Genomic DNA, 54,550 nt, shown 5'->3' with positions numbered 1-54,550 from the left:
CCTGCAGGGACGGGCCGCCTCACGTGTCTTCACTCCAGTTGGTCACCGGCGGGTTTACCAGCCGCCGACACCGATCTCCTTGCGGGCGCCGAGGCCGCCGGCGCCGGTGCCCGGGTAGAGGAAGAGCTTGCCGGTGGAGTTCTGGACGGCGATCAGGTCGTCCGAGAGCTGCGAGTTCAGCAGGTCGCCGCCGATCAGGTCGGACATGCCGTTCCAGCCGCCCGAGCCGATCAGGATGCGCGGGCTCAGGTAGCCCTTGTCACCGGGGTACATGAACAGCTTGCCCGTGGACTTCTCCACCGCGACCAGGTCCTGGCGGCCGCTGTTGTTGAGGTCCATGCCGGTCAGGTTCGACATGCCGTTCCAGCCGCCGGAGCCGATCTCCTTGCGGGCGTTCAGGCCGGTGCCGTTGCCCGGGTAGAGGTACAGCTTGCCGGTGGACTTCTCGACGGCCGCCAGGTCGGCGATCTTGTCGCCGTTGAGGTTGAGGGCGGTCAGGTTGGACATGCCGTTCCAGCCGCCCGAACCGATCAGGACGCGGCTGCCGCCGGACGCGATCGTCGAGTTGTCGGCACCCTTGTAGAGCCACAGCTTGCCGGTGGACTCCTCGACCGCGACGATGTCGTCCTTCCCGTCGCCGGTGAAGTCGCCGCCGGTCAGGTTGGACATGCCGTTCCAGCCGCCCGAGCCGATCAGGACGCGGTTGCCGCCGGAGGCGATGGTGCCGTTGGAGGCACCCTTGTAGAGCCACAGCTTGCCGGTGGACGCCTCCACCGCCGCGACGTCCACCACGTTGTCGCCGTTGAGGTCGGCCGAGGCGAGGTCGACCATGCCGGTGGAGCCGGCGCCCCCGTCACCGGGGCCCTCGGGCTTCGGCTCCGGAGCCTTGGTCTCACAGTTCTTGCTGGTCAGCGACTTGGACCAGCGGTCGGAGCCGCCGAAGGGGGAGCCGTTGAACGTGACGCGCTGGTCGACGGTGTCGTGGCGCTGCTCGAAGTGGAGGTGCGGGCCGGTGGACCCACCGGTGCTGCCGACGATGCCGATCTGCTGTCCGGCCTTGACCGTGGCACCGGTGGAGGTGTTGAAGCCGTTGAGGTGGGCGTAGACGGTGGACCAGCCGCCGCCGTGGTTGATGACCACGTACTTGCCGTAGCTCGTGCCGCCCAGGTCCCTCACCTTGGACACGACGCCGTCGGCGCTCGCCACGACGGGGGAGTTGAGCGTCGAGCCGCCCTGCGTCCAGTCGATCGCGTTGGCGGACGGGCTGTGGTTGGGGCGGGAGGCACCCTGCCAGGTCTCGCCGCACTTGAACGGCATCTGGAAGTCGGGGCGGTCGTCGCCGGCGGTGGCCGCCATGGCCGACATCATCTGCGGGCCCTCGGGCAGCCCGAGGTCCTCCGCGGTCAGGACGGGCAGCTCGCCGTGCGGGTCCTCCGGGCCGCCGTCGGCGTTCGCGCCGCCGGCGGAGAGGGCCACGGCGGCGACGGTGGCGCAGACCAGGCCGGTGGCGATGCGGACCCGGCGGGACATCAGGCGGGAGAAGGAGGTGGCGGTGGTCTCAACAGACATGGGAATGCTTCCAAACCGGCACGAGGGTGCCAAAAAGGGTGTCAGGGAGGGGAGTTGCGAAGAAGAGCGGGCAGATGCCGTGGGCGGTGGGGCTACCAGCCGCCGGAGCCGATCTCCTTGCGCGCCCCCAGACCCGTGCCGGTGCCCGGGTAGAGGTAGAGCTTTCCGGTGGCCTTCTCGACGCCGACGAGGTCGTCGTTCGCGTTCGAGGTGAAGTCGCCGCCGATGAGGTCGTTCATGCCGTTCCAGCCCCCGGAGCCGATCTCCGTACGGGAGTTCAGGCCGGTGCCGTTGCTGGTGTAGAGGTAGAGCTTGCCGCTGGCCTGCTCGGCGCCGACGACGTCGGTCCTGCCGTCGTTGTTGATGTCCATGCCGACCAGGTCGTGCAGACTGTTCCAGCCGCCCGAGCCGATCATGACGCGGCTGCTGCCGCCGCCGACGGATCCGGCGCCGTTGCCCTTGTAGAGCCACAGCTTGCCGGTGGACTTCTCGACGCCGGCGAGGTCCGCCTTGCCGTCGCCGTTGAAGTCGCCGCCCATCAGCTCGGCCATGCCGTTCCAGCCGCCCGAGCCGATCTCCTTGCGGGCGGAGAGGCCGCTTCCGGTGCCCGGGTAGAGGTACAGCTTCCCGCTGGCCTCCTCGACCGCGACGATGTCCTCCTTGCGGTCGCCGTTGAAGTCGCCGGCGGCCAGGTTGGCCATGCCGTTCCAGCCGCCGCTGCCTATCTCCACGCGGTTGCCGCCGGAGGCGATGGTGCCGTTGGAGGCGCCCTTGTAGAGCCACAGCTTGCCGGTGGAGGCCTCGACGCCGACCACGTCGTCCACGGAGTCGCCGTTGATGTTGGCCGCGACGAGGTCGGTCATGCCGGGCTTGGGCGCCGGCGGGGCGGTGACGTCGTCGGCGATGTTCTTGTAGCGGACGGGCTGGTAGGGGCCGTAACCCGGGTAGTACGGGTAGTCGTAGACGCGGTGGTGGACACCGCTGGGGGTGAAGTCGAAGCCCCAGTACTGCGTGCGGTCGGAGTTGGCCCACTTCTCGAAGAGGACGACGTGCCCGGAGGAGCCGGCGTCGTCGTCCAGGAGGGCGTCGCCCGCCTTCAGTTCCGACTTGGTGATGGACTCGGTCACCCCGCGGGAGGCGAAGGAGTTGGTGGCCGGCTGGAAGTCCAGGTCCCAGGCCATCGAGACGAACCCCGAGCAGTCCGTGCGGTATCCGCCGTGACGGCCGCCGCTGCTGTAGTCCAGGCCGATGCCGACCCAGCTCTTGGCGCGGGCGATGACCGAGCTGCGGGTGATCGTCGTGGTGGTCGCCGCGGCGAAGGCCGTGGCCCGGAACTCTCCGTCGACCGCTTCCTCCTCGCCCTGGCCGGGGCTGCCGAAGTCGGGGTTCGCGGGGGGCTCGGCGGTGACGGCCGCCGGGGCGGCGACCGCCGCGGAGTCGACGGCGACCACGGTGCCGGCGGCGACGGCGCCGGCGATCAGGGCGGCGACGGCCGCGTGGCGGGTTCTGGGCAGGTGTCGGGACATGGCTGTGCTCCGGTTCTGGCGGGTCAGGAGGTCTGGGGGCCGGGAGCGGGGGCTCGACCGGCGGTACGGCGGGTGCGACGGATGCGGTGTTGAGGTGTGGGGCGTGGCGGACGGACAGCTGTCCTGCAGGCACAGCGGTCCCGCGCGGTGGTGCGGAGGCTGCGAGTGGTGTGGGTGGTGCGGTGGTGCGGTGGTGGCTACGGCCGACGGCGGTGGCTACGGCCGGCGACGGTGGCTACGGCCGGCCGCTCTCCTGGATCGGCCCGGCGCCGGCGGTGCCCGCCGACCCGGCCGTTCCGACCGCCGGCACCGGGTGGGCCGGGGCGTGGGCGGAGGCCATGGGGGCGACGGAGGTGATGCCGAGGGTGAGGGCGACGACCGCGGTGGCCCTGAGGATTCCGGTACGCATGGGGTGCTTCGTCCTTCCGAAACGACATGATCTGATGGCGTGAACCCATCGCCCCAGGACGTCCCGCGGTGGCGTCCGTTGAAGGGCTTTCAGGGCCTTCGGTGCTCGTCTCCGGGGGGCTGCCCCGGTGACAAGCAATAGATTCGCCGCTGCCCGGGCCGGGCGGAAGAGAGATCGACTGGCCCGAACGGGCCATGGCCGGTCCTGGCCACGATGGCCTGATCCGGCCCCTCCTTCCGCCCGCTGCCCCTCCCCCGCACCCCCACCCCCGGCACCCCCACTCCCCCGCACACGCAGAAGCCGCCTGGCCGGACCACTCTCGTGGTCCCGCCAGGCGGCTTCCTGCGGACACTCCCTACGCGCGGGCCGGCAGCCAGCCTTCCTGGACGGCGCGGACGCCGGCCTCGAAACGGCTGCGCGCGCCGAGCCGTTCCATCAGGTCGTTGGCGATGCGCCGGGCCGTGCGCGAGGAGACGCCCAGCCGCTTGGCTATCGCGTCGTCGGTATGCCCTTCCGCCAACAGCCGCACGGCTTCGGCCTGTTGAGCCGTCAGACCGTCCGGGCCCAGGACCGCCACCTCCGCCAGCGGCTGCGCCGCCGCCCACGTCGACTCGAAGAGCGCGCAGAGGGCGACCAGCATGCCGTGCCCGGTCAGGACGACCGCGCCCGCCGCGGAGTCGTCGCTCACCGGGATCAGCGCCGTCCTGCGGTCGACGATGAGCATGCGCGTCGGCAGGGTCGCCACCGTGCGGACCTGACCGCCCAGCTCCGTCAGCCAGTTGGCGTGCTCGACGGAGGGCCTGCTGTTGCGCACGCTGTCCAGGTAGAGGGTGCGCATGCGCACGCCGCGTTCGAGGAGCGCCCGGTTCAGGGGGCGGGAGGCGGCCAGCGCCGACTCGCTCAGGGTGGCGTCCGGCGAGAAGGCCAGCAGCTCCTCCTTCGTCTCACGGGTCAGCGCCACCAGCCGGTCGCGGACCGCGTCGAGGCCGATGAGCTGTTCCACCCCCGGGTGGCTGGCGGCCGGGCGCAGCTCCGAGTACTCCGAGATCAGCCTCGCCGCGGCGGCCCGGGACGCCTCCAGCCTCTGCTGCTGCGCGGCGAGTTCCGCCTGGCCCCGGGCCATGAGGATCTCCATCCCTATGTCCGGGGAGACGGCCCGCAGCCGCCCGCTGTCGTTCGCCGACGGCTGGACCAGAGCCAGCTCGCTCAGCAGGTCCAGCGCCTCGCGCACGTCACCTTCGCCGATCCCCACGGCGACGGCGAGCGCGGTCACGCCCGATCCGGGTTCCATGAGCATGGCCCGGTAGACGGCCTCGGCTCTCGCGTCGAGGCCCAGTTCGGTCAACATGTGTATCCCCCCACCCCGTTGGCACTTCGATAGGGAAGATCATCTCAAAGAAGCACCGTCGGGCCAGATGTGTCCACGGCCACAACCGGCCAGCCGCATCGGTGTCCCGCACGGCCCGGTAGGGGCGACGGTGGGGGCATGTACCTCGTCCACGCCCGTCTGCGGACGGTTCCTCCGGCGGAAGTGCCCGTCGACCTGCGCGAAACGGCCCGGGCCGGGCTCCGCCCGCGGGACCGGGTGGAGCACCTGGCCGTGCATCCGCAGTCCGCGGAGCACTTCACCCTCGGTTTCTACCTGCTCTCGGCCTCCCTCGCCGAGGCGGAGCGGCACGCCGAGTCCGTCTGCCGCCGCCTGCTCGGCGCGCGGGCGCTGCCTCCCGCCCGGCTGCTCGACGTCGGCGTCCCGCTGATGCCAATGTCGGTGCCGCAGCTGCGGAGCGGCTGACCGCCGCCGCCTGTCCTCATCCGTCCACGGACGGTTTGGGCCAGCCGAATCCCCTTCTCCCCCCGCTGAGCTGCGGCTTAGCTGTGTCTCACCGGAAAGGGACAGCGCCACCGCGGGGCGCCGGACCGACCGGGAAGCCATCGCCGTCACGCCTCAGGGCACCTCGAAGGGACACCGGACACCATGAACACCACCCTCATCGCCAAGGCCGCCGCGGTCGTCGCCCTCGCCCTCGTCCTCGGTGCCCCCGCCGTCGCCTCCGCCGCCCCGCTCACCGCCGTGAAGCCGCCGGTCGCCGCCCAGAACGGCGACATGAGCTGGCAGTGACCGCCCGGCCACGGCCGGCAGCCCACCCACCACGGCACAGCCCCTGCGTCCACGATGCGGGGGCTGCCGCGTTAGGCTCGACGGGTGGATCCCAAGACCAGAAACCGTGTGATGGCCGGTGTGCTCGTGCTGATGTTCCTCGTCGTCGCCGTGGCGGCCGCCGTCGGCCAGTAGCCCCACGACGGCCGCGGCGGACGACCGCCGCCTACCAGGCGAAGGCCTCCGGCGAGGGCCCGGGGCCGGGGAAGATCTCGTCCAGCCCGGCCAGCACCTCCTGGCTCAGTTCCAGCTCCACGGCGCGCAGTGCCGAGGCGAGCTGCTCCGGCGTACGCGGACCCACGATCGGCCCGGTGACCCCGGGGCGGGTCAGCAGCCACGCCAGTCCGACCTCGCCCGGCTCCAGTCCGTGCTTGTCCAGCAGGTCCTCGTACGCCTGCACCTGCGCCCGTACGGGCTCCTCGCGAGGGCGAGTGACTCGCCCGTGTCCTTCCCTCTTCCGTACACGTTTGCCACGTCGAACGATTCTTTTTGATGCCGCACGCCGGCACCGCATGGGGTGGGAGAGCAAGTGTCACGAGTCCTGGGAGTCGTCCGTCTGTCCAGAGCCACGGACGAGACCACATCGCCTGAGCGCCAGCGCCTCTCTATTCGGCGATGGGCCGACCGGAACGGGCACGTGGTCATCGGCTGGGCCGAAGACGTCGACGTATCGGGCGGTGTCGAACCATGGAAACGTCCGGGATTCAGAGAGTGGCTGCCCTCCACGATCGGAAAAGAGGTCAGCCCGATCGAGAACCGGATCGCGCTGGAGCAGTCTCGTGCCGACGCGTACGACATCATTTGCGCGATGAAGCTCGACCGTCTTTCACGACGAGTGCTCCACGTACACGCTCTCCTGGAGTGGTGCGACAAGCATGGCAAGGAAGTCGCCACCGCTGAGGACGGCATCAATCTGAGCACCCCGATGGGCAAGCTGCTGTTCAGCCTGATCGCTAGCTTCGCTGAAGGCGAACTCGAAGCCATCAAGGCCCGGGCGAAGTCCTCGTACAGGCATCTTGTGAATGAGGGGCGATGGCGCGGGGGCAGGATTCCCTACGGCTACCGGGCCGAGAAGCGGGACGACGGTGCGGGTTGGCGGCTCGTCCCGGACGACTATGGCACGGACACCGCCGGGACGCTGCGCGAGATCGTCCGTCGAATCATCGAGGGCGAGTCGGCCAACAGCATCGCACGATGGCTCAACGAGGAACCTGGCAAGACCCCGTCGTCGCTCGATGCGCAGCTGATCAGGAGCGGCAAGCCGCCCAAGGGAGGTCGGTGGACTGCCGCGAACACGGCAAAAGTGGTGCGCTCCCTGAACGTACTCGGCCAGATGGAGGTGACGGAGGAGGTCGTCATCAACGGCCGGAGGACGAAGCGGGCTCGCCTCGTCCGTGACCTGGAAGGACGCCCTCTGCAGCGTGCACAACCGCTTATCTCGCAGGAGGAATGGGCCCTCGCCAACCAGAGGTTGAGCGAGAACACCAGCAAACGCAGTGGTAGCAGGAAGGGCGGCTCCCCGATGCTCAGAGTCGCCTTCTGCGCATGCGGGGAGCCCGCATACCTCGGCCCGGGACGGAGCTGGCCGTACTACCGCTGTGCCTCCCGCATCACGCACAAGCCCTGCCCCACTGGCAACAAAGGCATCGCAGCACATGTGCTGGAGGGCGCAGTCGAGGAGATCTTCCTGCGCATGGCCGGCGATGTCGAAATCGTGCGAAGGGTCTTCCGCCCGGGCGTCGACTTCACGCGAGACATCGAGGAGGCCAATCGCGCCCTGGCGGAACTCCGGGAGGATCGCGTAGCCGGCCTGTACTCCAGTGAGCTGGGCAGACAGGAGTACCAAAGAACGTACAAACGACTGGACGCGCAACGCGAGCAGCTCATGGCGCAGCCGACCCGGCCGGACAGTTGGGACGAGATCCCGACGGGTGAGACCTACCGGGAACGTTGGGCGCAGCTGTCGACCCAGCACGAGAAGGGCAGGGAACTGCGGGCTGCTGGCATCAAGGCCGTCATTCACGCCGAGGAGCTCCCGTCCTGCACAGCTGTAAGAGCCTCGTCCCGTGGAGCTCATGACGGCATGTGGCAGCAGGAGAGCGGCCGTGTGCAGGTCCTCATCCCGATGGACTTCGAGCGACGTGTCCGCGACACGGCGAGCGTGCACAGCGACAGCTGACGGTGGGGCTCCCTCCCCTTGAGGTGGGCACCTCGCCACGGCACGCTGCGAACGCATCGGCGGCACGTGCCGCTCTTGCCTGAAGTGCACTCGAAGCAGTTGGCTTGGGTCCCATGAAGTACACGCAGCTCGGACGCACCGGACTCAAGGTCAGCCGACTCGTCCTCGGCACGATGAACTTCGGTCCTCAGACAGATGAACCGACCAGCCACGGCATCCTGGACTCAGCCCTCGACGCAGGCCTGAACTTCGTGGATACCGCCAATGTGTACGGATGGGGGGAGAACAAGGGTCGCACCGAGGAGATCATCGGCACCTGGTTCGCGCAGGGCGGCGGCCGGCGTGAGAAGACGGTGCTGGCCACCAAGGTCTACGGTTCGATGTCGCGCGAGGGAGACACCTGGCCCAACGAGGATCGGCTGTCGGCTCTGAACATCCGCCGGGCGGTCGAAGCCAGTCTCAAGCGGCTGCAGACCGACCACATCGACCTCTACCAGTTCCACCACATTGACCGCCGGACCCCCTTCGAGGAGATCTGGCAGGCCGTGGACGTGCTCATCCAACAGGGCAAGATCCTTTACGCGGGCTCTTCAAACTTCCCCGGCTACAAGATCGCCCAGGCCAACGAGACTGCCGCCCGGCGCGGGATGGTCGGCCTGGTGAGCGAGCAGTGCCTCTACAACCTCGCGGAGCGGCGCTCCGAGATGGAGGTCATCCCGGCGGCACAGGAGTACGGACTCGGCGTCATCCCGTGGTCCCCGCTGCACGGCGGGCTGCTGGGCGGGGTCATCAAAAAGGAGGCCGTCGACGGTCGGCGTGTGTCCGGGCGGTCGGCGGACGCCCTCGCGAACAGCGCAGTACGCGCACAGGTGCAGGCGTACGAGGACCTGCTCGACAAGCACGGCCTGGAGCCGGGCGAGGTCGGGCTGGCCTGGTTGCTCACCCGGCCGGGGGTGACGGGCCCCATCGTCGGCCCGCGTACCGCCGAGCAACTGGAGAGCGCCCTGCGGGCGCTGGAAATCGAGCTGAGCGAGGAAGTGCTGGCCGGGCTGGACGAGATCTTCCCCGGTCCGGGGCCGTCCCCGGAGGCCTTCGCCTGGTGATCGGGTAGCGCTGCGTGCTGCCGTGGCCCATCGCCGGCCACGGCAGCACGCTCGGCTGGCACAACCAAGGAAAGCAAGACCCCCGCGCACAGGGCGTGTTACGGGTCGTGCTCGGGGCGGTAGGGGCCGCCGAGGCCCCAGGCCTGGTGGAGGACCGCGGCGAATTCGCCCGCCAGGCGGTGCTCGCCGGAGGCGTTCGGGTGAGTGCCGTCGTAGGTGTCCCGGTGGATGTCGTACGCGGCCGGGCGCGCGGCCAGCAGGATCGGCGAGGCGTCCGTGGTGAGGTCGGCGACCGCCTTCGCGAGGAGGTCGTTGAAACGGTCCACCTCGGCCGCGAAGGGGGCGTCCTCCTCCGCCCGGCTGTTCGGGATGACGGGCAGCAGCACCATGCGGATGGCGGGGCGGGCCTCGCGGGCGCCGGCGATGAAGCCGCGGACGTTGGCGGCGGTCTGCTCGGCGTCGGTGTAGAAGCCGAGGTCGATCAGGCCGAGGGAGACCAGGAGCACGTCCGGGCGGTGCTCGGCGACGGTCTCGCGCATGACGGGGGCCATGTGCTGCCAGCCCTCGCCCCAGCCGGCGAGGTGGCGGCGGGCGTGCTCCGGGAAGCCCGGGTCGGCGTACGCGTGGCTGACGGCGGCGTCGGCGGTGGTGTCGTAGACCTCGCAGCGCGGGCCGACGATCCGGTAGGGCCCGCCGAAGGTGGAGTCGAGGTGCCGCCACATCCGGTAGCGCCAGGTGTAGTCGCCGGCGCGTCCGATGGTCATGGAGTCGCCGACGAACATGAAACGCATCCGGTCATCATCGCGGATCGCGCGGCGGAAACACCTGTGACGCCGGACACGCGGCAGGTACTGGCAGGCTGGGAGAATGCGCCCGTCCCCGCCGTCCGCCGCCGCCCTCGCGGCCGCCGCCGCCACCGCCCTCGCCGCCGCCACCGCCCTCGTCGTGCTGCCGGGCCCGGCGTACGCGGCGCAGTCCCCGGGGGCGTCCTCGTTCACCATCTCCGATCCGCGGATCAAGGAGTCGAGCGGGCTGGCGGCCAGCAGGCTCCATCCGGGGGTGTACTGGACGCACAACGACAGCGACGACGGCCCGTACGTCTACGCGGTGGACTCGGCCACCGGCACCACCGTGGCCCGGGTGACGCTGACCGGCATCGGCAGGCCCCGTGACGTCGAGGCGATCTCGCTGGGCCCGGACGGGCAGCTCTACGTCGGTGACATCGGCGACAACCGGGGCGGCACCTGGGACCACGTGTGGGTCTACCGCTTCCAGGAGCCGCGGCAACTGGGTGATGTCACCGTCAGAGCAACGCAGTTCACGGTGCGGTACGAGGACGGGCCGCGCAACGCCGAGTCCCTGATGGTGCATCCGGTGACGGGCCGGGTCTACATCGCGAGCAAGGACGAGAGCCGGGGCGGGCTGTACGAGGGGCCCGCGCAACTGTCGGCGGGCGCGGACAACGTCTTCCGGCGGGTCGCCGACGTCCCGTGGGTGACGGACGGGGCGTTCTCCCCGGACGGCAACCGGCTGACCCTGCGCGGCTACTTCACCGCGCGGACGTACCCGTGGAAGGACGGCAGGCCGGAGGGCGAGGGGGAGCGGGTGGACGCGCCGTGGCAGGGACAGGCGGAGTCGGTGACGTACAGCGCGGACGGCTCCACGCTGATGTTCGGCTCGGAGGGCGCGAGCAGCCGGGTGGTCGCGGTCCCCGCGGCCGGGGCTCCCTCGCCGGGCGGTTCGGCCTCGCCGCAGCCGGGGTCGCCGCCGGACGCGGCGACCTCACCGGAGCCGACGGGCAGCTTCGGCAAGGGCGCGCTGGTCCTGGCGGGCGGCCTGGTCCTGGTGTTCGGTGCGAAGCGGCTCTTCCGCCGCCGCGCACGGGACTGACGCGCGGGGCCGCCGCCCCGCCGGCAGGGCCGTACGGGTTACGAGTGGCCGAGGTCCAGGTCCGCGGCCCGGTCGTCCGGGGCCGGGACCGAGCCGGTGTCCGCGGCGGGCCGCAGGACGAACTCGTCCGAGGCCATCGAGTCCAGGACCGGCGGCGCCGGGCGCAGCGGCGCCGGCATGACCGCGGCCTCGGAGTGGCCGCCGCAGCCGTAGGACAGCGACACCAGGCGACCGTCGGCCGGGCTGAACTCGTTCGCGCAGACGCCGAAGGCCTGGCCCAGCGAGCCGCCCACGGCGACGAGGAAGCCGCAGGAGACGCAGGAGGCGGGTGCGGCCTGCGCCATCGGGGTCTTCGCGCCGAAGGACTCGTCCCAGCGGTCGGCCGCGCTGTGCAGCCCGTACCGGGAGAGCACGCGGGCCCGGCGCATGCCGAGTTCCTCGGCGACGGAGGTGATGGAACCGCGGGCGGGGACCGTCACGCGGTCGGTGACGTCGGCGTCCTCGGCCTCGACCAGTTCGGCCATCTCGGTGGAGACGACGGAGTTCGGCGGCGGGGCGTCCTCGCCCGACCAGCCCGGCTCCAGGCGCAGGTCGTCGGCCTCGGTGGGCAGCAGGTCACCGGGGCCCATGTCGCCGGGGCGCAGCCGCTCGCTCCACGGCACCCACTCGGGGGCCAGCAGGGCGTCGTCGCCGGGGAGCAGCACCGTTTCGTCGAGGGTGACGTTCTTGGCGCGGGAGGCGCGGGCCACGGTGACGGCCCAGCGCCAGCCGCGGTATCCCGGTTCCTTGGACTCGAAGAAGTGGGTGACGACGCGGTCGCCCTCCGCCACCGCGGAGACGTGTGCGCCCACCACACCGGGGAAGGCTGCCTCTTCGGCGGCCGCGCGGGCGAGTTCCACCGCCTCGACGCAGAGGCGGTCGGGGGTACGCGGGGTACGGCTTCGCGTCGTCGCAGCACTCACTGGTCTCGTTCTCTCCTACGCCGTCTCACGTGTGCGCCGTCCGTACTGTCGTCCACAACGACCCGGTGGTGCTGTCCGTACGAGGCGCGGGCGGAGCGGACCAGAGGGCCGCGTCGACGTCCGCACCCGATCGGACTCCGGGCGCACCTCACTGCGATCCATTCTGCGGGATCACGAAGAGGCGCGCGGCCAGGAGCAACCGCCGGTGGCGCGCTACGCACGCTACCTCCTCTTAAGCCCTGGGCACACATGCAAGGTCCGATTCGCGGACAAGCCGCCGGTTCCGCGACGCGCCGGGAGGCGCCCCGCGGGGGCCGGGTGGGGCACTATGTCGAGTGTGGCACCCGTACGGTCGTCCGACGACGGCTCGGGACCGGCCAGGCGGGCCGGCCGGGCTGTCGGGCGTGCCCTGCACCGTCCGATCACCGGTCCGGCCAAGGGGATCCGGCGGGCCACGCACGCGCACGGGGCGGGTGAATCGGGTCTGGGCAAGCTGATCGAGCTGCACGCGATCAACGGCGCCGGCGACATGATGATCACGGTGGCGCTCGCCTCGACGGTGTTCTTCTCGGTGCCCACGGACGAGGCACGGGGCCGGGTGGCCCTGTACCTGGCGATCACGATGGCGCCGTTCACGGTGCTGGCACCGGTGATCGGTCCGCTGCTGGACCGGCTCCCGCACGGGCGGCGGGCCTCGATGGCGGCGGCGATGCTGGCGCGGGCGGTGCTGGCGCTGCTGATGTCGGCGGTGGTGGCGACGGGGGGTCTCCAGCTGTATCCGGAGGCGCTGGGCGTGCTGGTGGCGTCCAAGTCGTACGGGGTCGTGCGCAGTGCCGTGGTGCCCCGGCTGCTGCCACCGAAATTCTCACTCGTCAAGGCGAACTCCCGGGTCACGCTGGCCGGGCTGCTGGCCACGGGTGCGGCGGCGCCGGTGGCCGCCGGACTGAACTCGATCGGGCCGCAGTGGCCGCTGTACGGGGCCTGCGTCATCTTCCTGGGCGGCGCCTTCGCGGCGTTCACGCTGCCGCACAAGGTGGACGAGGCCAGGGGCGAGCGGCGCGCCCGGCTGTCCACGCACGAGGCGCACTCGAAGCGGCCGGGTCTGCGGACGGTGAGCCGCAGCGTGCTGTGCGGGCTGCTGGCGAACGCGGCGATGCGCGGGCTGTCCGGGTTCCTGATCTTCTTCCTGGCCTTCCTGCTGCGCGAGCACCCGCTGGCGGGGCAGAGCGCGGCGGTGTCGCTGGGCATCGTGGGGGTGTCGGCGGGCGTGGGCAACGCCTGCGGTACGGCGGTGGGCGCGTGGCTGCGGGCGCGGGCGCCGGAGGTGATCGTCGCGTCGGTGCTGTGCGTGACGCTGGGCGTGGCGGTGCTGGCGGCGGTGTTCTACAGCGGGGTGTTCGTTGCCGTGCTCGCCGCGACGGCGGGGTTCTGCCAGGCGCTGGCGAAGTTGTCGCTGGACGCGATGATCCAGCGCGACGTGCCCGAGGCGGTACGGACCTCGGCGTTCGCCCGTTCGGAGACGGCTCTGCAGGTGGCGTGGGTGCTGGGCGGGGCGATCGGCATCGTCCTGCCGCTGAACGGCGTACTGGGCATGGCGGTGGCGGCCGCGATCGTCGCGCTCGGCGCGACGATGGCCGTCCGCGGTGCCCTGTCGGCCCCCCACCACCACCCCCGGCAACGCCCGTCCCGCCCCAAGGTCGCCTGACCCCGACTCCCGCCGCCCACTCCAGCCCCCGCCGGCCCATCCCAGCCCCGCCGGCGGCGCGGGGGCCCGGGGGCAGCGCCCCCGCAACGGCGCCGCACCCGGCACCGCACCGCCACCCCCGCGGGAGCCACCGGCGGGAGCCACGCCGGTCGGCGGTACCCCATGCAGCGGCGCAGCCCAAGGGCCCGATAGCCTTCGGCTCATGACCGCACCGCTTTTCTCGGGTAGGGCCCGCCGCAGCGTCGCGGCCCTCGGAGCCGTGTCCGCCGGCCTCCTCCTTCTCTCCGCCTGCGACAAGCCGACCCCGCTCGCGACCGTGACGGTCGGCAGCTCGTCGGTGTCCGCCGAGGCCTCTTGCCACAACGACGGCAAGGAGCTCTCCATGGACGAGGTCCAGGAGTGCCTCACGAACCTCAAGAACCCCAAGACCATCAAGTACGGCCGCGGCGAGACGCTGCGCCTCGGCGTCGAGCCCGAGATCGTCGAGGACGGCAAGCGCTGGTCGGCGGTTCTCGACGGCCAGCCGATCACCGAGCCCTCGTCGAGCACGTACCGCAGCTTCCCGAACGCCGACGTCTTCGCGACGGGCGGCCAGGGCGAGGCCCCGACCTCGAAGAAGCTCGCCTTCCTGCAGATCGGCGAGGACGGCAAGCCGCTCGCCGTCTGGTCCTTCAACCTCAAGCTCAAGTAACCGGACGACACCGGTGCGCGCGCTCGTCGTGACGGCGGTGGGGGCGGAGTCGGACTCCGTCCTCACCGGCCTGACCCCCCATCCGGACAGTCCCGGTCCTGAGCCGCGCACGCTCCCCGGCGGGTACCTCATCACCCGTCGGGACCTTCCGGGCATCGCCTTCGACGTGCTCGTCGGCGGCGTGGGTCCGGCTGCCGCCGCCGCGGGCACCGCCACGGCGCTGGCCCTCGCCGGAACCGACTACGGGCTAGTCGTCAGCGCCGGCATCGGCGGCGGGTTCGCACCCGCCGCCCCGCCCGGCTCCCTCGTGGTCGCCGACGCGATCGTCGCGGCCGACCTGGGGGCGCAGACCCCCGAGGGCTTCGTCGACGTGTCGGCACTGGGCTTCGGGCGCAGCGTGCACCTGCCGCCCGCCGAGCTGGCCGCCCGGGCCGCCGAGGCGACCGGAGCGCTGCTGGCGCCCGTACTGACCGTGTCCACCGTGACCGGGACCGCCGACGGCGCGGCCGCTCTCACGGCCCGGCACCCGATGGCCGGTGCCGAGGCCATGGAGGGCTTCGGGGTCGCGGAGGCCGCCGCCGCGCACGGGCTGCCCGTACTGGAGGTCCGCGCCGTGTCCAACGCCGTGGGGCCGCGCGACCGCGCCGCCTGGCGGATCGGGGACGCGCTGGCGGCGCTCGCCGAGGGTTTCCGCGTGCTGGGACCCGTACTCGCGAACTGGGGAGAACGCCATGAGCAACACCGTGGTCGACGGTGAACCGCTGAAGATCGCCTACTCGCCCTGCCCGAACGACACGTTCGTGTTCGACGCGTGGGCGCACGGACGGGTGCCCGGCGCACCCGCCCTGGACGTCACCTTCGCGGACATCGACATCACCAACGGCATGGCCGAGCGCGGCGAGCTGGATGTGCTGAAGGTGTCGTACGCGGTGCTGCCGTGGGTGCTGGAGGAGTACGCGCTGCTGCCGTGCGGCGGGGCCCTCGGGCGCGGCTGCGGACCGCTGGTGCTGACGGCGGAGCCGGGCCTGGACCTGGCGGGGAAGACGGTGGCGGTGCCGAGCGAACGCTCCACCGCCTACCTGCTGTTCCGTCTGTGGGCGGCCGACGTGCTGCCGGAGGGCGTCGGCGAGGTGGTCGTCCTGCCGTTCCACGAGATCATGCCGGCGGTCCGCGACGGCCGGGTCGACGCCGGACTGGTCATCCACGAGGCCCGGTTCACCTACCAGGACTACGGCCTGCACTGCCTCGCCGACATGGGTGAGCACTGGGAGTCCACGACCGGCCTGCCGATCCCGCTCGGCGCGATCATCGCCAAGCGCTCGCTGGGTGCGCAGCGGCTGCGCGAGCTGGCAGAGTCGGCCCGCACCTCGGTCCGGATGGCCTGGGACGACCCGCGGGCCTCCCGCCCGTACGTCCGCGCGCACGCCCAGGAGCTGGACCCGGCCGTCGCCGACCAGCACATCGGGCTGTACGTCAACGAGTTCACGGCGGACCTCGGCGACTCCGGCTACGCGGCGGTGCGCGGGCTGCTGACGCGGGCGGCGGCCGAGGGGCTGGTACCGGCCATCGCGCCGGGCGCGCTCGCCTTCCCGTAGGGGTTCCCGCGCCGGGCACGACCGCGCCCCGCCCTCGTACGGGGGGCGGGGCGCGGGGTGCGCCGGGCGGGTCAGACGTCGAGCTGGTCGGCGACCGCGCGCAGCAGGCCGGCGATCTTCGTGCCGTGCACCTTGTCGGGGTAGCGGCCGCGCTCCAGCATCGGGGTGATGTTCTCCAGCAGGGTGGTGAGGTCCTGCACGATCGAGGCGAGCTCGTCGGGCTTGCGGCGCTGGGCGGCGGCGACGGACGGCGCCGGGTCGAGGACGGTCACCGAAAGTGCCTGGTCACCGCGTTGTCCGGCGACGACACCGAACTCGACTCGCTGACCGGGCTTGAGGGCATCGACCCCGGCAGGGAGCACCGACGAGTGGACGAAGACGTCTCCGCCGTCGTCGCGGGAGAGAAAGCCGAAGCCCTTCTCACTGTTGAACCACTTGACCTTGCCGGTAGGCACGTCCGTCCTCTGTCCTTGTGCTCGTCGGGGTCCGGAGTGCCGCGAACGGCTCCGGACAACAGCGCAGCGGGCCATGTGTGACCCGCCACCTCAAGGCTAATGGTCGGGGGCCGGGTGACAAGACGTTCCCCGGTCCTTCACGGTCGGCTGCTTCGGCCAGGGAACTACCCTGGTGAGGTGACTGTTACTCCTCATTCAGACGAAGCGCGGCCGGGCGACGGACTGGTCAGGGCCGGCGGCATCGTGTTCATCGCCGGGGCCGTCGCCACCCTCGCCACGATGGCTCCGCTGTTCCTCGACATCGACCCGTTCCCGTCGTACGCGTGGGCCGTGTGCATGCTGATGGGCGTCGGCTTCGCGATCTCCGCCGCGGGCGTGCTGCGCTCGGCGGCGGCGCAGCGCAAGGCGGCCCGGGCCTCCCAGGCCTGAGCGGTGAGGCGGCCCGAGCCGGAGGGCCGAGCGGTCAGACGGGCTGTGCGGCCACGTACTGCGCGAGCCACGCGGGCAGCGCGGTGAGGTCGGGCAGCACCACGTCGGCGCCCGCCGCGCGCAGTTCCGGCTCGGGGCAGGGCCCGGTCGGCACCGCCACGGACAGCGCACCGGCCGCGCGGGCGCCGCGCACGTCGCCGATGTGGTCGCCGACGTAGACCTGCGCGCCGTGCTCGCGCAGCGCGCCCGCCTTGGCCTCCGCCCACAGCCAGCCGATGACCGCGTCGGGCTCGATGCCGAGGTGCTTGAGGTGCAGGCGGGCGTTGGGCTCGTGCTTGGCGGTGACGACGATCGCCCGGCCGCCCAGCGCCCGGACCGCGGCGACGGCCTCGCGGGCGCCGGGCATCGCCGGCGTCGGCCCGATGGCGTGGTCCGGGTAGATCTCCCGGTAGCGGTCCGCGACGGCCGGAATACGGGCCTGCGGGAACCAGTGCGCGAGCTCCTCGTCCAGCGGGGGCCCCAGGCGGGTGACCGCGGCGTCGGCGTCGATGTACGTGCCCGTCTCGGCCGACAGCGCCCGGTATGCGGCCCGGATGCCCGGTCGCGAGTCGATGAGGGTCATGTCCAGGTCGAAGCCGACGGTGAGGTCCATGGGGCCCATTGTGCCGAGGCGGGCGGACCCCGGGGGACGCCGGGGCGAACCTCCCCGGAACGCGTGGGCAACCTTCCGGTGCGGCGGCGCTCGGGCCGCGCCGCCCGGCGGCCGCCCGCGCCCTGCCCGGCCGCGGCTGCCTCGGCGGCGGCTGCCTCAGCGGCGGCGGGCCCGCCAGACCAGGTACAGCACGGACGCCAGCGCGGCGCCCCGCAGCACCCACGGCCCCATGCCGCGGACCGCGCCGCCGACCTGGTCGTCTGCCAGGGTCTCGCCCCAGGTCCCGTTGGTCCGGCCCCACAGCCACACCGCGGCCCCGGCGAGGACCACGCCCGGGGGGCCGAAGACGGCCCACTTGCGTTCGGCGGGGCGCAGCACCCGGGACGCGTACGGCAGGAGCCAGCCGATGACGAGGAGCAGCCACTGCCCGCTGACCACACCGGCGACGAGGACCGCGGCGGCCAGGAGCAGGAAGGCGTTGGGCCGCGGCCGGGCCGGAGCCGCCGCCGGCTGCGCCCCGGCCTTCCCGGCGGCCTCGCCGGCGGCCTTCGCGGCGGCTTCCGCCCTCGCCCGCCGCCGCTCGCGCAGGAACCCCACGAGGGTCTGCGCACGCCCGTCCGGCGGCCCGGGCGGGGCCGCCCCGTCCTCCGCGTCCTCGTCCTGCGGCCCCTCCTCGAACAGGTCGGGGACCTCGATGCCGCCCGCGAAGCCCTCGACCTGCGGACCGCCCCCGTACGCGCCGGGCGTCATCCGCCACCAGTCGGGCTCGGCGCCGCCGGACGGGCCCAGCTCGTCCAGCCCGGCCCGGTGCGGCGGTACGTTCTCCGGCTCCCGCTCCGGCGTCGGCCGCGGCGGGGGGACCCCGGGCAGGCGCAGCCGGCCCGGGGCGCGCTGGGCGGGCACCGCAGGGACCGGCTCGGCGGGGCCCGCCTCGGGCGCCGCGCCCTGCCGGGTACCGAGGGTGTCCAGGACCTCCTCCGGCGTGCCGATGCGCTCCAGGATGCGGCGTACGGCCGCGGGGGTCTCCGGGTCGTACTTGGCGCGCCGACGGTCGATCTCGTCCCGCAGGCCCGCCACGAGCCGCATCCGGTCGCCGGAGGAGAGGTGCCGGCGTTGCGCCAAGTCCCCGACGGCGCTCAGATATTCGTAGACCAGGTGGTCGCTTTCGATCCCCACGCCCAGGCTCCTCCCGTACCGCCTCTCCCGAAGGTAGCGCGTGCGCCCGTGGAGCCGCCCCGGGCGCAGCGGATACCGTTGGCCGGATGGGGACCGGCCGACGTGACCGGCCGACGCGACCGGGAGGCGACTGTGCCCGAGCCAAACACTGCTGCGGCAGCTCCGGAGAGCGGGACCGGGGCCACCTCCCCGCGTTCCCTCGCCGAGGCGCTGCGCGCCCGCGACGACGCCGCGCTCTCCGCCCTGCTGCACTCCCGGCCCGACCTGCTGAACCCGGTGCCAGGTGACGTCACCCAGCTCGCGACGCGCGCCGGGACCCGGGCGTCGGTGGTGCGGGCGCTGGAACGCCTGGACCGGTTCACGCTGCAGACGGCGGAGGCCCTCGCCGTGGCCCCGGACCCGTGCCCGTACCCGGTACTGGAGGGGCTGCTGACCGGCGGCGAGGACGATCGGGCCCGCGCCGCGCTCCCCCGGGCCCTGGCCACCCTGCGCGACCAGGCCCTGGTGTGGGGCGACGAGGACCGGCTGCGCCTGGTGCGCACCGCCCGCGAGCTGCTCGCGCCGTCCGCCCAACGCCCTTCGCCGACGGGGCTCGGACCGACCGTCGCCGAGGCCACGGCCGGGATGTCGCCGACCCGGGTGCAGGAGATCGTGGCGGCGGCCGGGCTGCCCGCCACGCACGACCCGGTGTCCGCGGTCACGGCGTTGACCGGGCTGTTCACCGACCCGGAGCGGATGTCGGCGCTGCTGGACGAGGCCCCGGCGGAGGCGCACCAGGTGCTGGGGCGGCTGGTGTGGGGGCCGCCGTACGGGGAGGTGACCCCGAACCCCGCGCCGCCGGTGCGCTGGCTGCGCGACCGGGGGCTGCTGCTGCCCGCGACGGCGCGGACCGTGGTCCTGCCCCGCGAGGTGGCGCTCCACCTGCGCGGCGGGCTGGCGCACCGGGACACCTCGCCCGTGGCTCCGGCGGTACCCGCGCACCGCGAGCACCGTCCACAGCTTGTGGACGCGAACGCCGCCGGGCAGGCGCTGGCCGCGCTGGCCACCGTCGAGGAACTGGTGAAGTCCTGGGAGCACACCGGTCCGCCGGTGCTCCGGGCGGGCGGGCTGTCCGTACGGGACCTGAAGCGGGCCGCGGCCGGCCTGGACACCACCGAGGCGTCGGCGGCGTTCTGGATCGAACTCGCCTACGCGGCCGGGCTGCTGGCCAGCGACGGAGAGGCGGACGAGCGGTACGCGCCGACCCCGGCCTTCGACGACTGGCGCGAACTGCCGCCCGCCGAGCGGTGGTCGGTGCTGGTGGCGGCCTGGCTCCCGGCCACCCGTACCGCCGGCCTGGTCGGCGAGCAGGACGCGAAGGGGCGCACGCTGTCGGCGCTCGGCCCCGAACTGGACCGCTCCGCCGCGCCCGAGGTGCGCCGGCGCGTCCTGGAACTCCTGGCGGACCTGCCGGAGGGCGGCTCGCCCGACCCCGAGGCGGTGCTGGCGCGGCTGGCGTGGGAGCGGCCCGTCCGCACGGCGAGCGACCTGCGGGCCCGGCTCGCGGGCTGGGCGCTGACCGAGGCCGAGGTCCTCGGCGTGACCGGGCGGGGCGCGCTGTCCGGGCCGGGGCGGGCCCTGCTGGAGCACCGGGACCCGGCGCCGCTGCTGGCGCCGCTGCTGCCGGAACCGGTGGACCACGTCCTGCTGCAGGCCGACCTGACGGCGGTGGCTCCGGGACCGCTGCGCCGCCCGCTCGCGGACACCCTGGCCGTGCTGGCGGACGTGGAGTCCAAGGGCGGGGCGACGGTGTACCGGTTCACGCCGGGCTCGGTGCGGCGGGCGCTGGACGCCGGTCATGCCGCCGCGGACCTGCACGCCTTCCTCAAGGAGCACAGCCGTACGCCGGTTCCGCAGCCGCTGGCGTACCTGATCGACGACGTGGCGCGGCGGCACGGGCACCTGCGGGTCGGTGCGGCCTCCTCGTACGTGCGCTGCGACGACGACGCGATGCTGGGCGAGATCCTCGCGGACAAGCGCTCGGCGGGGCTGGGGCTGCGACGGCTGGCCCCGACGGTGCTGGCCGCGCGGGCCGAACCCACCGCGCTGCTGGAGGGGTTGCGGGCGATGGGGTACGCGCCGGCGGCGGAGTCGGGGACCGGCGACGTCCTGGTGGCGCGGGCCGACGCCCACCGCACCCCGGCCCGGTCGGCGCCGGTCCCGGTGCCGGACGGCCCGCCGGTGCCGGACGCGACGCTGCTGGGGGCGGCCGTACGGGCGATCCGTGCGGGCGACCTCGCGGCGACGGCGGTCCGCAAGGAGCCCGCGCCGGCGGCGGGGGTGCCGGGCGAACTGCCGCGCACGAGCGCGGCGGAGACCCTGGCGACGGTGCAGGCGGCGGCGCTGACCGGCTCGGCGGTGTGGATCGGCTACGTGAACGCGGACGGCGCGGCGAGCCAGCGGGTCATCGCCCCGGTCCGGGTCGAGGGCGGCTTCGTCACGGGCTACGACCACACGGCGGACGAGGTCCGCACGTACGCCCTGCACCGCGTGACGGGCGTGGCGGAACTGGCCGAGGACCACCTCTGACCCTGACCACCCGCCCCTGACCACCCGCCCCTGACCACCCGCCCCACCGGCACCTCCAGCCCCGGCACCTCCAGCCCCGCCGGCGCTTGAGGCGCGGGGGTCCGGGGGCGGCGCCCCCGCCCACGACGCCGCACCCGCACCCGCACCCGCACCCGCACCCGCACCCGCACGGAAAACGGCTGGCGGCGCGCCCCCGCCGCCCACGACGCTGAGGCCATGCCATCCGTACCGCACCGCGGGATCCGCGCCGCCCACACCGACACCACCGTCACCGTCTACCAGGCCTACGCCCCGCGCCTCGGCCTCCCCGCGGCCCGCGACAACCGCTTCCCGCCCGCCTGGAAGCGCGAGCGGATGACGTGGATCAAGCCGTCGTTCCTGTGGATGATGTACCGCTGCGGCTGGGCCACCAAGACCGACCAGGAGACGGTGCTGGCCGTCGAGATCACCCGAGACGGCTTCGACCGGGCACTGCGCGCAGCCTGCCTGTCGCACTACGAGCCGGGCGTGCACCCCGACCGGGCGGCCTGGCAGGAGTCGCTGCGCCGGGCGCCCGCCCGCGTGCAGTGGGACCCCGAGCGCGATCTGCACCTGAACCCGCTGCCGTACCGCTCGCTCCAGCTGGGCCTGTCGGGCCCGGCCTCGCGGGCGTACGCCGACGAGTGGACGGTTTCCATCCGCGATGTGACCCCGCTGGCGCGGGACGTCCACGACCTGCTCCGGGCGGGCGAGGCCGGCGCGGCGCGCGCCCTGCTGCCGGTGGAGACGCCCTACCCGTCGGGGCCGCTGCCGCACATCGGGGCGTGAGCCGTCAGTCGCGGACGAGCAGGACGGCGAACCCGACGACGGCACCCGCCAGCAGGGCGAGGACGCGGTAGCGGGGCCGTGACGCGCGCAGCACCGGGAGGTAGTGGTCGACGGCGTAGCGGCCGGGCCCGGTGAGCGTGAGGGCGATGACCGCGGCGAACAGCACGACCTCCAGCTCGATGCCCTTGGGCGGGAAGTAGGCGGCGAAGCCCCGGACGTCGAGGATGTTGATGAAGACGCCCGTCAGGGCCGCCCCGGCGAGCGGGGTGAGCAGACCGAGGGCGAGTCCGAGGCCGCCGAGGGTCTCGGAGAGCCCGGCGATGACGGCCATGGCGTCCCCGGCGGGGTAGCCGGCCATGGTGAAGCCCTTGCCGGTCGCGGTGAGTCCCGGGCCGCCGAACCAGCCGAAGAGCTTCATCGTGCCGTGCCCCGCCATCGACAGGCCGACGACGAGCCGGAGGACGAGCAGGCCGATGTCGTGGACGGGCGTGTGGGCGGGGACCGAGGAGCCGAAGAGGAGCGAGCGGTCGTGGCGTGCTTGCGTCATGGGGTTCCCGTTCGTCAGGAGCGTCCGGTCCTACGTCGTCGCCTGGGAGCGACGGCCACCCTATGTCGCCCCTCGGCGATCATCCGGCCGCAACGTCGTCACCCCCCGTCTCCGACCCGTTCGGCCCCCGGCCCGCCCCGTCCCACCTGGGCGCGTGGTCCGGCGAAGGTGCGCGGCACGGCGAAGCGCCGTGTTCCCAGCTCCGGCGCCGTACGGCACACTGGAGGTTTGACCTGAGTGAAACGGGGCGCCGCGCGTGAATGGTCCACTAATCGTCCAGAGCGACAAGACCCTCCTGCTCGAGGTCGACCACGAGCTCGCCGGAGCGGCGCGCCGCGCCATCGCCCCGTTCGCCGAGCTGGAACGGGCGCCCGAGCACATCCACACCTACCGGATCACCCCGCTCGGGCTGTGGAACGCCCGGGCCGCCGGGCACGACGCCGAGCAGGTCGTCGACGCGCTCGTGGAGTACTCCCGCTACCCGGTGCCGCACGCCCTGCTCGTCGACGTCGCCGAGACCATGGCCCGCTACGGCCGCCTCACCCTCTCCAAGCACCCCGTGCACGGCCTGGTGCTGACCAGCACCGACCGGCCGGTGCTGGAGGAGATCCTGCGGTCGAAGAAGATCACCCCGCTGGTCGGGGCGCGGCTCGACGCGGACACGGTGGCCGTGCACCCCTCCGAGCGCGGGCAGATCAAGCAGACGCTGCTCAAGCTGGGCTGGCCGGCCGAGGACCTCGCGGGCTACGTCGACGGCGAGGCGCACCCGATCGACCTGGCCGAGGACGGCTGGGCGCTGCGCCCGTACCAGCAGCAGGCCGTCGAGGGCTTCTGGCACGGCGGATCCGGAGTGGTCGTACTGCCCTGCGGCGCCGGGAAGACGCTGGTCGGCGCGGGCGCGATGGCGAAGGCCAGGGCTACCACGCTGATCCTGGTGACGAACACCGTGTCGGCCCGCCAGTGGAAGCACGAGCTGGTCAGGCGGACGTCGCTGACGGAGGACGAGATCGGCGAGTACTCCGGCACCCGCAAGGAGATCCGGCCGGTCACGATCGCCACGTACCAGGTCCTGACGACCAAGCGGAAGGGCGTCTACCCGCACCTGGAGCTGTTCGACTCCCGGGACTGGGGCCTGATCGTCTACGACGAGGTGCACCTGCTGCCCGCGCCGGTCTTCAAGTTCACCGCGGACCTGCAGGCGCGGCGCCGGCTGGGGCTGACGGCCACGCTGGTGCGCGAGGACGGCCGGGAGTCGGACGTCTTCTCGCTCATCGGGCCGAAGCGGTTCGACGCCCCGTGGAAGGAGATCGAGGCGCAGGGCTACATCGCGCCCGCCGACTGCGTGGAAGTCCGGGTCAACCTGACCGAGTCGGAGCGGCTCGCCTACGCGACCGCCGAGACGGAGGAGAAGTACCGCTTCTGCGCGACGACGGCGACGAAGCGGAAGGTCACCGAGGCGCTGGTGCGCAAGCACAAGGGTGAGCAGACCCTCGTCATCGGCCAGTACATCGACCAGCTCGACGAGCTGGGCGAGCACCTCGACGCGCCCGTCATCAAGGGCGAGACCTCCAACGCGCAGCGCGAGAAGCTCTTCGACGCCTTCCGCGAGGGCGAGATCAGCGTGCTGGTCGTCTCCAAGGTCGCCAACTTCTCCATCGACCTGCCGGAGGCCACCGTCGCCATCCAGGTGTCGGGCACCTTCGGCTCGCGCCAGGAGGAGGCGCAGCGCCTGGGCCGTGTCCTGCGCCCGAAGGCGGACGGCCACGAGGCGCGCTTCTACTCGGTCGTCGCGCGCGACACGATCGACCAGGACTTCGCGGCGCACCGCCAGCGGTTCCTGGCCGAGCAGGGCTACGCCTACCGGATCATGGACGCCGACGAGCTGCTGGCCAACGACTGACCGACCGGCGGCGGACGGCTCCGCCGCGGGCCGTCCGGGCCCGTGCGACGAGCACGGTGAGCAGCGGGACGCACCACACCCACAGGCCGGGCCCGTCCAGCACGAGGGCGCGCCCGGTGGTGGCCAGGTGCCGGGACCAGAACGCGGCGGACTCCTCGGGGAGGACCAGCCGGCCGAGCAGCGCGGTGCCGGCGAGCGCGGCCAGCGCCGTCAGCCCGGCCCGCACCCGGCGGGTGGCCAGCAGGTAGAGGACGAGGACCGCCGGGGTCAGGGTGATTCCGGCGGCGACACCCACCGCGAAGCCCTTGCCGAGGGCGGCGCCGGAGCGGCCGAGGTCCCACAGGACCAGGCAGGCGAGGGCGAGGTTGATCTGACCGGGCAGCGGGGCCTGGAACAGCGGCTCCAGCCAGAGCCCGGCGATGGTGGCGGCCAGGACGGGCCCGGTCCTGGCCCGCAGCCCCGCGAGGCGGCAGGACAGGGAGATCAGCAGGGCGAGCAGGGCGGCGTTGCCGAGGACGAGCACGGCCTTCAGTAACCCGGCCGGCAGCCATGCGGCGGGCGTGAACGCGATCGCCGCGAACGGCGGGTACGCGGCGGGCGGATGCCATTCGGCGGCGGAGAGGCCCTCCACGAGTGCGTCGGCCACCGGGACGCGCAGCGCGATGCACAGGACGCCCAGCACGAGCATCGAGCCCGTCACCAGCACTCCGGCGAAGGACGACGGCGCACGGCCGGAGGTGGGGCTCAAGGTCACGCGCGTGACCCTAGTGGATCAGTCGCCCCGACACCCCGGCCGCACGCGTTCACCTCCAGCTCATTGCAATGCAATGCCCACCCGGGCATTGCATTCAGCTTCACATTCATTGCAACGACAGCCCGGATCGCTCCGGAAAAACGGGCACTTACCCCTCTCCATTCCGTTGACCGATTCAGAAACGCAATGTAGCTTCGACATCGTTCAGCAAATGCCGAACAACGACCACGGGGAGATTCATCATGGACAGGGGCAACGGCGGCTTCTCCGAAGCGGGACTGCGCAAGGTGCGCGACGTGCTGACGCGGCACGTCGACTCCGGGAGGATCCCCGGCGTGGTCGCCCTGGTCGGCCGCGGCGGACAGACCCACGTCGAGGCCGTCGGGACGATGCGCCACGACGGCGGAGCCCCGATGACCCGGGACACGATCTTCCGGATGGCGTCGACGTCCAAGCCGGTCACCATGGCGGCTTCGATGGCCCTCCTCGACGACTGCCGACTCCGCCTGGACGACCCGGTCGACCAGTGGCTGCCCGAACTCGCCGACCGCCGGGTCCTGAAGCGGATCGACGGCCCGATCGACGAGACCGAGCCGGCACGGCGCCCCATCACGGTCCGGGACCTGATGACCTCCACCTTCGGCCTCGGCATCGACCTGACCGCACTGGGCGCCCCGATCATGAACGCGGTCTTCGAGAGCGGCGTCTTCAGCCAGGGCGTCACACCGCTGCCCGAGCCGGACGAGTGGATGCGCCGCCTCGGCGCGCTGCCGCTGATGCGCCAGCCCGGCGAGCACTGGCAGTACCACCTCAGCCACGACGTGCTCGGCGTGCTCGTCGCACGGGTCACGGGCCGGCCGTTCGAGACCTTCCTGCGCGAGCGCGTCCTCGATCCGCTCGGGATGGAGGACACCGGCTTCCACGTGCCCGCCGACAAGATCGACCGGCTGCCCCCCTGCTACGCGCCCGACCCGCAGACCGGCGAGTTCACCGTCTGGGACGAGGCGAGGACCGGACAGTACAGCGCGCCCGTGGCCTTCCAGGCGGGCGGCGGCGGACTCGTCTCCACCGTCGACGACTACCACGCCTACTTCCGGATGCTGCTGAACCACGGCATGCACGGCACCGAGCGGGTCCTGTCCCGGCCCGCCGTCGAGCTGATGACCACCAACCGCCTCACCCCCGAGCAGGAAGCCGCCCGGTCGGCGCTCGCCCGGGGCGCCGTCCAGGTGTCCTTCGGCCAGGGGCAGCAGGGCGGCTGGGGCTTCGGAATGGCGGTGCGCACCTACCGCGGCGACTACGCGCCCCTCGGCCAGTTCGGCTGGGACGGCGGGACCGGCACCTCTGCCTACGCCGACCCGGAGAACGGCATCACCGGCGTCCTGCTCACGCAGGTCGGGCTGACCACCGCGGCTCCGGCGCAGCTCATCCACGACTTCTGGACCACGGTCTACCAGGCGATCGGCGCCTGACCCGAGGGACGAGCCGGAGCGGGCCGAGGTCGGGGGCGGGCCAGGGGAGGGCCGCAGCGGGCCGAGGCCGGGCCCTCAGCGGCGTATGACGCCCGCGTCCTCGGCGTACTCGCCCAGCACGACGACGCTCACCGCGGCCGCCGCGTACACCTTCGCGGCGCGCAGCATGCTGCCGAGCCGGTGGCGGGGGGTGGAGCCGGAGATGGCGGTGGCGCCGCTCGGGCGGCCGCCCTGAAGGGGGGTGAAGGTTGCGGTGCTCATGAATCCATGGTGCGCCGCCGCCGGCCGATCCACATCGCTCTGCAGAGCCAATCCCCACGCCTCCCGCCTCCTCCTCACGTCGCACAGAACCCCCCGGGGCCTGTCCCGAAGGTCTGACACTCCCGAGTACGACACCCGTACGGAGGTCCCACCCGGCAGGGGTTTTCCGGCCCGGGGAAACCGTTCGCGCGGGCGCGCCCCGCTGGCTACAATCTCCGCTCTTGCCGCCTCCCACCGCCTCATCGGGGAGAGCCGCCCGCCGGCCGGAAACCGGGGGCATCTGTTCCGTACCAGCCGCTGGAGGCAGACCCGTGCCCGCGCACGCCCCCGACACCACCCCCGACGCCGCGACCCCGGCCGCCGACCCGCTCGGCCGCGAACGGGCCCACCTCGCCGCCTCCCGCTCCGCCCTGCGCGCCATGCGCGAGGACGTCGAGGCCCTCGACATCCGCGACGTCACCGCGAACTGGGTCAACGCGATCGTCCTCCAGGCCCAGATCGACGACCGCATCAAGGCCCTCGCCGACCTCGCCCACACCCCCCTCTTCTTCGGCCGCCTCGACTACCTCCGCGCCCCCGGCGCCGATCTCGCCGAGGGCGCGGACGGCGAGCAGTTCTACATCGGCCGCCGCCACGTCCACGACGCCGACGGCGACCCGATGGTCATCGACTGGCGCGCACCCGTCTCCCAGCCGTTCTACCGGGCCTCCAAGAAGGACCCGCAGGACATCGCCCTGCGCCGCCGCTTCGGCTACACCGGCGGCGACCTCACCGCGTACGAGGACGAGCACCTTTCCGACCCCGCCGAGGCGGCCGCCGTCAGCAAGCTGCTCCAGCAGGAGATCGAGCGCCCGCGCGTCGGCCCCATGCGCGACATCGTCGCGACGATCCAGCCCGAACAGGACGAGATCGTCCGCTCCGGCCTGTCCGGCTCCGTCTGCGTGCAGGGAGGCCCCGGCACCGGCAAGACCGCCGTCGGCCTGCACCGGGTGGCGTACCTGCTCTACGCGCACCGCGAGCGCCTCGCCCGCACCGGCACCCTCGTCATCGGACCGAACCGTTCCTTCCTGCACTACATCGAGCAGGTCCTCCCGGCCCTGGGCGAGCTGGAGGTCAAGCAGGCCACCGTCGACGACCTCGTCGCCCGCGAGGGCCTGGAGGTGCGCGGCGCCGACCCGGCGGGGACCGCCGTCGTCAAGGGCGACGCCCGCATGGCGGAGGTGCTGCGCCGCGCGGTCCGCTCCCACGTCGGCCGGCCCTCGGAACCGCTGGTGGTGGTCCGCGGTTCGCGCCGCTGGCGCGTACCGGCGTACGAGCTGGAGGAGATGGTCGAGGAGCTGCAGAACCGCGACATCCGCTACGGCGCCGCCCGCGACGCCCTCCCGCAGCGCATCGCGCACGCCGTCCTGGTCCGCATGGAACAGGCCGGCGAGGCCCCCGACGACCGGGTCCAGGACGCCGTCGCCCGCAACGCTGCGGTGAAGGCGGCGGTCAAGGAGGTCTGGCCGCCCGTCGACCCGGCCAAGCTGGTCCTGCGGCTGCTCTCCGACCCGGAGTTCCTCGCCGCCCACGCGCAGGACGTCCTGACGGCGGACGAGCAGAAGCTCCTGCTGTGGCCCAAGCCGTACCGCAGCGTGAAGTCGGCGAAGTGGTCGGCGGCGGACCTGGTCCTCATCGACGAGGCCGCCGACCTGGTGGAACGGACCCACTCGCTCGGCCACGTCGTCCTCGACGAGGCGCAGGACCTCTCCCCCATGCAGTACCGGGCGGTGGGACGGCGCTGCACGACCGGCTCGGCGACGGTCCTGGGCGACCTCGCCCAGGGCACCACCCCGTGGGCCACGCGCAGCTGGGACGAGGCGCTGACGCACCTGGGCAAGCCGCAGGCGGTGCTGGAGGAGCTGACCGCCGGCTTCCGCGTGCCGCGCGAGGTGATCGCCTACGCGTCCCGCCTCCTGCCGGAGATCTCTCCGGGCCTGGCCCCGGTCTCCTCGGTCCGCGAGACCCCGGGGTCGTTGCGGATCGCCGAGGTCACGGACCTCGACGCAGCGGTGGTCGGTGCCTGCCGCGCGTCCCTGGCGCACGAGGGCTCGATCGGCCTGATCGCGGCGGACGCCCGCATCCCCGCCCTGGCCGAGGCCCTGCTGGCGGCGGACCTGCCGTACCTGTCCCCCGGCGAGGAGACGACCGCCGAGTCCCGCCTGACGCTGGTCCCGGCGTCGCTGGCCAAGGGCCTGGAGTACGACTACGTGGTCCTGGACGAGCCGGCGGCGATCGTGGACGGCGAGCCGGACGAGCGGACCGGGCTGCGCCGCCTGTACGTCTGCCTCACCCGAGCCGTCTCGGGCCTCACGGCCCTCCACGCCGGTCCCCTCCCCGCGGCCCTGGCCTGACCGGCCCCGCCGCCCGGGGCCCGGTGCCGCATGCCGCGCGGCGCCGCCGCGCAAGCGCCCCCCGGCCTCCGGCCGGGCCTTCCGGGGCCCGCCCCGCGCCTCGAACGCCGGCGCGCCCGGGGCGGGGCCGGATGCGCCGGCCCCGCCCCGGACCCCGCCCCGCGCTCGCCGGCGGGGCCGCGGGGCCCGGGCCTACGCCGCGGCGGGGCCGGGGCAGGCAGCCCCGGAACCGTCCAGCACCGCCCGCCACTCGGCGACGGCCGCCGCCGAGACCGGCCCGTCCCATCCTTCGGGGCGCGCCGCGCCGCCGATGTGGAAGGCGTCCACCCCGCCCGCCCTGAGCACCGGCAGGTGCGCGAGCGTCAGGCCGCCGCCGACGAGGATCCGCGGCCCGTACCCCGGCTCGCCGCCCCGCCGTGCCTCCGCGAGCAGCACCGCCAGGCCCCGGTCGACCCCGTCCGCCGAGCCCGCCGTCAGATAGGTGTCCAGACCCGGCAGGTCGGCCAGCGCCTTGCGCAGCTGGTCCCGGTCCGCGGCCCGGTCGATCGCCCGGTGGAAGGTCCACGGGCAGCCGCCCAGCTCCGCCACGACCGCCTCGACGGCGGCCAGGTCGGGACTGCCGTCCGCGTCCAGGAAGCCCAGGACGAACTCCTCCGCCCCCTCCGCCCGCAGCAGGCGCGCCGTCGCGGCCAGGACGGACACGTCTCCCGCGGCGAAGCCGTCCGCCTTGCGGATCATCACGCGCAGCGGGATGTCCACCGCCGCCCGGATCGCCGCGAACGTCTCGCGCGCCGGGGTGAGCCCGTCGGCGGCCATGTCGGTGACCAGCTCCAGTCGGTCGGCCCCACCGGCCTGGGCCGCGACCGCGTCCTCCACGTCGAGGGCGATCACCTCCAGGAGCGCACGGTTGCTCATTCGATCCCATCCTTCGAGAAGCCACACAAAAGAGGTCTAGTCCAATATCCAGGGTACGTTCCCCCGGCCGGGCTCCACCAGCACAATCACGCCACCCCCACAATGTGCGCATGGACATAGGCACCCCGCACACCGACACGACGGTCCTCCGCGCCCGCTGGCGGGCCACCGTCGCCGAGGCCGGCGCCCCCGCCGACCGCGATCCCGACCCCTACGCCGACCGCCTCCTCGCCGCCTGGGCGGAGCCGCAGCGCCGCTATCACACCACCAGGCACCTGGCCGACGTACTCGCGCGGATCGACGTCCTGGCCCCGTACGCCGCCGACCCCGCCGCCGTCCGGCTCGCCGCCTGGTTCCACGACGCCGTCTACCGTCCCGACCGCTCCGAGAACGAGGAACGCAGCGCCGCCCTGGCCGAGCGGGCCCTGCCCGAGCTGGGCGTCGACGCCGCCCGCACCGCCGAGGTGGCCCGGCTGGTCCGGCTCACCGTCACCCACGACCCCGCCCCCGGCGACACCGACGGCGAAGTGCTCTGCGACGCCGACCTGGGCGTGCTGGCCGGCTCCGCGCAGGCGTACGCCGCCTACGCCGCCGCCGTCCGCGAGGAGTACGGCTTCGTACCCGACGACGCCTTCCGCACCGGCCGCGCCGCCGTCCTGCGCCGGCTCCTCGACCTGCCGCGGCTCTTCCGCACCCCCCACGGCACGGAGCACTGGGAGTCCCCGGCCCGCGCGAACCTCACCGCCGAGCTGGCCACCCTGACGACACCGACACGGGAATGACACACCCGGGGGAATTCGATCGCGTTCGCGCCGGTTGATGACAGTCATGCCCGAAGCCCCCGCACGCCCCCGCATGCCCGTCGCCGTCTACGTCCTCGGCCTGTCCGTCTTCGCACTCGGCACCAGCGAGTTCATGCTCTCCGGGCTGCTGCCGCCGATCGCCGACGACATGGGCGTCAGCATCCCGCAGGCGGGCCTGCTCATATCCGCCTTCGCCATCGGCATGGTCATCGGCGCGCCCCTGCTGGCCGTGGCCACCCTCCGCCTCCCCCGCCGCACCACTCTCATCGCCCTGATCAGCGTCTTCGGCCTCGGACAGGTGGCCGGCGCGCTGGCTCCGTCCTACGCGCTCCTCTTCGCCTCCCGCGTGGTCGCGGCCTTCGCCTGCGCCGGCTTCTGGGCCGTCGGCGCGGCCGTCGCCATCGCCATGGTCGACAAGGACCAGCACGCCCGCGCGATGGCCGTGATGATCGGCGGGCTGTCCATCGCCAACGTCCTCGGCGTCCCGGCCGGCGCGTTCCTCGGCGAGCACCTGGGCTGGCGCTCCGCCTTCTGGTCCGTCGCCGCGGCCTCGGCCGTCGCGCTCGTCGGCATCCTCGCGCTGATCCCCCGGATCCCGCTGCCCGCCGAACGGCCGACGCTCCGCCGCGAGCTGCGCATCTACGGCGACCGGCAGGTGTGGCTCGCGATCGGCATCACCGCGCTGGGCGCGGGCGGCGTCTTCTGCGCCTTCAGCTACCTCTCGCCGCTGCTGACGGACGTGGCCGGGCTGGACTCGCAGTGGGTCCCGTGGATCCTCGGCCTCTTCGGCATCGGTGCGCTCGTCGGCACCACCATCGGCGGCAGGGTCGCCGACGCCCACCTGTTCGGCGTGATGATCTGGGGCATCACCGCCTCCACCGTCTTCCTGACCGTGCTCGCCCTGCTGGCCCCGGTCGCCGTCGCCGCGATCGCGCTGTCCTTCCTGCTGGGCGTCTCGGCGTTCTTCACCGCCCCGGCGCTCAACGCCCGCATGTTCAACGTGGCCGGCGCCGCCCCGACCCTGGCCGGAGCGACCACCACGGCCGCCTTCAACCTCGGCAACACCGGTGGCCCCTGGCTCGGCGGCACCGTCATCGACGCCGGCCTGGGCTTCTCCGCGACCGCCTGGGCGGGTGCCGCCATGACGCTGACCGCGATCGGCCTCGCCGTGACCGCCCTGCGCCTGGACCGCCGTACGCCGCCGCGCACGAACCGCGTGGTCGCCGGCAGCGGATCCCCCCTCCCCGCCGAAACCCCCGCCCGCGCCTGACGGGGCGGGGCGGCTCGGGCCGCCGTAGCGGCGGCGAAGGGCACGTTGCACGTCCTCCTGGACTTCGGCACGGCGCCTCCCGGTGGGGGCAGCAGTGCGGGCCGCCGCCCGGTCGGGGCGACGGCCCGTGCTCGCGGCCGGTCGGCGGCGGTGACCGCCTGGTCCGGCTACGGGTGGTGGGTCAGGTCGCGCAGGCCCTCCGGCATGGGTGCCCGGCCCGCGCGCGGCAGGTCAGCGACGACGGCCCCAGGACTCGGTGTCGACGGTGCGGCCGCGGTCGTCGCGCAGGGTGGCGGTGTCGGAGCGGTTGTCCCACACGTAGTCGCGGCGGTCCTGGAAGAGGTCCGTGCGGGTGTCGCGGCCGTTGCCGGAGTGGATGCGGATGGTGTCACGGGCGCCGATGCGGACGTTGTTGAAGCGGTAGCGGTTGCCGTCGCTGTCGCGCAGGGTCCAGCCGCGGAGGTTGATCGGGTTGCGGGTGGTGTTGCGGATCTCCACCCACTCCGCGTTGAGGGAGCGGTTCGAGCGGTCCTCGCGTCCGGGGCTGTCGGCCTGGACCCGGCTGATCTCCACCCGCGGCCGCTGCTGGTGGTGGCGGTCGCCGTCATGGGCGGCCGCCGGCAGCGCGGCGGCGGAGACGATCGCGCCGGCGGCCAGGACGGTGGCGGCGATACGGCGTACGGAGGAAGAAGCGGAAGACATGGATGGCGCCCCTCAAGGACAGCCCTCCACCAGCCGAAACACGGTGGTGAAGGCGCTTTCGGTGTCGGCCCGGTTGAGCCGAGGGCCACACTCTCGACCCGGCACGAGCCCCGCCGCAGCCCCCACCGACGCCGGTTACCGGACACGGACATATCCGTCACAGTCGCCTGGACACTGCACCCATTCCACCCGAACGTGCCCCTGACATTCACTGACCGCTACATCCATCCGCCCCGCAAACCGGACATCCGGGTCGACGCGCTCCGGCGCACCACGGGGCGCACTTCTCCGCCGCCTCACCCGCCCGGCCCAGCCGCTCACGTAACAGCCGTTCTGCGGAATTCTTCGCACACCAGTTCCTTCATCGCACGCACGTCACGGCCCGCAACAGGCGAAGGGGCGGCGCGCCGAGAGGGAGCCGAAGCCCTGCCGGCCACCGCATGCGGGCGGTCCCGGCGGACGGGCGGGCTGGTTCAGCCCGGGAGGTGGGCCGTGGCCTCCGGCGACCCGGTCAGACAGCCGCGGCAGCGGCCGGGGACGGCCGCGCGGAAGGCGCGGTCGCAGACCTCGCAGGTCCGCAGCGGGTGTCTGACGGTGTCCGGCGCCGCCGGGGCGCTGTACGGAGGGACGGGCGGGAGCTGGGCGGCCAGCCGGTGGGCCAGCAGGGCGGCCGGGCGGCGCAGGGGCTCCTGCGGAAGGCCCGCCGTCAGGGCGTGGTGCACAGCGCCCGGCGGCACGTCCCGCTCCAGCCAGGCCGCCACTCCGGGCGCGAGGTGGTCGACCTCCTCGGCGGAGAGCAGGAGGCGCGGGTCCGCGCGGCGGAGCCCGGCTAGGACCTCGACGGCGGACCCGAGCAGGTCCGGGGTCGGGTACGCGGGCTGCGGCACGGCGGGGAGGGAGCGGCGCGGCGACTCGTCCCCCCGGCGGGCGGGGCGGCGGGGCCGCGGCTTCGGCGGCTCCGGTCCGTCCCCGGCACCGCGCCCCGCACCCTCCCCGGCACCGCGCCCCGTACCCTCCCCGGCCCCGCGCCCCGCACCGTCCCCGGCCCCGGAGCGGCCCGGCTGGTTGCAGGAGACGGTGCGGGTGACGACGCGGCCGCTGCTCGTGCGCTCACAGGTGCGGCGCAGGTAGCCGTGGGCCTCCAGTTCGCGCAGGGCGGCGGCGATCCGGGTCTTCCCCTCGGGGAAGCGGGCCGCGAGGGTCCGGATGTCGATGGACGCACCGGTGGGCAGGGACTGGATGTGGACGGCCAGGCCGATGGCCAGCAGCGACAGTTCGGCATGCTGGGCGAGGTGGTTGCCGATCACCGTGAAGCGGCTGGTGTGGCGGGCGTTGTCGTGGACGACACCACCGGAGCGGGTGTGCGGGCGGGTGCCCCGGGACGGGTGGTTTTCCACGCCGTTACGGGACTGGGCGGGCGGGCGCACGCTAGTGTTCTGGGTATCCATCAGGAAGGGCTGTCTTCCTCGGTGGTCAGGCCCCCGCCCCGGGATTGCAGTCCCGGCGGGGGCCGTCGTATGTCAGTGGTGGGTGGGTCCGTCGCGCTGAGCGTAGATCAGGCAACCCGCCCCGAAGCCAGCCGAGTTGCCATTTTTCACCCGCCCGAGTGAGCGTGTGCCCGGGGCGGGTGGGGTGGGGTTGGGTGTGGTCCTTTCCCGCTCGTGTCTTGGGTCCTGGGACCGTCCCCGCCACCGGCGGCCCGGAACACGGGCTCCGGTGCGCGGACTCCCTCGCGCGGGCGATGTCCGCGGGGCGCCGCGCCCGGTCCCGGTCGCCGCCGCGGAGCCCGGTTCCTACGATGGAAAGGTCGGCTCGGGGATCCGCAGACCGCTCGGGGACGTGCGTCAGAGGTGATCCTGCATGGGCCGGTACCGCACGCCCACCGTCGTGGCCGCCGCCTCCCTCCTGCTGACCGCGCTGTGCGCGGGCCAGGCCCCCGCGGCCGCCCCGCCGGACCGGGTCGGCATCGACGACGTGGTCGCCGAGCAGCTCGACGACGCGATCACCGCGGCCATGCGCGAGGCCGGCATCCCCGGGGTGGGCGTCGGCCTGTGGGTCGACGGCGACGAGTCCTACGTACGCGCCTTCGGCACCTCCGACAAGACCACCGGCACCCCCATCAAGACCGACATGCACACCCGCATCGGCAGCGTCACCAAGACCTTCACCATCACCGGCGTCCTCCAGCTCGTCGACGAAGGGAAGGTACGGCTCGACGCGCCGATCTCGACCTATCTCGACGGGGTCCCCGACGGCGACCGCATCACCGTCCGGCAGCTCGCCGACATGCGCAGCGGGCTGTACGACTACACGCAGGACCCGCGCATGCTGGCGACCTACCAGGCCGACCCCTACCGCGCCTGGAAGCCGCAGGAAATGCTGGACATCGCCTTCCGGCACCCGGCGAACTTCCCGCCCGGCGCGCGCTGGGAGTACTCCAACACCAACACCGTGCTGCTCGGCCTCCTCGTGGAGAAGATCAGCGGGCAGCCCCTGCACACCTACCTGGAGCAGAACGTCCTCGCACCGGCCGGTCTGGACGCCACCTCGCTGCCGACCGGCGCGGAGATCACCAGCCCGTACGTGCACGGCTACACGAACTTCACCCCGGACGGCGCCACCGTCGACGCCTCCCAGTGGAACCCGTCCTGGGGCTGGGCGGCCGGCGCGATGATCTCCACCATCGACGACCTGCACAGCTGGGTCCCGACCCTGGTCGACGGGCGGCTGCCGGACGGCGACCGGCTCCTGGAGCCGGACACGCAGGCCCAGCGGCTGCGCATGCTGCCCACCGGGCACCCGGACGTGGGCTACGGCCTCGGCATCGCCTCGATCGACGGCTGGATCGGGCACAACGGCGAGCTGCCCGGCTACGAGACCATCGCCGTCCGCCTCCCGCAGGACCGGGCCACCCTGGTGATCGTCGTGAACTCCGACGTCGACGGGAAGTTCGGCAACCTCAGCTCCCTCGTCGCCAACAGGATCACCAAGATCGTGACCCCGGAGCACGTCTGGTCCCTCCCGAAGGCGGCCCAGCCCAACGCCGTCCCGGAACCCTCGACGTCGCCGGCCACGTCCCCGTCGCCGAAGCCGTAGGACGCAGGGCCCTCCGCGCCTGCCCGCCGGGCCCGGAGCGCGGTCGGCACGTTCCCCGGCGCGGGGCGTGGCCGCCCGCCGTCCACGCGAATCCGTGACGACACGATTCAGGCCGCCGGGCGGCCCTTCGGGCGGCGCAGGCCGGCCGCGGTGAGGCGGCGGACGAGTTCCTTGCTGCCGACCTCGACCGCACCCGCCGCGACGGCGTCGGCGTAGCGGTACGAGGGCACGTCGTAGTGGTCCCGCTCGAAGGCGCGCGGCGGACAGCCGATGCCCGCCGCGAAAGCGTGCAGCTCCCCGTACGAGACGTCGCTGACCAGGTGCGACCACATGCGGCCGTGACCCGGCCAGGTCGGCGGGTCGATGTACACGGTCACCGACGGCTCACCGGAGGCCGAAGACGGGGCCGAGGCCGCCGACCGCGGCCACTCTCACGCCCGCCTCAGAGCACACCCATTGCGGGTCGGGTCCGAGCTCCGGCTCCACGTCCAGCGCGTGCGGATCGCCGTGGGTGCAGACCGGGCACAGCGGCCAGCGCCCGTACTTCTCCAGCAGCGAGTCCTGCACGTCCTGGGCGACGAGCCCGGGCAGGTAGTCGACGCCCTCCGGCCACTGCTCCACCCACCACCGGCGGTGCGTGACCGAGTCCTCGACGAGGGAGACGACATCGGCATCGGCGACCTCACCGGCGGCGAGATCGGCGAGCACGAGTGCGCGGGCGACGTGCAGCGCCTGTTCCAGGGGGGTCGTTCGGTCCATGGGCCCATTGTGGACCTGTCGACAGCCGCTGACGAAGGCCGCTCCTCGTGGGCCCAATGGCGGATTGACCGCCACCCCGCCTGAAAATAGCGTTCGAGCGTGACCAGGGAGCCGAGAGAGACCTCCGCCCGGTCGGCCCGTGACCGGGGACGCAACCCCCGGCCTGCGGCCCCGCCCCGCAGCCGCAGCCGCCCCGGCCGCCCAGTCCGCTCCGACCCGCCGGACCCGGGCCGCCCCTTCCGGCTCGGGCAGGGCGCGCCGCCGGGCCCGCCCGCACCCGGGTACGCCGACCCGGACACCGCGCCGGGCGGGCCGGACCCTGCCGACTCCGCCGGCACGGGCCCCGGCCCCGTACGAGCCCGGCGCCGCCCGCGGGCGACCCGCACGGCGCACCGGCCGCCGAAACCCTCACACCCCGCCGAACCGCCGAACTGCCGACCCGCAGACCCGCCGCCCCGGAGGCTCCTGCCATGACCGCGTACGCCGAGCTCCGCGCCCAGCTGGAGACGCTGACCACCGAGGCCTTCCGTCCCGAGCTCGCCGAGATCGACCGGCTGTCCACCCTCGACATCGCCCGCACCATGAACGCCGAGGACGCCACCGTCCCGGCCGCCGTCGCCGCGCAGCTGCCCCGCATCGCCGCCGCCGTCGACGCGATCGCCGAGCGCATGGCCCGCGGCGGCCGCCTCGTCTACGCCGGCGCCGGCACCGCCGGCCGGATGGGCGTCCTCGACGCCAGCGAGTGCCCGCCCACCTTCAACACCGACCCCGCCGACGTCGTCGGCCTGATCGCGGGCGGCCCCTCCGCCATGGTCAAGGCCGTCGAGGGCGCCGAGGACTCCCCGCAGCTGGCCGCCGAGGACCTCGCCGCGCTGCGCATCGGGCCGGACGACACCGTCATCGGCATCTCCGCCTCCGGCCGCACCCCGTACGCGATCGGTGCGGTCACCGCCGCCCGCGACCGCGGCGCCCTCACCGTCGGCCTCTCCTGCAACGCCGGCTCCGCGCTCGCCGCCGCCGCCGACCACGGCATCGAGGTCGTCGTCGGCCCCGAACTCCTCACCGGCTCCACCCGCCTGAAGGCCGGTACCGCGCAGAAGCTCGTCATCAACCTCATCTCGACGATCACCATGATCCGCCTGGGCAAGACCTACGGGAACCTCATGGTCGACATGCGCTCCTCCAACGACAAGCTCCGCGCCCGCGCCCGCCGCATCGTCGCCCTGGCCACCGGCGCGCCCGACGAGGAGATCGAGGCCGCGCTCACCGCGACCGGCGGCGAGGTCAAGAACGCCATCCTCGTCGTCCTCGGCGAGGTCGACGGACCCACCGCCGCCGCCCTCCTCGCCGCTTCCCGCGGCCACCTCCGCGCGGCCCTCGCCGAGGCACACGCCCGGACCCGCTGACCCCACCCCCTACGGCAAGGCGACCACGACCATGTCCACTGAGTCCACTGAGTCCACTGACAAGAACCGCGCCACGGCCGCCGCGATCCTCCCCCTGGTCGGCGGCCCGGACAACGTCACCTCGATCGCGCACTGCATGACCCGCCTGCGCATCTCGCTGCGCGACCGCTCGCTCGTCCAGGACGCGGCGCTCCGGGCCCTCCCGGCGGTGCTGGGCGTGGTGGAGGACGACACCTACCAGATCGTGCTCGGCCCGGGCGCCGTCGCCCGCGTCACCCCGGAGTTCGAGGCCCTCGTCGAGGAGGGCCGCCAGGCCGCTCCCTCCGCCGCCGCCCACCCGGTCACCGCCGACGAACTCGCGGCGCAGGGCGCGGCCCTGAAGGAGGCGCAGAGGGCACGCAACGCCACCCCCTTCAAGCTGATGCTGCGCCGCATCGCGAACATCTTCGTCCCGCTGATCCCGGCCCTCATCGGCTGCGGCATCATCGCGGGCCTGAACGGCCTGCTCATGAACCTGGGTTGGCTGCCGGGCGTGGTCCCCGCACTCGCCGCCATCGCGTCCGGATTCATGTCGCTGATCGCGGTGTTCGTCGGATACAACACCGCCAAGGAGTTCGGCGGCACCCCGATCCTGGGCGGTGCGGTCGCCGCCATCATCGTCTTCCCCGGCGTCGCGAAGATCACCGCCTTCGGGACGGAGCTCAGGCCCGGCCAGGGCGGCGTCCTCGGTGCGCTCGCCGCCGCCCTGCTCGCCGTGTACGTGGAGAAGCGCTGCCGGCGCCTGGTCCCGGAGTCCCTGGACGTCCTGGTCACCCCTACCCTCACCGTCCTGATCACGGGCCTGGTCACTCTCTTCGGCCTGATGTTCCTCGCCGGTGAGGCCTCCGCCGCCATCGGCACCTTCGCCGACCGGCTGCTGTCCGTCGGCGGCGCGTTCGCGGGTCTGGTCCTGGGCGGGCTGTTCCTGCCGCTGGTGATGCTCGGCCTGCACCAGGCGCTGATCCCCATCCACACCACCCTCATCGAGCAGTCCGGCCACACCGTCCTGCTGCCGATCCTGGCCATGGCGGGCGCGGGCCAGGTCGGCGCGGCCATCGCCGTCCACTGCCGTCTCCCGCGCAACGGCTCGCTGCGCGCCACGATCAAGTCCGCCCTCCCGGCGGGCTTCCTCGGCGTCGGCGAACCGCTGATCTACGGCGTCTCCCTGCCGCTCGGCCGCCCCTTCGTCACCGCCTGCGTCGGCGGCGCGGCCGGCGGCGCCTTCGTCGGCCTCTTCAACCAGCTCGGCATCGCCTTCGGCTCCACCGCCATCGGCCCCTCCGGCTGGGCCCTCTTCCCCCTGCTGGACGGCAGTTCGAGCCTGGGCGTCACCGTCGCGATCTACGCGGGCGGCCTGCTGACCGGCTACCTCGTCGGCTTCGCCGCCACCTACTTCTTCGGCTTCACCCGCCGGATGCTGACCGACCTCAACAGCGACCCCGCCCCGGACGCTCCGGACGCGGTGCCCGGCCCCCCGAAGGAACCGGCCCTGGCCTGACCCCCGCTCCGGCGGGGATGCTGCGGGCATGGAGCTCCCCACCGAGGCCGTCGCCGCCACCGCCCTCATCGAGGTCGTACGCCTCACGGCGCCGCCCACGCGTCCCGGCCGCCCCTTCACCGGCGACCCCGTGGGCCACTGGGCCGCGGCCGAGGCGGAATCCGCCCTGGCGCTGATCGCGTCCCTGCCGGGAAGCGAACAGCACCGCTGCGGCTTCCACCCCGGCTGGGCCGTCCGCGCCTACGAAGCCACCCTCACGCTCGCCCTGTTCGAGGCGCAGTTCTGCTTCGGCTGCCACGAGGTCCGCCTGCACGGCCCGTCCGTCGCACCCGCCCGGGCGACGCAGTTCTTCGACGCGGGCAGCCCCGCGTCCCGCGCGCTCCTCGCCCGTTTCCGCGGAACGACCGGCATCATCGGATCATGATCGACGCCATACCTCCCGTGGTCCCCGCCGGCCGGATGCGCGCACTGCGGCAGCCGGAGTTCGCTCTGCCGGGCGGGATGCGCGTGCGCCCCTGGACCGCTGACGACGCCCCCGCGCTCGTCGCGGCCCACGGCGACCCGGACGTCCGGCACTGGAACCGCCCGAGCCGCCTCGACCCGGCCGGGGCCGAGGCCCGCATCGCCCTCTGGCACGAACGCTGGCAGGCCGAAAGGTCCGGGACCTGGGCCATGGCCCCCGAAGGCGGCCGGGCCGTCGGGCTGATCGGCCTGGCCGACATCGACCTGGCGGGCGGCAGCGGCGAAATCATCTACTGGCTGCTGCCCGCGGGCCGCGGCAGCGGCGTGACGGTCGGGGCCGCCGACCGGCTGGCCCGCTGGGTCTTCGACGACCTCGGCCTGCACCGCCTCCGCATCACGCACTCCGTCGCCAACCCGGCCTCCTGCGCCGTGGCGACGAAGGCCGGCTTCCCGCTGGAGGGCACCATGCGCGGCGCCCTCCTCCACGCGGACGGCTGGCACGACGAACACCTCCACGCCCGCCTGCGCACGGACACGTCCCCGTAGCGCCCCCGCCCGACCCGGCTACCGGGTGCACCCCTCACGCTCCGGCATCGTCCGCCCCGCCCGCCGCCCGCAGGAAGCGGGCCAGGTCGTCCACCGAGTAGCCGACGAGCGGCCCGCGGTCGGCCGCCATCAGCAGCAGCCGCCCGAGGTCCAGCGCGCCCCGGTCGCCGGAGCCGTCGGCTCCCAGCCCGGACATCAGCAGCCCGTGCTCGTCCCGGATCTCGGCGCACGTCGCGGCGACGGCGTCCAGCAGCCGCCCGCCGGGCCGTTCGCAGCGCAGCGTGAAACAGCCCTCGGACTCGTCCACCACGCAGCCCTGCGGCGGCCGCGCCCGGAGCGCGTCGTGGCGCGGATCGCCGACAGCGCCGTGGACCAGCGTGAACCGCTGCCACCCCGGCGGCGGAGGAGCCGGCGGCCCGCCCTGCCACCCGGCGTCGGCGAAGTCCTTCTCCAGCCAGCACAGCTTCCAGGCCAGCTCGAACTCCCAGCTCCGGGCCACCTCGAAGAACCCCTCCAGCGCCGCCTCCACCCGGGGCCGGTCGCAGTCGCTCATGGATGGGCCCGCTCATGGAGCACGGCGGCCAGCCGGAGCGCGGTGTCCAGATTGCAGCGCCCGAGGTCGATGAGCGGCAGCCCGTACGTGCCGGCCGCCGAGACCCGTTCCACGCCCAGGGAGGGGAACACGACGCCCACCCCGTCGAGGGCCTCTTTCAGTTCCCGTACGGCCTCCTCGGCCGCCCGGATCCGTTCCGTGGGGGTGAGCACCATGACATGTCACCTTTCTACTCTGAGTGGTCAGGTTCTGCACACAGAGTGGTGATCAGCTGGCTAGCCTTTCAAGGAAGCACCGAGAACAACCCCACCTGTTGGCCTTGGAGTTGCCATGGCAGGTAAGAACCTCGACCCGTCCTCCTCACCCCGCGCCCTGCTCGGCGCCGAACTGCGCGTGGCCCGCGAAGCGGCGGGGCTCAGCCAGGCCGAGTTGGGCGAACCGCTCTTCGTGAGCGGCTCGTTCATCGGCCAGCTCGAAGCGGGCACGCGCCGGATGCACATCGAGTTCGCGCGCCAGATGGACGACATCCTCAGCACGAACGGCTTCTTCGTCCGCAACTGCGGCGCGGCGGCCAAGTCCAAGTACCCGGACCACTTCGCCGCCGCGGCCGAAGCGGAGGCTCTGGCGAAGGCCATCCGCGAGTACGCGCCCCAGCTGATCCCCGGCCTGCTCCAGACGGAGGCGTACGCACGGGAGGTCTTCCGCGCGTACCAGCCCACCGCTCCCGAGACTGTCATCGACGAGCTCGTCGAAACCCGCCTTGCGCGAGCCGCGCTACTGAGTGATCCAACTACCCCACTGTTGTGGTGCGTCCTCGACGAGGCGGTTCTCCGTCGGGTGGGAGAGAACAAGACGGTGCTGGCTGAGGCCCTGCGGCATGTGGCAACCCTGATCCGGTCGCACCGGGTCATCGTGCAAGTGCTGCCGTTCAGCGCGGGTGCTCACGCCGGCCTGGATGGCTCGCTCAAGCTGATGACCTTCGAGGACGCTCCCCCACTCGTCTACGTCGACGGCATCGGCTTGGGCCAGTTGTTCGACGATCCAGCCACGGTCGGGCGCCACACCCTGACCTACGATCTGCTCACGGCCAGTGCGCTTTCACCACGCATGTCGTTGGCCCTGATCGAGTCCGTGGCGGAGGAGTACGAACGTGACCACCATGCCTGAGTACGACGTGTCAGCGGCCACGTGGCACAAGTCCAGTTACAGCGGCGGCGATGGCGGCAACTGCCTGGAGATGGCCACCTGGCGGAAGTCCACCCACGGCGAGGCCGGCGCCGGCGCACTGGTGCCGGTCCGGGACTCAAAGGTGCCCGGTGGGCCCCACCTCACCTTCGGCGGGCCCGCCTGGGAGGCGTTCCTCGCCAGCCTGTGACCCGGCTCCATCACAGACCCTTGGTGAACAACAGCTTGTCGGGGCCGCTGCCGCTGAGGTTCTGGATGACGTCCTCCACCCAGTCCAGGCCCGCGATGATCCCCGACCAGGGGCCCTTGCCGTCGCAGCCGAGGGCGACGTGCGTGCCGTGGCCGTTGCAGTCCGCGCTGTTGCGGCCGTCGCCGATGGCGTCGAAGCCTGGCGCCGGGGCGCGGTCCCCCGTGCGTCCTGCGCCACCGACTGCACTCCGCGCAGGTGCCGGACGGCCTTCAGCTGCACGCGCATGGAGGAAAGCTCCCGTTCGGGGGGCAAGCGAAATGGGGGAGCCGCGCCCGCGGCGTCGAACGCCTCCGCGGGAGCGGCCCACCCTTCGCATCGGTGCGGGCCCGGCGCGGCTTGAACGGTGGCCCCCGCACGGCCGATCGGCGCGCGGTCCCACCGGAACGGCGTGTCCGGCACGCTGCAGAAAGGGTTGATCGCCTGTGCCGCCGGGCCCGTGGCCCCGGCCGGCGCGGCCGGTGGCCGCCCGGCAGGATCACCCGTACGGTCCGCCACCACCTCAGGGGGCGCACGGCCGGTGCGCCGCCCGTGCCCCCGCCACACCCGGGGAGGTCTTTGACCGGCCCGGCCGTGCGTGATGCCCTCCACGCATGCGCATCCTCCTGAGCCGAGCGGGCCGGACCCTGCCCGCCGCCCTCGCCGTCCTGGCCGCCGTCGCCGTCCTGCCCGTGGCCGGTGCCGCCACGGCCGCGCCCGTGCCCGTACCCCGCACGGCCGCCTCCGACGAAGCCCCGTACATCGTCACCGTCCACAAGGACGTCGACCCGGCGCGGGTCGCCGGCATGGTGGGCGCCTCGCCCGACTACGTCTACAGCACGGCCCTGCACGGCTTCTCCGCCCGGCTGAGCCCCGGCCAGGTCATGGCCCTGCGCGTCATCCCCGGCGTGGAGTCCATCCACGAGGACGGCGGCGCGTCCTCCTTCGGCACGGCCGGCTGACAGGCACCCGCACCCGGCCGCACCGGCTCCCCGGCATCGCCCCGTACCCGCCCGGCGCTTAGGGTTGCGTGGATCAACTCATCGGTTGGTCCGGCAGGGATCGGGGGGAGACCGATGAACAGCGCGACCGAGGCGTTCCAGCCGCTGCGGGCCGACGATCCGCGGACCGTGGGCGGCTACCGGCTCGCCGCCCGGCTCGGGTCGGGCGGCATGGGCCGGGTCTACCTGTCGCACACCCAGGGCGGCCGTCCCGTCGCCCTCAAGGTGGTGCATCCCGAGCTGGCCGAGGACCCGACCTTCCGGCGGCGCTTCCGCCGGGAGGTGGAGGCCGCCCGACGGGTCCGCGGGGCGTACACCGCCGAGCTGATCGACGCCGACGCGGAGGCCACACCTCCCTGGCTGGCCACCGTGTACGTGCCCGGCCCCTCCCTGTCGGAGGCCGTCGCCCGGCGCGGGCCGCTGCCGGACGCGGCGGTGGTGTGGCTGATGGCGGGCGTGGCCGAGGCCCTCGTGGCCGTCCACGGCGCGGGCGTCGTGCACCGCGACCTGAAACCGTCGAACGTCCTCCTGGCCGCCGACGGGCCCCGCGTCATCGACTTCGGTATCTCGCAGGCCTCCGGCCTCACCGCCACCGCCACGGGCAACACCATCGGGACGCCCCAGTACATGGCGCCCGAGCAGGGGCTGGCGGGCGAGACCACGTCCGCCACCGACGTCTTCGCCCTGGGCCAGACCGCGGCGTTCGCGGCGCTCGGCAAGCCGCTGTACGGCCACGGTCCGTCCATGACCGTGCTGTTCCGGATCGTGCACTCCCAACCCGACCTGACCCAACTGCCCGAACCGCTGCGGCCGCTGTTCGCACTCTGCCTGGCCACCGCCCCCGAGGAGCGGGCCACTCCGGCGGAGATCCTCGCGTGGTGCCGCGACTACCTGGGCGAGGAGGCCGTCGCGGGCGGCGGACCGGCCGTCTGGCGGGAGGTCACGGGCCCGGAGGAGGCGATACCGGGTCCGGCCGCGCGGGACGCCGCGGCGGTGACCGTCGGCCCGGCGGGAGCCGCGGCGCCGGAGCCGGGGCAGGTGACGTCCGCGGTCCCGGACACCGGCGCCGGCGCGGCGCGGACGGGGTCGCGGACGCCCACCGCACCGGACGCGCGGGCGGGATCGCACGCCCCCGCGGTACCGGCGCCCGCGTCGGTGCACAAGCGGCGGCGCGCCGCGCGGATCGCCGGGGCGGCCGCGCTGACGGGCGCGCTGACGCTGGCGGGCCTGGGCTGGAAGCTCATGGACGGGACGGACCGCTCGGCCGGGCCGCAGGCCGCCGCGGCCAAGGCGTCCGGCCCGGCGGCGGCACCGGCCGGCACCGCCCCCGCACCTGTCCCCACGCCCACGCCGAGCGCGTCGCGACCGCCCGTGCCCGTCCCCTACCCCGGGCTGGAGCTCAACGAGAAGAACTCGATCAGCTTCACCGAACCCGTGCAGCACGAGGACGGCGACCGCACCGGTGACATCCGCATGAAGTGCGGGCCGGCCAGCGGCTGCCGCATGGAGAGCGACGACAGCATCTTCTCCATGCCGCAGAAGGCCGGCACCGGCAACCTCGCGACGTGCCGCGAGGAGCTGGAGCACGCGAGGGAGCACGACCTGACGCTGCACGTCATGGCGGCCGGCAGCGAGGTCTGCGTCAGGCACCCCTCCGGGGACATCGCGCTGTTCGTCATCGGCATCAAGTCGGCCCCGGGCCTGTCGAAGGACCCCAGCTGGCTCAGGGCCGACATGACGATCTGGCGCGCGGCCTCCTGACGTGAGGGCGGGGGCCGGCAGCGGAGCGGGTCACGCCGCCCGGTGCGGCGCGTCGGCGTCGAGGGCCACGACGAGGAAGGCGTCCCGGTCGAGGTCCATCACGACGGTCGCCCGCTGGCCCCGCTCCCGGCACTTGGCCGCGTACTCCTCGGCGGGCCAACTGCCGTAAGGGTCACTGGCGGGAAAGGAGTCCAGCACCTTCTTCCGGCGCACCGCAACCACCTCCTGAAACGACGGAGCGTCCTCACCGCTCGGTTGCCCCGCGCCCCGGATCCCATGCGCCGTCCCACGGCCAAATACCGTTGGGCAGGCCGCTGTTCGGGATCTAGCATGCCCACCGTGCCCCACAACGAAGAGATCATCGAGCAGGCCCTGCAGCAGATCGAGACGGGCTACGTCTTCCCCGAGAAGGCCGTGGAGACCGGCGCCGCGATCCGGCGCCGCCTCGCGTCCGGCGCGTACGCCGACCTGGACGGCCCGGCCCTCTGCCAGGCGGTCACCGCCGACTTCCAGGAGGTGTGCCCGGACCGGCACCTGCGGCTCCTGTGGGTCGAGGAGCCGCTCTCCTTGGAGCCGGAGGACCAGGACGCGGGACGCGCGGGGTTCCTCGCGCTGCTGCGCGCCGAGAACCAGGGCGTACGACGCGTGGAGCGGCTCGACGACGGCGTCGCACTCATCGAGATCACCCGGATAGCCACCGCCGACGAGGGCGCGGCCGTGATCGGCGCCGCCATGCAGCTCGTCGCGAGCAGCTCCGCCCTGGTCCTGGACCTGCGCTCCTGCCTCGGCGGCGCGCCCGAGGGAGCCGCCATGTGGAGCAGTTACTTCCTCGCCGACGACCAGGTCCACCTGCACGACATCTACGACCGGCCCACCGGGACCACCCGCCAGTTCTGGACCACGGCGCACCTGCCCGCGCCCCGCTACCTCGACCGGCCGGTGTACGTGCTGACCAGCGCCATCACCTTCTCCGGAGGCGAGGACGTCGCCTACACCCTGCAGTCGCAGGGCCGCGCCACCCTCGTCGGCGAGACCACCCGGGGCGGGGCCCACCCCACGGTCCGGCACACGCTGACCGAGCACATCCAGGTGACCGTTCCGGTCGCCCGCACCATCAACGCCGTGACCGGCGGCAACTGGGAGGGCGTCGGCGTCCTGCCCGACCTCCCCGCCCCCGCGGACCAGGCCCTCGAAACGGCCCTCAAGGCCCTCCGGACCGCCGCGTCCTAACCCCGGGCCCGGCGCGCCGCGTCGACGAAGGACCGGATCAGCTCCGGCGACTTGACCCCGCGCTCCCGCTCGACGCCACTGGAGACGTCCACCCCCCAGGCCCCGGTGGCGGCGAGCGCCTCGCGCACGTTGCCCGGATCCAGCCCGCCGGCCAGCAGCCACCGGCCCTCGGGCGCGGTGAAGTCCGCCGACCCCCAGTTCCACGGCTTCCCGGAGCCGGGGTCCGGGGCGTCGAGCAGCAGCAGGTCCTCTCCGTACTCCCCACACCTCACCACCCGCTCGGCGGTGGCCCGCAGCAGAGTGCGGCCCTCCGCGCGCAGCGCCGCGAAGTCCCCGGGACCCTCCTCGCCGTGCAGCTGCACGCCCCGTACGCCGCTCTCCTCGGCGAAGCGGCGCACCTCCTCGACGGACTGCCCGCGGAACACGCCCACGGTCAGCACCGGGTCCGGTACCCGGGCCGCCAGCTCGCGCGCGGTCGCGGCGTCGACCGTACGGGGGCTGCCGGGTGCGAAGACGAAGCCGACGGCATCGGCCCCGGCCGCCACCGCGGCGTCGACGTCCGGCGCGGTCCGCAGCCCGCAGATCTTGACGAAGAGGTCAGCCATACGTCCAGCCTATGCGGACCGGCGTCCCCGGTCCGGTCACCGTCAGCGCCCGGCCTGCACGGGCCCGAGCACGCTCCCGCCGACGAAGGCCGCGAGATGGGCGGCGCCCGCGTCGTCGGCGGTCGCGAAGTGCACGTACACGGTGTGCCGGCCGTCGGGATGCTCCTCGTTGAGGTCCAGCTCCACCCGCTGGTCCGTCGGGTCGGCCGACGCGGACGGTATGCCGGGCACGTCCGGCCAGGCCCCCCGCCACAGCATCGTGGCCGCCCCTCCGCGCAGTGCCCGCAGGAACGCCTGCTCCACCGGCCCGGGGGCGGCGTACGCGTCGACGGTCAGCGGCAGCGCCGCCGCGAGCTCGCGGTCGTCGCGCGGCAGTTCGGCACCGAGGTACCAGGTGTCGGCCGCCGCCCAGTAGTCCGACGGGTCGAACATCCCCGCCGGCAGCAGCGCCGCCATCGCCCGTGCCTCGGCGACGCTCCCGGTCCGCGCGCACAGCCACATCTCCGGTTCGAGCGGCCGCATCCGCCCGCACAGCATCCGCGCCCGCCGGTACGCCTCCCCGAGGTCGTCGGTCCGGTACACGGCATAGGCCCGCGAGCCCCCCACCCCCGCTCAGCCCCGCCCGGGCTCGACGGGCGTGGTGGCGCGCGGAACGGGATGAGAGACGCAGTGACCCATGGGCCGTACGGTCACACAGGCCCGCCCGCCCCGGCCAGCGGTTTTCACCGCCCGATCGGAGGAGAGAGCCGTAAGGGCCGGGCGGGGCACAGGCCGCGGCACTAGCCTGAAACGAGGCACGGGCTCAGCGCTGCACGCCATCCGGAGGAATACGGTGACGATCATGATCGAGCGGGCCACACCCATAGAGACGTCGCCGGCACCGCCGGACTTCGAAGACCTCCTGCGCACGGTCGCGGAGATGGACACGCCAGACGGCTTCAAGGCCGAGCTCATCCGGGGGAAGATCGTCGCGTCACCGTTTTCCAAGCTGCGCTACTACCGCCCCATGCGTGTGCTCCGGGAACAGCTCCAGGCGCGCGCGCCCAAGGGGCACTACGCGGACGTTGCTCCCTTCCTCTTCCGGTTTCCGGAGGCGGAGCGCGCCTTCTGCCCCGATCTCTTCGTCGCGGACGGGTGCGCCTTCGAGGAGGACGGCAGGCACGCGGACGGAGCCGCGCTGTCACTCGTAGCGGAGTTCACCTCGGTGTCCACGAGGGATGCCGACTGGAACGAGAAGCTCGACGTCTACGGACGCCTCGTGCCGGTCTACCTGGTGGTCGACATGCAGGACTCGGAGATCACCTGTCTCCACGACACGTCGCCGCACGGCTACCGCGCTCGGACGACGGTGTCCTTCGGCGAGCCGCTGCGCGTCCCCGCACCGTTCGACTTCGCACTCGACACCGCGTTCTGATCGGCGGGCAGCCGGAACGCCCGAGGGCGGCACCCCCGTGGGGGTGCCGCCCTCGTTCGAGAACAGCCGATCGACCTCAGTCGATCAGAAGTCCATGTCACCGCCCGGCATGCCGCCCGGAGCGGCCGCGGCCTTCTCCGGCTTGTCGGCGATGACGGCCTCGGTGGTCAGGAACAGCGCGGCGATCGACGCGGCGTTCTGCAGCGCGGAGCGCGTGACCTTCGCCGGGTCGATGATGCCCTCGGCGATCATGTCGACGTACTCGCCGGACGCGGCGTTCAGGCCGTGACCGATCGGGAGGTTGCGCACCTTCTCCACGACGACGCCACCCTCGAGACCACCGTTGACGGCGATCTGCTTGAGCGGGGCCTCCAGCGCGAGCTTCACGGCGTTGGCGCCGGTCGCCTCGTCACCGTCGAGCTCCAGCTTCTCGAAGACCGCGGAGGCCTGCAGCAGGGCCACGCCACCACCGGCGACGATGCCCTCCTCGACGGCCGCCTTCGCGTTGCGGACGGCGTCCTCGATGCGGTGCTTGCGCTCCTTGAGCTCGACCTCGGTCGCGGCACCGGCCTTGATGACGGCCACGCCGCCGGCCAGCTTCGCGAGGCGCTCCTGGAGCTTCTCGCGGTCGTAGTCCGAGTCGGAGTTCTCGATCTCGGCGCGGATCTGGTTCACGCGACCGGCGACCTGGTCGCTGTCGCCGGCACCGTCGACGATGGTCGTCTCGTCCTTGGTGATGACGACCTTGCGGGCGCGGCCGAGCAGGTCCAGGCCCGCGTTCTCCAGCTTGAGGCCGACCTCCTCGGAGATGACCGTGCCGCCCGTGAGGATGGCGATGTCACCGAGCATGGCCTTGCGGCGGTCACCGAAGCCCGGGGCCTTGACGGCGACGGACTTGAAGGTGCCACGGATCTTGTTGACGACGAGGGTGGAGAGCGCCTCGCCCTCGACGTCCTCGGCGATGATCAGCAGCGGCTTGCCGGACTGCATGACCTTCTCCAGGAGCGGCAGCAGGTCCTTGACCGAGCCGATCTTGGAGTTGACGATCAGGATGTACGGGTCGTCGAGGGACGACTCCATGCGCTCCATGTCGGTGGCGAAGTACGCCGAGATGTAGCCCTTGTCGAAGCGCATGCCCTCGGTGAGCTCCAGCTCCAGACCGAAGGTCTGGGACTCCTCGACGGTGATGACGCCTTCCTTGCCGACCTTGTCCATGGCCTCGGCGATGAGCTCGCCGATCTGGGTGTCGGCGGCGGAGATGGAGGCCGTGGAAGCGATCTGCTCCTTGGTCTCGACATCCTTGGCCTGGGCGAGCAGGGCGGCGGAGACGGCCTCGACGGCCTTCTCGATACCACGCTTGAGGGCCATCGGGTTGGCACCGGCGGCCACGTTGCGCAGGCCCTCGCGGACGAGCGCCTGGGCCAGGACGGTGGCGGTGGTCGTACCGTCGCCGGCGACGTCGTCCGTCTTCTTGGCGACTTCCTTGACCAGCTCGGCGCCGATCTTCTCGTACGGGTCCTCGAGCTCGATCTCCTTGGCGATGGAGACGCCGTCGTTGGTGATCGTGGGGGCGCCCCACTTCTTCTCAAGGACGACGTTGCGACCCTTGGGGCCAAGGGTGACCTTGACGGCGTCGGCGAGCTGGTTCATCCCACGCTCGAGACCGCGACGGGCCTCCTCGTCGAACGCAATGATCTTGGCCATCTGAAGTGGTCCTCCCGGACAGCGGTGGATTTCTCCCAGGACCGCGCCCGCGCCCGCGACGGACGGCCTGCGTGCCCGGCGGTTCCTTCCCACCGGACCCTGCGGGCCTCACCGACCCGGTCCTCGTTTCAGTAGCACTCTCACTCGTAGAGTGCTAACGCCAATGATTAGCACTCGACCCCCGAGAGTGCAAGCGGCTTCGAGGACGGGGCGGGCGCGCGGCGGGCGACACGCGAGGGGCCCACATCCCGTGACCGGGATGTGGGCCCCTCGTGGATCTTCCGGGTCTTCGACGGAAGACCGAGCGTCGGTGGTCGAGGCTCCGGGACTAGCCGAGCGCGAGCTTGACCATGTCCGCCTGCGGACCCTTCTGGCCCTGCGAGATCTCGAACTCGACCCGCTGACCCTCTTCAAGGGTGCGGTACCCGTCCATCTGGATGGCGCTGTAGTGGACGAACACATCCGCACCACCGTCGACCGCGATGAAGCCGTAGCCCTTCTCCGCGTTGAACCACTTGACGGTGCCCTGAGCCATGCCTAACTCCCCTATTACTGGCCCTTGCGCGGGAACGCACTTCGCGTTACCGGGTCAGAACTTGCGTCGGAACGCTTCGACCGAGGCTGAATGTATCTGCGCGAGTGCTGTCTGCAACAGGTCAATCCGACGAGAAATCTGGACACCGAGAAACATTGAAATAGAGTGAAAATTTGGCATCTTCCAGGGCAACTCGGGCCAGACATATCTCGCCAAAGCCCCATACCGCACCTGCACATTGACCCGATGTCGACCCTCACGCGACCCGTTCATATGCAGCGGGCAAGTCCAGCGGAGGGGACTTCCCCAACTCTACCGTGCCCAATCAAGCAGAATTACCCCCTCCGCTTTTAGCGGAGGGGGTAATTTCGGTTTCTTGGCCGGGACTCAGCCCCGGATCAGCAGCCGCCCGCGACGGCAGGAATGATCGAGACGCCGGCGCCGTCCGGCGTCACCGCCTCCAGCCCGCCCTCGAAGCGCACGTCGTCGTCGTTGACGTAGACGTTCACGAAGCGGCGGAGCTTGCCCTGGTCGTCCAGGACCCGCGCGGCGATGCCCGGGTGGTTCTGCTCCAGGGACGCGATGACCTCGGCGAGGGTCGCGCCCTCGGCCGGGACCTCGGCCTGACCGCCGGTGTAGGTGCGCAGGATGGTGGGGATGCGGACGTTGACGCTCATGGCGCTACTGCCTTTCCGGTAGTGCGTGGAGGGTGGTCAGGCCAGGCCGGCGGCGCGGAACGCGTCCAGGCTGGGGCGGATGGTGGCGGTCTGCCCGCTGTCCGCGGCCACCGCCTCCAGGGTCTTGAGGCCGTCACCGGTGTTGAGGACGACGGTGGTCAGCGCCGGGTCGAGCTGCCCGTTCTCGATGAGCTTCTTCGTCACGCCGACGGTCACGCCGCCCGCGGTCTCGGCGAAGATGCCCTCGGTCTGCGCGAGGATCTTGATGGCCTCGACGACCTGCTCGTCGTTGACGTCCTCGACGAAGCCGCCGGTGCGGCGCGCGATGTCCAGGACGTACGGGCCGTCCGCCGGGTTGCCGATCGCGAGCGACTTGGCGATGGTGTTGGGCTTCTGCGGGCGGACCACGTCGTGACCGGCCTTGAAGGCGGTCGACACCGGGGAGCAGCCCTCGGCCTGGGCTCCGAAGATCTTGTACGGCTTGTCCTCGACGAGGCCGAGCTTGATCAGCTCCTGCAGACCCTTGTCGATCTTCGTCAGCTGCGAGCCGGACGCGATGGGGATGACGAGCTGGTCGGGCAGCTGCCAGCCGAGCTGCTCGCAGATCTCGTAGGCCAGGGTCTTGGAGCCCTCGCCGTAGTACGGGCGCAGGTTGACGTTGACGAAGCCCCAGCCCTCGCCCAGCGGGTCGCCGATGCAGCTCGGAGCAGAAGCGGTTGACGTCGTCGTAGTTGCCTTCGATGCCGACCAGGTCGCCGCCGTACACCCCGGCCATGACGACCTTGCCCTGCTCCAGGTCGTGCGGGATGAACACGCAGGAGCGGAAGCCGGCCCGGGCGGCCGCGGCGCCGACGGCGCCGGCCAGGTTGCCGGTGGAGGAACAGGACAGGGTGGTGAAGCCGAAGGCGCGGGCGGCCTCGACGGCGATCGCCACGACGCGGTCCTTGAAGGAGTGCGTCGGGTTGCCGGAGTCGTCCTTGACGTACAGCTTGCCGGTGACGCCCAGCTCCTTGGCCAGGTTCCGCGCGTCGACGAGCTTGGTGAAGCCGGGGTTCAGGCTGGGCTTCGAGGCCACGTCGGCGGGGACGGGCAGCAGCGGCGCGTAACGCCAGATGTTGTCGGGGCCGGCCTCGATCGCCGCCCGCAGGGCTTCGGGGTCACCGGTGGGGAGCTCGTAGGCGACTTCCAGCGGTCCGAAGCACTCGACGCACGCGAAGATGGGACCGAGTTCGAAGCGGGTACCGCACTCACGACAGGAAAGGCCGTTGGCAGGTCCGAGATCGACAGAGGTGGCGACAGTCTGTGCAGCCATGATGGCGAGGCCCTTTCTCCTCATCTTCCCCATGGCGCATTTCGCCATGAGACGGAATTGGCACCTTCCCTAGCCGGGGACCTCGTCGACGAGCGCTGCTGCGCGATCGCGAGAACCGACTGGAGGGTTGCCGGGGCTTCAACGGGCCGTGTCCCTCTGCCCCTCTGGATGAGCGGTATGGCACCGGCACACGCGCTCTGTGGCGCGCCGGTGCGTTTGTACGCGGGGGACCCCCGGCATGCGGTGGTCCTTCGCGTTGTTCAAGACTGTAACCGAAGGGCCGGGCGGTTGAGACAGCCGTCCGAACCGCGAGATGGATCACATAAAGGCCCATAACGCCGACACGCAGGGAGTGCTGAGGGTGCTGGAAGAGGTGGAGCGCTGGCTGGCAGACCGCTCCTGGTCCGCCGCCGACCGACCGCTCGACCAGCTGCTCGACCTCAAACGGGCGGCCGGGACCACGGTCAGCGTGGTGCTGCCCGCGCTGGACGAGGAGGCGACGGTCGGCGCGATCGTCGAGGTGATCCGGCGTGAGCTGATCGAGGGACTGCCGGTCCCCCTCGTGGACGAGCTGGTCGTGATCGACTCGGGTTCGGCCGACCGGACCGCCGAGGTCGCGGCGAAGGCCGGCGCACGGGTGGTGCACCGGGACGAGATCCTGCCGCGGATCCCGGCGCTGCCCGGCAAGGGCGAGGTGCTGTGGCGCTCGCTGCTGGTCACCGACGGGGACGTCGTCTGCTTCGTCGACGCGGACCTGCGGGACTTCTCCGCCGCCTTCGTCTCCGGCATCGTCGGCCCCCTCCTGACCGATCCCGAGGTGCAGTTCGTCAAGGCGATGTACGAGCGCCCGCTCGGCGACGCCCCGGGCCAGGGCGGCCGGGTGACCGAGCTGGTCGCCCGCCCGCTGCTGAACCTGCACTGGCCGCAGCTGGCCGGCTTCGTCCAGCCGCTGGGCGGCGAGTACGCCGTACGGCGCTCCCTGCTGGAGCGGCTGCCCTTCCCGGTCGGCTACGGCGTCGAGCTGGGCCTGCTGGTCGACGCCCTGCACACCGTCGGTCTGGACGCGCTGGCCCAGGTGGACGTGGGCGTCCGGCTGCACCGCCACCAGGACGGTCAGGCGCTGGGCCGGATGGCCGCGGCGATCTACCGGACGGCCCAGGTACGGCTCTCGCGCGGGCACCTCGTACGGCCGGAGCTGACCCAGTTCGAGCGGGGGCCGGAGGGCTTCGTGCCCCGCACCCACCCGGTGGACACCGAGGAGCGGCCGCCGATGCTGGGCGTCCAGGAGTACGGCCGGCGGCACGTCGCGTGACGTGCCGCGTGACGTGTCCATACGTTTGAGCGAGCGCGGGCCGGGCTAGGTTCGGCGCATGGCTTCTCAGGTACTCGTCGCGGCGAACCGCGGCCCGCTCTCCTACACCCTCTCCGACGACGGCACCCTCAGTGCCCGGCGCGGCGGGGGCGGTCTCGTGTCCGGACTCTCGGCGGCCCTCGCGGAGCAGCCGGGGGCCCTGTGGATCTGCGCGGCGCTGTCGGACGCGGACCGGGAGGCGGTCCGCAGGGACGTCTCCGAACCGGGCGTCCGGATGCTGGACATCGATCCCACGATGTACGACGACGCGTACAACGGCATCGCGAACTCGGTGCTGT

General features: G+C 72.9%; 55 protein-coding genes, 3 pseudogenes and 1 riboswitch (1 of these 59 only partly in view). Of the genes and pseudogenes, 30 read left to right on the top strand and 28 right to left on the bottom strand.

The window, feature by feature from the left end; translation table 11 throughout:
• Positions 1-54: 54 nt before the first annotated feature.
• The 4 genes from AC2RP6_RS22355 to AC2RP6_RS22340 all read right to left on the bottom strand — a co-directional run bounded on the left by AC2RP6_RS22355 (position 55) and on the right by AC2RP6_RS22340 (position 4,852).
• Positions 55-1,569 carry a peptidoglycan DD-metalloendopeptidase family protein gene (locus AC2RP6_RS22355; RefSeq protein ID WP_486447786.1) on the bottom strand — a complete coding sequence of 505 codons (1,515 nt, stop codon included), beginning with the start codon at positions 1,567-1,569 and terminating at the stop codon, positions 55-57.
• 92 nt (positions 1,570-1,661) lie between these two features.
• Positions 1,662-3,095 (bottom strand): C40 family peptidase, encoded by a 1,434-nt coding sequence (locus AC2RP6_RS22350; protein ID WP_486447785.1) that lies wholly within the window; start codon positions 3,093-3,095, stop codon positions 1,662-1,664.
• Positions 3,096-3,330: 235 nt separating this feature from the next.
• Positions 3,331-3,504 (bottom strand): hypothetical protein, encoded by a 174-nt coding sequence (locus tag AC2RP6_RS22345; protein WP_486447784.1) that lies wholly within the window; start codon positions 3,502-3,504, stop codon positions 3,331-3,333.
• A 355-nt stretch (positions 3,505-3,859) separates the two neighbouring features.
• Positions 3,860-4,852, bottom strand: coding sequence for a helix-turn-helix domain-containing protein (locus tag AC2RP6_RS22340; RefSeq protein WP_486447783.1), 993 nt, complete (start codon positions 4,850-4,852; stop codon positions 3,860-3,862).
• A gap of 138 nt (positions 4,853-4,990) precedes the next feature.
• On the opposite strand from AC2RP6_RS22340, the gene AC2RP6_RS22335 reads away from it, so the two are divergent.
• On the top strand, positions 4,991-5,296 hold the full coding sequence (locus AC2RP6_RS22335) for a hypothetical protein (RefSeq protein ID WP_486447782.1): 306 nt from the start codon (positions 4,991-4,993) through the stop codon (positions 5,294-5,296).
• A 183-nt stretch (positions 5,297-5,479) separates the two neighbouring features.
• A complete protein-coding gene (locus AC2RP6_RS22330) occupies positions 5,480-5,623 on the top strand; it encodes a hypothetical protein (RefSeq protein ID WP_486447781.1) in 144 nt (47 codons plus the stop codon).
• A 205-nt stretch (positions 5,624-5,828) separates the two neighbouring features.
• Here the strand turns inward: AC2RP6_RS22330 and AC2RP6_RS22325 are convergent.
• Positions 5,829-6,077 (bottom strand): annotated as a pseudogene (locus AC2RP6_RS22325) (aldo/keto reductase); the annotation flags it as partial.
• 102 nt (positions 6,078-6,179) lie between these two features.
• On the opposite strand from AC2RP6_RS22325, the gene AC2RP6_RS22320 reads away from it, so the two are divergent.
• Together AC2RP6_RS22320 and AC2RP6_RS22315 are read left to right on the top strand one after the other, a co-directional pair.
• The gene (locus AC2RP6_RS22320) at positions 6,180-7,841 is read left to right on the top strand and encodes a recombinase family protein (protein ID WP_486447780.1); all 1,662 of its coding nucleotides are present in this window, start codon (positions 6,180-6,182) and stop codon (positions 7,839-7,841) included.
• Positions 7,842-7,954: 113 nt separating this feature from the next.
• Positions 7,955-8,944: an aldo/keto reductase gene (locus AC2RP6_RS22315; protein ID WP_486447779.1), complete on the top strand. Its 990-nt coding sequence runs from the start codon at positions 7,955-7,957 to the stop codon at positions 8,942-8,944.
• Positions 8,945-9,042: 98 nt separating this feature from the next.
• On the opposite strand, the gene AC2RP6_RS22310 is transcribed toward AC2RP6_RS22315, so the two are convergent.
• Complete coding sequence (locus tag AC2RP6_RS22310) at positions 9,043-9,735, bottom strand: GDSL-type esterase/lipase family protein (protein WP_486447778.1); 693 nt, start codon at positions 9,733-9,735, stop codon at positions 9,043-9,045.
• 76 nt (positions 9,736-9,811) lie between these two features.
• Between AC2RP6_RS22310 and AC2RP6_RS22305 the strand changes: the two genes are divergently transcribed.
• The gene (locus tag AC2RP6_RS22305) at positions 9,812-10,834 is read left to right on the top strand and encodes a WD40 repeat domain-containing protein (protein WP_486447777.1); all 1,023 of its coding nucleotides are present in this window, start codon (positions 9,812-9,814) and stop codon (positions 10,832-10,834) included.
• Between the two features lie 38 nt (positions 10,835-10,872).
• On the opposite strand, the gene AC2RP6_RS22300 is transcribed toward AC2RP6_RS22305, so the two are convergent.
• On the bottom strand, positions 10,873-11,796 hold the full coding sequence (locus AC2RP6_RS22300) for a DUF3027 domain-containing protein (protein WP_486447776.1): 924 nt from the start codon (positions 11,794-11,796) through the stop codon (positions 10,873-10,875).
• Between the two features lie 328 nt (positions 11,797-12,124).
• On the opposite strand from AC2RP6_RS22300, the gene AC2RP6_RS22295 reads away from it, so the two are divergent.
• The 4 genes from AC2RP6_RS22295 (at position 12,125) to AC2RP6_RS22280 (ending at position 15,787) form a co-directional block, all read left to right on the top strand.
• Entirely contained in the window at positions 12,125-13,501 is a 1,377-nt protein-coding gene (locus tag AC2RP6_RS22295; protein WP_486447775.1) for an MFS transporter, read from the top strand.
• 202 nt (positions 13,502-13,703) lie between these two features.
• Positions 13,704-14,192 carry a DUF2771 domain-containing protein gene (locus AC2RP6_RS22290; RefSeq protein ID WP_486447774.1) on the top strand — a complete coding sequence of 163 codons (489 nt, stop codon included), beginning with the start codon at positions 13,704-13,706 and terminating at the stop codon, positions 14,190-14,192.
• Between the two features lie 13 nt (positions 14,193-14,205).
• A complete protein-coding gene (locus tag AC2RP6_RS22285; RefSeq protein WP_486447773.1) occupies positions 14,206-14,949 on the top strand; it encodes a futalosine hydrolase in 744 nt (247 codons plus the stop codon).
• On the top strand, positions 14,924-15,787 hold the full coding sequence (locus tag AC2RP6_RS22280) for a 1,4-dihydroxy-6-naphtoate synthase (RefSeq protein WP_486447772.1): 864 nt from the start codon (positions 14,924-14,926) through the stop codon (positions 15,785-15,787). Before AC2RP6_RS22285 ends, AC2RP6_RS22280 begins: the two co-directional genes overlap by 26 nt.
• Positions 15,788-15,858: 71 nt before the next feature.
• Here AC2RP6_RS22280 and AC2RP6_RS22275 read toward each other — a convergent pair whose 3' ends face one another.
• A complete protein-coding gene (locus tag AC2RP6_RS22275) occupies positions 15,859-16,242 on the bottom strand; it encodes a cold-shock protein (protein ID WP_030012939.1) in 384 nt (127 codons plus the stop codon).
• 177 nt (positions 16,243-16,419) lie between these two features.
• On the opposite strand from AC2RP6_RS22275, the gene AC2RP6_RS22270 reads away from it, so the two are divergent.
• Entirely contained in the window at positions 16,420-16,671 is a 252-nt protein-coding gene (locus AC2RP6_RS22270) for a hypothetical protein (protein ID WP_486447771.1), read from the top strand.
• 34 nt (positions 16,672-16,705) lie between these two features.
• Here AC2RP6_RS22270 and AC2RP6_RS22265 read toward each other — a convergent pair whose 3' ends face one another.
• Positions 16,706-17,323, bottom strand: coding sequence for an HAD family hydrolase (locus AC2RP6_RS22265; protein ID WP_486447770.1), 618 nt, complete (start codon positions 17,321-17,323; stop codon positions 16,706-16,708).
• 156 nt (positions 17,324-17,479) lie between these two features.
• A complete protein-coding gene (locus AC2RP6_RS22260; RefSeq protein WP_486447769.1) occupies positions 17,480-18,499 on the bottom strand; it encodes a hypothetical protein in 1,020 nt (339 codons plus the stop codon).
• A gap of 132 nt (positions 18,500-18,631) precedes the next feature.
• On the opposite strand from AC2RP6_RS22260, the gene AC2RP6_RS22255 reads away from it, so the two are divergent.
• Together AC2RP6_RS22255 and AC2RP6_RS22250 are read left to right on the top strand one after the other, a co-directional pair.
• On the top strand, positions 18,632-21,067 hold the full coding sequence (locus AC2RP6_RS22255) for a helicase-associated domain-containing protein (protein WP_486447768.1): 2,436 nt from the start codon (positions 18,632-18,634) through the stop codon (positions 21,065-21,067).
• Positions 21,068-21,283: 216 nt separating this feature from the next.
• Positions 21,284-21,874, top strand: coding sequence for a DUF4291 domain-containing protein (locus AC2RP6_RS22250; protein WP_486447767.1), 591 nt, complete (start codon positions 21,284-21,286; stop codon positions 21,872-21,874).
• A gap of 4 nt (positions 21,875-21,878) precedes the next feature.
• Here AC2RP6_RS22250 and AC2RP6_RS22245 read toward each other — a convergent pair whose 3' ends face one another.
• Positions 21,879-22,421 carry a DoxX family protein gene (locus AC2RP6_RS22245; protein ID WP_486447766.1) on the bottom strand — a complete coding sequence of 181 codons (543 nt, stop codon included), beginning with the start codon at positions 22,419-22,421 and terminating at the stop codon, positions 21,879-21,881.
• A 256-nt stretch (positions 22,422-22,677) separates the two neighbouring features.
• Here AC2RP6_RS22245 and AC2RP6_RS22240 point away from each other — a divergent pair, with 256 nt between their 5' ends.
• A complete protein-coding gene (locus tag AC2RP6_RS22240) occupies positions 22,678-24,321 on the top strand; it encodes a DNA repair helicase XPB (protein WP_486447765.1) in 1,644 nt (547 codons plus the stop codon).
• Here AC2RP6_RS22240 and AC2RP6_RS22235 read toward each other — a convergent pair.
• Positions 24,287-25,075, bottom strand: coding sequence for a glycosyltransferase 87 family protein (locus AC2RP6_RS22235; protein ID WP_486447764.1), 789 nt, complete (start codon positions 25,073-25,075; stop codon positions 24,287-24,289). The genes AC2RP6_RS22240 and AC2RP6_RS22235 overlap by 35 nt on opposite strands.
• 242 nt (positions 25,076-25,317) lie before the next feature.
• Between AC2RP6_RS22235 and AC2RP6_RS22230 the strand changes: the two genes are divergently transcribed.
• Positions 25,318-26,547: a serine hydrolase domain-containing protein gene (locus AC2RP6_RS22230; protein ID WP_486447763.1), complete on the top strand. Its 1,230-nt coding sequence runs from the start codon at positions 25,318-25,320 to the stop codon at positions 26,545-26,547.
• A gap of 75 nt (positions 26,548-26,622) precedes the next feature.
• Here AC2RP6_RS22230 and AC2RP6_RS22225 read toward each other — a convergent pair whose 3' ends face one another.
• Positions 26,623-26,808, bottom strand: a complete 186-nt coding sequence (locus tag AC2RP6_RS22225; protein WP_486447762.1) for a hypothetical protein — start codon at positions 26,806-26,808, stop codon at positions 26,623-26,625.
• Positions 26,809-27,119: 311 nt separating this feature from the next.
• On the opposite strand from AC2RP6_RS22225, the gene AC2RP6_RS22220 reads away from it, so the two are divergent.
• The gene (locus AC2RP6_RS22220; protein ID WP_486447761.1) at positions 27,120-29,201 is read left to right on the top strand and encodes a HelD family protein; all 2,082 of its coding nucleotides are present in this window, start codon (positions 27,120-27,122) and stop codon (positions 29,199-29,201) included.
• A 192-nt stretch (positions 29,202-29,393) separates the two neighbouring features.
• Here AC2RP6_RS22220 and AC2RP6_RS22215 read toward each other — a convergent pair whose 3' ends face one another.
• Positions 29,394-30,116, bottom strand: a complete 723-nt coding sequence (locus tag AC2RP6_RS22215) for a copper homeostasis protein CutC (RefSeq protein ID WP_486447760.1) — start codon at positions 30,114-30,116, stop codon at positions 29,394-29,396.
• A 110-nt stretch (positions 30,117-30,226) separates the two neighbouring features.
• On the opposite strand from AC2RP6_RS22215, the gene AC2RP6_RS22210 reads away from it, so the two are divergent.
• The gene (locus tag AC2RP6_RS22210; RefSeq protein WP_486447759.1) at positions 30,227-30,898 is read left to right on the top strand and encodes an HD domain-containing protein; all 672 of its coding nucleotides are present in this window, start codon (positions 30,227-30,229) and stop codon (positions 30,896-30,898) included.
• Between the two features lie 73 nt (positions 30,899-30,971).
• A complete protein-coding gene (locus tag AC2RP6_RS22205; RefSeq protein WP_486450404.1) occupies positions 30,972-32,189 on the top strand; it encodes a Cmx/CmrA family chloramphenicol efflux MFS transporter in 1,218 nt (405 codons plus the stop codon).
• A 231-nt stretch (positions 32,190-32,420) separates the two neighbouring features.
• Here the strand turns inward: AC2RP6_RS22205 and AC2RP6_RS22200 are convergent, their stop codons facing one another.
• Both AC2RP6_RS22200 and AC2RP6_RS22195 read right to left on the bottom strand, forming a co-directional pair.
• The gene (locus AC2RP6_RS22200) at positions 32,421-32,891 is read right to left on the bottom strand and encodes a lamin tail domain-containing protein (protein WP_486447758.1); all 471 of its coding nucleotides are present in this window, start codon (positions 32,889-32,891) and stop codon (positions 32,421-32,423) included.
• Between the two features lie 473 nt (positions 32,892-33,364).
• Positions 33,365-34,339: a helix-turn-helix domain-containing protein gene (locus tag AC2RP6_RS22195; protein WP_486447757.1), complete on the bottom strand. Its 975-nt coding sequence runs from the start codon at positions 34,337-34,339 to the stop codon at positions 33,365-33,367.
• Positions 34,340-34,751: 412 nt separating this feature from the next.
• Here AC2RP6_RS22195 and AC2RP6_RS22190 point away from each other — a divergent pair, with 412 nt between their 5' ends.
• Positions 34,752-35,987, top strand: coding sequence for a serine hydrolase domain-containing protein (locus AC2RP6_RS22190; protein ID WP_486447756.1), 1,236 nt, complete (start codon positions 34,752-34,754; stop codon positions 35,985-35,987).
• Positions 35,988-36,094: 107 nt separating this feature from the next.
• Here the strand turns inward: AC2RP6_RS22190 and AC2RP6_RS22185 are convergent, their stop codons facing one another.
• Positions 36,095-36,364 (bottom strand): DUF4031 domain-containing protein, encoded by a 270-nt coding sequence (locus tag AC2RP6_RS22185; RefSeq protein ID WP_486447755.1) that lies wholly within the window; start codon positions 36,362-36,364, stop codon positions 36,095-36,097.
• Between the two features lie 7 nt (positions 36,365-36,371).
• Complete coding sequence (locus AC2RP6_RS22180) at positions 36,372-36,746, bottom strand: hypothetical protein (protein ID WP_486447754.1); 375 nt, start codon at positions 36,744-36,746, stop codon at positions 36,372-36,374.
• A gap of 470 nt (positions 36,747-37,216) precedes the next feature.
• Between AC2RP6_RS22180 and murQ the strand changes: the two genes are divergently transcribed.
• From murQ to AC2RP6_RS22160, 4 genes are read left to right on the top strand one after another with little or no spacing between them, the layout of a single operon-like run.
• Positions 37,217-38,152, top strand: a complete 936-nt coding sequence (gene murQ, locus AC2RP6_RS22175) for an N-acetylmuramic acid 6-phosphate etherase (protein WP_486447753.1) — start codon at positions 37,217-37,219, stop codon at positions 38,150-38,152.
• A 31-nt stretch (positions 38,153-38,183) separates the two neighbouring features.
• On the top strand, positions 38,184-39,689 hold the full coding sequence (locus AC2RP6_RS22170) for a PTS transporter subunit EIIC (RefSeq protein ID WP_486447752.1): 1,506 nt from the start codon (positions 38,184-38,186) through the stop codon (positions 39,687-39,689).
• Between the two features lie 28 nt (positions 39,690-39,717).
• Positions 39,718-40,113: a hypothetical protein gene (locus tag AC2RP6_RS22165; protein ID WP_486447751.1), complete on the top strand. Its 396-nt coding sequence runs from the start codon at positions 39,718-39,720 to the stop codon at positions 40,111-40,113.
• Complete coding sequence (locus AC2RP6_RS22160) at positions 40,110-40,697, top strand: GNAT family N-acetyltransferase (protein WP_486447750.1); 588 nt, start codon at positions 40,110-40,112, stop codon at positions 40,695-40,697. Before AC2RP6_RS22165 ends, AC2RP6_RS22160 begins: the two co-directional genes overlap by 4 nt.
• A 34-nt stretch (positions 40,698-40,731) precedes the next feature.
• On the opposite strand, the gene AC2RP6_RS22155 is transcribed toward AC2RP6_RS22160, so the two are convergent.
• Positions 40,732-41,250: a hypothetical protein gene (locus AC2RP6_RS22155; RefSeq protein WP_486447749.1), complete on the bottom strand. Its 519-nt coding sequence runs from the start codon at positions 41,248-41,250 to the stop codon at positions 40,732-40,734.
• A complete protein-coding gene (locus AC2RP6_RS22150; RefSeq protein ID WP_486447748.1) occupies positions 41,247-41,465 on the bottom strand; it encodes a hypothetical protein in 219 nt (72 codons plus the stop codon). The genes AC2RP6_RS22155 and AC2RP6_RS22150 overlap by 4 nt, the downstream gene beginning before the upstream one ends.
• Positions 41,466-41,580: 115 nt before the next feature.
• Between AC2RP6_RS22150 and AC2RP6_RS22145 the strand changes: the two genes are divergently transcribed.
• Entirely contained in the window at positions 41,581-42,417 is an 837-nt protein-coding gene (locus AC2RP6_RS22145) for a helix-turn-helix domain-containing protein (RefSeq protein WP_486447747.1), read from the top strand.
• Positions 42,410-42,625 (top strand): DUF397 domain-containing protein, encoded by a 216-nt coding sequence (locus tag AC2RP6_RS22140; RefSeq protein ID WP_486450403.1) that lies wholly within the window; start codon positions 42,410-42,412, stop codon positions 42,623-42,625. Before AC2RP6_RS22145 ends, AC2RP6_RS22140 begins: the two co-directional genes overlap by 8 nt.
• 76 nt (positions 42,626-42,701) lie before the next feature.
• On the opposite strand, the pseudogene AC2RP6_RS22135 reads toward AC2RP6_RS22140, so the two are convergent.
• Positions 42,702-42,824, bottom strand: a pseudogene (locus AC2RP6_RS22135) (S8 family peptidase); the annotation flags it as partial.
• A 451-nt stretch (positions 42,825-43,275) separates the two neighbouring features.
• On the opposite strand from AC2RP6_RS22135, the gene AC2RP6_RS22130 reads away from it, so the two are divergent.
• Positions 43,276-43,623 carry a protease inhibitor I9 family protein gene (locus AC2RP6_RS22130; protein ID WP_486447746.1) on the top strand — a complete coding sequence of 116 codons (348 nt, stop codon included), beginning with the start codon at positions 43,276-43,278 and terminating at the stop codon, positions 43,621-43,623.
• A 114-nt stretch (positions 43,624-43,737) separates the two neighbouring features.
• A complete protein-coding gene (locus AC2RP6_RS22125; RefSeq protein WP_486447745.1) occupies positions 43,738-45,423 on the top strand; it encodes a serine/threonine-protein kinase in 1,686 nt (561 codons plus the stop codon).
• A 30-nt stretch (positions 45,424-45,453) separates the two neighbouring features.
• Here the strand turns inward: AC2RP6_RS22125 and AC2RP6_RS22120 are convergent, their stop codons facing one another.
• Positions 45,454-45,636: a hypothetical protein gene (locus AC2RP6_RS22120; protein ID WP_486447744.1), complete on the bottom strand. Its 183-nt coding sequence runs from the start codon at positions 45,634-45,636 to the stop codon at positions 45,454-45,456.
• 126 nt (positions 45,637-45,762) lie between these two features.
• Here AC2RP6_RS22120 and AC2RP6_RS22115 point away from each other — a divergent pair, with 126 nt between their 5' ends.
• On the top strand, positions 45,763-46,653 hold the full coding sequence (locus tag AC2RP6_RS22115) for a S41 family peptidase (protein ID WP_486447743.1): 891 nt from the start codon (positions 45,763-45,765) through the stop codon (positions 46,651-46,653).
• On the opposite strand, the gene AC2RP6_RS22110 is transcribed toward AC2RP6_RS22115, so the two are convergent.
• The gene (locus tag AC2RP6_RS22110) at positions 46,650-47,258 is read right to left on the bottom strand and encodes a phosphoribosylanthranilate isomerase (protein ID WP_486447742.1); all 609 of its coding nucleotides are present in this window, start codon (positions 47,256-47,258) and stop codon (positions 46,650-46,652) included. The genes AC2RP6_RS22115 and AC2RP6_RS22110 overlap by 4 nt on opposite strands.
• 42 nt (positions 47,259-47,300) lie before the next feature.
• Positions 47,301-47,840, bottom strand: coding sequence for a YjbQ family protein (locus AC2RP6_RS22105; protein WP_486447741.1), 540 nt, complete (start codon positions 47,838-47,840; stop codon positions 47,301-47,303).
• A 259-nt stretch (positions 47,841-48,099) separates the two neighbouring features.
• Between AC2RP6_RS22105 and AC2RP6_RS22100 the strand changes: the two genes are divergently transcribed.
• Positions 48,100-48,672, top strand: coding sequence for a Uma2 family endonuclease (locus tag AC2RP6_RS22100; protein ID WP_486450402.1), 573 nt, complete (start codon positions 48,100-48,102; stop codon positions 48,670-48,672).
• A gap of 84 nt (positions 48,673-48,756) precedes the next feature.
• Here AC2RP6_RS22100 and groL read toward each other — a convergent pair whose 3' ends face one another.
• The 4 genes and pseudogenes from groL to thrC all read right to left on the bottom strand — a co-directional run bounded on the left by groL (position 48,757) and on the right by thrC (position 52,924).
• Positions 48,757-50,376, bottom strand: a complete 1,620-nt coding sequence (groL, locus tag AC2RP6_RS22095) for a chaperonin GroEL (RefSeq protein ID WP_046778676.1) — start codon at positions 50,374-50,376, stop codon at positions 48,757-48,759.
• A gap of 328 nt (positions 50,377-50,704) precedes the next feature.
• Positions 50,705-50,911 (bottom strand): cold-shock protein, encoded by a 207-nt coding sequence (locus AC2RP6_RS22090; protein WP_030009783.1) that lies wholly within the window; start codon positions 50,909-50,911, stop codon positions 50,705-50,707.
• Positions 50,912-51,309: 398 nt separating this feature from the next.
• Complete coding sequence (locus AC2RP6_RS22085; protein WP_486447740.1) at positions 51,310-51,588, bottom strand: MoaD/ThiS family protein; 279 nt, start codon at positions 51,586-51,588, stop codon at positions 51,310-51,312.
• A gap of 36 nt (positions 51,589-51,624) precedes the next feature.
• Positions 51,625-52,924 (bottom strand): annotated as a pseudogene (gene thrC / locus AC2RP6_RS22080) (threonine synthase).
• Positions 52,918-53,075: riboswitch (SAM riboswitch) on the bottom strand. It overlaps the preceding pseudogene by 7 nt.
• A 186-nt stretch (positions 53,076-53,261) precedes the next feature.
• Here thrC and AC2RP6_RS22075 point away from each other — a divergent pair.
• Both AC2RP6_RS22075 and AC2RP6_RS22070 read left to right on the top strand, forming a co-directional pair.
• A complete protein-coding gene (locus AC2RP6_RS22075; RefSeq protein WP_486450401.1) occupies positions 53,262-54,212 on the top strand; it encodes a glucosyl-3-phosphoglycerate synthase in 951 nt (316 codons plus the stop codon).
• Positions 54,213-54,270: 58 nt separating this feature from the next.
• Positions 54,271-54,550: the 5' portion of an alpha,alpha-trehalose-phosphate synthase (UDP-forming) gene (locus AC2RP6_RS22070; protein WP_486447739.1), read on the top strand. It continues 1,082 nt past the right edge of the window; only the first 280 of its 1,362 coding nucleotides appear in the window; it begins with the start codon at positions 54,271-54,273; its stop codon lies off the right edge, out of view.

This window comes from Streptomyces sp. WAC03905 (assembly GCF_057371075.1).
Note: the sequence above shows the minus strand (reverse complement) of the source record. Positions and strands in the feature narration are given on the sequence as shown.

Coding starts and splice junctions, on each gene's coding strand:
- AC2RP6_RS22085 (WP_486447740.1), bottom strand. CDS start 51,588: ATGAGCGTCAACGTCCGCATCCCCACCATCCTGCGCACCTACACCGGC.
- AC2RP6_RS22355 (WP_486447786.1), bottom strand. CDS start 1,569: ATGTCTGTTGAGACCACCGCCACCTCCTTCTCCCGCCTGATGTCCCGC.
- AC2RP6_RS22225 (WP_486447762.1), bottom strand. CDS start 26,808: ATGAGCACCGCAACCTTCACCCCCCTTCAGGGCGGCCGCCCGAGCGGC.
- AC2RP6_RS22295 (WP_486447775.1), top strand. CDS start 12,125: ATGTCGAGTGTGGCACCCGTACGGTCGTCCGACGACGGCTCGGGACCG.
- AC2RP6_RS22205 (WP_486450404.1), top strand. CDS start 30,972: ATGCCCGTCGCCGTCTACGTCCTCGGCCTGTCCGTCTTCGCACTCGGC.
- AC2RP6_RS22330 (WP_486447781.1), top strand. CDS start 5,480: ATGAACACCACCCTCATCGCCAAGGCCGCCGCGGTCGTCGCCCTCGCC.
- AC2RP6_RS22160 (WP_486447750.1), top strand. CDS start 40,110: ATGATCGACGCCATACCTCCCGTGGTCCCCGCCGGCCGGATGCGCGCA.
- AC2RP6_RS22140 (WP_486450403.1), top strand. CDS start 42,410: ATGCCTGAGTACGACGTGTCAGCGGCCACGTGGCACAAGTCCAGTTAC.
- groL (WP_046778676.1), bottom strand. CDS start 50,376: ATGGCCAAGATCATTGCGTTCGACGAGGAGGCCCGTCGCGGTCTCGAG.
- AC2RP6_RS22200 (WP_486447758.1), bottom strand. CDS start 32,891: ATGTCTTCCGCTTCTTCCTCCGTACGCCGTATCGCCGCCACCGTCCTG.
- AC2RP6_RS22210 (WP_486447759.1), top strand. CDS start 30,227: ATGGACATAGGCACCCCGCACACCGACACGACGGTCCTCCGCGCCCGC.
- AC2RP6_RS22340 (WP_486447783.1), bottom strand. CDS start 4,852: ATGTTGACCGAACTGGGCCTCGACGCGAGAGCCGAGGCCGTCTACCGG.
- AC2RP6_RS22170 (WP_486447752.1), top strand. CDS start 38,184: ATGTCCACTGAGTCCACTGAGTCCACTGACAAGAACCGCGCCACGGCC.
- AC2RP6_RS22195 (WP_486447757.1), bottom strand. CDS start 34,339: ATGGATACCCAGAACACTAGCGTGCGCCCGCCCGCCCAGTCCCGTAAC.
- AC2RP6_RS22165 (WP_486447751.1), top strand. CDS start 39,718: ATGGAGCTCCCCACCGAGGCCGTCGCCGCCACCGCCCTCATCGAGGTC.
- AC2RP6_RS22310 (WP_486447778.1), bottom strand. CDS start 9,735: ATGCGTTTCATGTTCGTCGGCGACTCCATGACCATCGGACGCGCCGGC.
- AC2RP6_RS22290 (WP_486447774.1), top strand. CDS start 13,704: ATGACCGCACCGCTTTTCTCGGGTAGGGCCCGCCGCAGCGTCGCGGCC.
- AC2RP6_RS22125 (WP_486447745.1), top strand. CDS start 43,738: ATGAACAGCGCGACCGAGGCGTTCCAGCCGCTGCGGGCCGACGATCCG.
- AC2RP6_RS22215 (WP_486447760.1), bottom strand. CDS start 30,116: ATGAGCAACCGTGCGCTCCTGGAGGTGATCGCCCTCGACGTGGAGGAC.
- AC2RP6_RS22315 (WP_486447779.1), top strand. CDS start 7,955: ATGAAGTACACGCAGCTCGGACGCACCGGACTCAAGGTCAGCCGACTC.
- AC2RP6_RS22230 (WP_486447763.1), top strand. CDS start 25,318: ATGGACAGGGGCAACGGCGGCTTCTCCGAAGCGGGACTGCGCAAGGTG.
- AC2RP6_RS22180 (WP_486447754.1), bottom strand. CDS start 36,746: ATGGACCGAACGACCCCCCTGGAACAGGCGCTGCACGTCGCCCGCGCA.
- AC2RP6_RS22350 (WP_486447785.1), bottom strand. CDS start 3,095: ATGTCCCGACACCTGCCCAGAACCCGCCACGCGGCCGTCGCCGCCCTG.
- AC2RP6_RS22280 (WP_486447772.1), top strand. CDS start 14,924: ATGAGCAACACCGTGGTCGACGGTGAACCGCTGAAGATCGCCTACTCG.
- AC2RP6_RS22305 (WP_486447777.1), top strand. CDS start 9,812: ATGCGCCCGTCCCCGCCGTCCGCCGCCGCCCTCGCGGCCGCCGCCGCC.
- AC2RP6_RS22145 (WP_486447747.1), top strand. CDS start 41,581: ATGGCAGGTAAGAACCTCGACCCGTCCTCCTCACCCCGCGCCCTGCTC.
- AC2RP6_RS22110 (WP_486447742.1), bottom strand. CDS start 47,258: ATGGCTGACCTCTTCGTCAAGATCTGCGGGCTGCGGACCGCGCCGGAC.
- AC2RP6_RS22190 (WP_486447756.1), top strand. CDS start 34,752: ATGGGCCGGTACCGCACGCCCACCGTCGTGGCCGCCGCCTCCCTCCTG.
- murQ (WP_486447753.1), top strand. CDS start 37,217: ATGACCGCGTACGCCGAGCTCCGCGCCCAGCTGGAGACGCTGACCACC.
- AC2RP6_RS22150 (WP_486447748.1), bottom strand. CDS start 41,465: ATGGTGCTCACCCCCACGGAACGGATCCGGGCGGCCGAGGAGGCCGTA.
- AC2RP6_RS22130 (WP_486447746.1), top strand. CDS start 43,276: ATGCGCATCCTCCTGAGCCGAGCGGGCCGGACCCTGCCCGCCGCCCTC.
- AC2RP6_RS22155 (WP_486447749.1), bottom strand. CDS start 41,250: ATGAGCGACTGCGACCGGCCCCGGGTGGAGGCGGCGCTGGAGGGGTTC.
- AC2RP6_RS22090 (WP_030009783.1), bottom strand. CDS start 50,911: ATGGCTCAGGGCACCGTCAAGTGGTTCAACGCGGAGAAGGGCTACGGC.
- AC2RP6_RS22250 (WP_486447767.1), top strand. CDS start 21,284: ATGCCATCCGTACCGCACCGCGGGATCCGCGCCGCCCACACCGACACC.
- AC2RP6_RS22245 (WP_486447766.1), bottom strand. CDS start 22,421: ATGACGCAAGCACGCCACGACCGCTCGCTCCTCTTCGGCTCCTCGGTC.
- AC2RP6_RS22345 (WP_486447784.1), bottom strand. CDS start 3,504: ATGCGTACCGGAATCCTCAGGGCCACCGCGGTCGTCGCCCTCACCCTC.
- AC2RP6_RS22265 (WP_486447770.1), bottom strand. CDS start 17,323: ATGGACCTCACCGTCGGCTTCGACCTGGACATGACCCTCATCGACTCG.
- AC2RP6_RS22100 (WP_486450402.1), top strand. CDS start 48,100: ATGATCGAGCGGGCCACACCCATAGAGACGTCGCCGGCACCGCCGGAC.
- AC2RP6_RS22335 (WP_486447782.1), top strand. CDS start 4,991: ATGTACCTCGTCCACGCCCGTCTGCGGACGGTTCCTCCGGCGGAAGTG.